Genomic DNA, 56,233 nt, shown 5'->3' on the forward strand with positions numbered 1-56,233 from the left:
ACAACCACCACAACTCGCTGTTGTGCTGCTGGAGCCGGTAGTTGAGCAGCATCAGCAGCGCCACGTAGATCATTTGCCAGCCGGACCTCAGTTTCACGTCGACCACCTCCAGCGTCCCCTCAGGGGGTGGGGGATTGGGAAGCGCGGAAACGAGGCATCATCGACTTGTGGCCACGCGGTCCCCCGGCAGTCAGTCAGCTTCAGTCAGATTTCATTGATGCTGGTGGATTTGACTGCTCTCATGAAGGGGATGCCCGCCGCATGCCTGCTTCTAACTCAACTATCATTCAACTCGTCTGACCTTCACTAAATCTGACTGGTAGTTGTAGGGTCGAAGCGCAGCCAGGGAGGCAGGCATGAACGGTTCCCCGAAGACCGCGGTCCAGCGCGTGGCCGACGCGGTGCGTTACTGGAGTGAGCGCCTGGGCGGAGGAGCACCCCTCCCGTCCCAGGAGGAACTCGCGGAACAGTTCAACGTCTCCCGCGACACCGTCCAGAAGGCCCTCAAACTCCTCTCGGAGGAGGGCCTCATCGACTCCATCCGCGGAAGCGGAACCTTTGTCGCCGGAGCGGTACCGGATGCAGATGTCGACGGGGACGAGCTGGAGCCGGCCATCCTGGCCCTGGGACCGCACTTGGACCGAGCCTTTCAAGCCCCTCACGTCACCATCGACTTCTTCGGCTTCACCGCCGAGACCCTCGCCAAGGAACTGACACCGCGACTGGTCCGGGTGTGGCTCACGGACTCGACTCCTCCCGAGAGCCTCCACATCAGGCTTCTGCTTCCCGACATGGAGAGGCTCGCAGTTCCACGTGCCGTCGATGCCGCTGACGACCCCCGTCCCCTGGAGCGGCTGCGCGGCGTCGCGTCGCGGTCAGTCGGTTCGTTGAGGGAGGCCGTGGAAGATCTTCGATCGCGGAACGCCGTTCTCGACTCCAGTCTCGAAGTGCGAACCGTGCCGATGACACCTCAGGTGAAGCTGTTCGTCATCAACAAGGATCTGGCCCTGCGTGGTTGGTACAAACTTGTCCGCCGCAAGGTCGAGTTGCCCGAGCGGAGCGGCTCGGGCATGGAGGACGTAGATATCTACGACTTCATGGGACTGGACGCCAACCTGCTCCTGCAGCGCCCGCATGCCGTGGCCGAGTCCCAGGAGTGGTTCGACTCCCTCTGGTCCATCATCGCGGTGGACTCCAAACTGAGCGAGTGACTCTCGAGCATCCACCCCCGCTCTCCGGCTCCGAAAGAGTCGCACGCTGCATCCTGTTCGACTTCGACGGGCCGCTCGTGAAGCTCTTCGCGGGCTACTCGGCGGCGCGCGTCGCCAAGGAGGTCCGTAGGGATCTGCGCCGCCGATGGGACATCAGATACCGGCCAGTGCGGGGACGGAGCAACTGCCACGGTGCCATCGCGGCATTCCCCGACCTGACCAGGAACCGGCAGGACAAGGATGCGATAGAGACATACCTGCTTGCGCTGGTTGCCACGGCCGAACGGCGCGCGGTTCGGGATGCCGCTCCCACGCTCGGGGCCGAGGAACTGGTCCTGCAGTTGCACGAGGACGGCTGGAAGATGGCAATCACCAGCAACAACGCTGACGAGGCCATTCACGACTACCTGGACCAGGACCGCTCGGCGCGCATCAGGCCGGTCTTCGACGGCATGGTGTTCGGGCGCGGGCGGATAGCCGCCATGAAACCGGAGCCCGACTGCGTCAACGAAGCTCTCAAGGCACTCGGCATTGATGCCAAAGAACACCGGGCGGTTCTCCTGGGGGACTCGGTCTCCGACTACCAGGCCGCCGTCGCTGCCGAGATCGACTTCGTCGGTTACTCCAGGCGCCGCCGCAAGCGCCGCCAGCTTCGCCGCGCCGGCGCGGACCAGGTGTTCGGGAGCCTGGCTGAGGTCCGAGCGGCACTTGATGCGTAACTGAGCTGACGCAGTGCCGTTGGACACCTCGATTGTCGCCGCGTTCCCCGCTACGCTCACGTTCAAACCCAGAAGGGTGCCCGCTGAGCCGCCGGGGCGATCAGACAGCTGTACAGGAGTCCCCATGGCAGGCGGTTCACGGTCCGCATCGGCATTGAAGGCCAGATCGCTGACCGAGTTGTCACTCGGTCAGTTCAGCTATGCCATGGAGCGCCTGTCTGCCAAGGGCCGTCCTGTCGGCAGTGGATACCACCATCTCAATCTCAGCCTGAGAGTTCCGCGTCGCGGCTATCGGATGCTTCGGTACGACACCGTGAAGGTTCGTCGTCGGGTTCCTGCGATCGACCTGGTCGAACGCGTCTGGGAGGACGAGGGGCAGCTGCTCCAGCTGTTGCGCTCCTGGCCCGGAGGACTCCCGGTGGGCGTGCCGCTGCTGCTCCACCACTCCCATGACGGTGTGTCAGTGCACAGCTATGTGCCCGGGACATCGCTGGCGGATCGCTATCCGGAGGGTTCACATCTTCCGGTCCGGGTGGTGGAGAGGATTCTGCGGCTCTTTGCCGAGCTCACCGAAACGGCGGCGAAGGAGTTGCCCGAGCCTTCCAGCGGCCGGCCGTTCGCTGTGAACTCGTCCGCCTTTCTACGTGAACGGGTGGAATTCGCCCAGCGGACGCTGGCCGACCGCAATGCGGGGCGATTCGGCGATCTGTTCACGTCGTTGGGCGTGGGTCCGTGGGCCATGGAGAAGTTCGGCGAGTGGCTCCCGGCGCTCACCGACCGCCCCTTCGCGCTGCTGCACACGGACCTGCACCGGGGCAACGTGATCGTCGACCGGAGGACCAGGGTCACGGTCCTGGACTGGGAGCATGCCAGCTACGGGGACCCGCTGTACGAGTTGGCCACGCACCTCTGCCGAACCCGCTACCCGCGCCAGCAGGAGGTGGAGGTGATCAGGCGCTGGGAGGAGGTCGTCGGTGACCGATCACCGGCCAGCGTCAAGGGGCTGGCCGAGGACCTCCGTCACTTCATCGACTACGAGCGGGCCCAGTCGTTCTATCCGAACACGATCAGGGCTGCGCTGGCCTACTCCGCGGATCCGACCCCGCGCACGCTTGCCGCCGGCGGGCGTTGGCTGCACCGGACGCTCAGGGAGGCGGCGGATCCGCTCCGCCTCAAGCGCGTGAGTTCCGAGGAGGAGTGCCGGGCCGAACTCCTGCGCTGGTACGAGGGTGACGGGCGGGCGGGTTAGTGCCGCTGGGGCGTTACGGGCTTGTGATTATGTAGCTCATATGTCTAGCCTTCCGGGAACGCCCGCATGCGTGGGCACTGCTCCTCGGGACGCCGAGTCCTGTCCAGCCGGGGGGTGGAATCCGAACTTCAGGATTGGGCAGGAGCGGGGGACCCAGGTAAGTCGCCGCAGTTCGCAAGGCTGCGGCTTGGGGTGAAGGCGCGTCAGCGCCCGGGCTACCTCACAGCCCGAACCCGACAGCTCACCTCGCAGGCGTCGGAGAGGGTACCTGCCATGCCTTTCACTACGCCCGGACGCCATCGCAAGCCGCGCACCAGCCAGACCAAGCGCCTGGTCGCGACCGCGAGCCTCGGCACCGCCGGCATCGCCCTGCCGCTGATCGGCGCGACCAGCGCCTCCGCCGCCTCGGTGTCCACCTGGGACAAGGTCGCCAGCTGCGAGAGCGGTGGTGACTGGTCGATCAACACCGGCAACGGGTACTACGGCGGGCTGCAGTTCTCCGCCTCCACCTGGAGCGCCTACGGCGGCGGCCAGTACGCCTCCACCGCGGACCACGCCACCAAGGGCCAGCAGATAGCGATAGCCGAGAAGGTCCTGGCCTCGCAGGGACCCGGCGCCTGGCCGGTCTGCGGGCCGAAGGCCGGGCTCACCCAGGGGGGCGCCGCCGCTTCGGTGAGCACCTCGGGTTCGTCCTCTTCCTCCAGCTCTTCGAGTTCGTCCTCTTCGTCGAGCTCCGACTCGACCAAGAGCAGCACCGAGCAGACCAGCACCAGCACCGGCAAGCACCGGTCGACCGCCGCCACGGACTCCGCCTCGAAGGTCACCAAGCCGGCAGCCAAGACGACGACCACGAGCACGGCCGCGCCCAAGGTCGGTCACGGCAACTACACCGTCAAGTCGGGCGACACCCTCTCCGGCATCGCCGCCGCCGCGCACCTCAGCGGCGGTTGGACCGAGCTGTACAAGGACAACAAGTCCACCGTCGGCGGGAACCCGGATCTGATCTTCCCCGGCCAGAAGCTCGTCGTGGTCTGACACGGCTGTCGACTGACCCCCGTTCGGCTCGCAGCCATCAGGGCGCGGAGCCCCTGCTCGCCAGGTGAACTACTGGTGAGTAGGGGCTCTGTCCGGTGAGACAGGCCGAAGGTCCGGGTGGCCACGCCCCCGGCTGCGGCTAGGCTCTTGTCGTAAGCACCCCTGTATTCCCCCCTAGGAGATGCCTGTGCCGTCCATCGACGTCGTCGTAGCCCGGGAGATCCTCGACTCACGAGGCAACCCCACGGTCGAGGTCGAGGTCGGCCTCGACGACGGCAGCACCGGTCGTGCCGCCGTTCCGTCCGGCGCCTCCACCGGCGCGTTCGAGGCCCTGGAGCTGCGTGACGGTGACCTGTCGCGCTACTTCGGCAAGGGCGTGGAGAAGGCCGTGCTCGCGGTCATCGAGCAGATCGGCCCGGAGCTGATCGGCTACGACGCCACCGAGCAGCGCCTGATCGACCAGGCCATGCTCGACCTGGACGCCACCCCGGACAAGTCCTCCCTCGGTGCCAACGCCATCCTGGGCGTCTCCCTCGCCGTGGCGCACGCCGCCTCCGAGGCCAGCGACCTGCCGCTGTTCCGCTACCTGGGCGGCCCCAACGCCCACGTGCTGCCGGTCCCGATGATGAACATCCTCAACGGCGGCTCGCACGCGGACTCCAATGTCGACATCCAGGAGTTCATGATCGCTCCGATCGGCGCGGAGTCCTTCTCCGAGGCCGTCCGCTGGGGCGTCGAGGTCTACCACACCCTCAAGAGCGTGCTGAAGAAGCGCGGCCTCTCCACCGGCCTGGGCGACGAGGGCGGCTTCGCCCCGAACCTGGACAGCAACCGCGAGGCGCTTGACCTCATCGTCGAGGCGATCCAGCTGGCCGGCTACACCCCCGGCAAGGACGTCGCGCTGGCCCTGGACTGCGCCGCGTCCGAGTTCTACAAGGACGGCAAGTACGAGTTCGAGGGCAAGTCCCGCTCGGCCGCCGAGATGACCGAGTACTACGAGGAGCTCGTCGCCGCGTACCCGCTGGTCTCGATCGAGGACCCGCTGTTCGAGGACGACTGGGCCGGCTGGACCGTGCTGACCGGCAAGATCGGCGACAAGGTGCAGATCGTCGGCGACGACCTGTTCGTCACCAACCCGACCCGGCTGGCCCGCGGCATCAAGGAGGGCGCGGCCAACTCCCTCCTGGTGAAGGTCAACCAGATCGGTTCGCTGACCGAGACCCTCGACGCCGTCGAGCTGGCCCAGCGCAACGGCTTCCGCTGCATGATGTCGCACCGCTCCGGCGAGACCGAGGACGTCACCATCGCCGACCTCGCCGTGGCCACCAACTGCGGCCAGATCAAGACCGGCGCCCCGGCCCGCTCCGAGCGCGTCGCCAAGTACAACCAGCTGCTGCGCATCGAGGAGATCCTCGACGACGCCGCCGAGTACGCCGGCCGCGGCGCGTTCCCGCGGTTCCAGCACAGCGAGGCCTGACCCGCAGGCGCAGCGCGCCTGACCGGTGCCCCGCCGCGTTCACCCTCTAGGGTGGGTGGCGGGGCACCGGCACATCACAGCCGGCACAGCGTCAGCCGGATCGGGCCAGGGAGGGCGAGTACGTGAGCGGCAGCACAGCCAGGGGCAGCGCCCCCCGCAGGCCGCGGCTGACCGGCCGGGCCGCCGTCCTGGCCCTGGTGCTGTGCTCGCTGGTCGCCGCGCTGGCCTATCCGACCCGGCAGTTCATCGCCCAACGCTCGCAGATCGCCCAGCAGCGCGCGGCGGCGGCCCAGGCCCAGGCCCAGGTGGACGAGCTGCGCCGGGAGAAGGCCCGCTGGCAGGACCCGGCGTACGTGGCGGCCCAGGCCAGGGAGCGGCTGCACTACGGCTATCCCGGCGAGACCCCGTTCGTCTCGGTCGCCCCCACCACCGGCGCGAGCGGTACCTCCGGGACGCCCGCCGCGGCCCAGGCGCAGCAGCCCTGGTACGACAGCCTGTTCCAGTCGCTGGAGACGTCCGACCGGACCGGCGCGGCGGGCGCGACCGCACCCCAGAACTAGAGCCATCCAAGAAAGCAAGGCAATGACGCAGACCCCTGACACCCCTGAGGGCGCCACCCGGGAAGGCGCGCCCCAGGACGCCGTGCCCGCCGTCGCCCCGGACGACGTGGCGGCGATCGCCGCCCAGCTCGGCCGGGTGCCGCGCGGGCTGCGCGCCGTCGCCCACCGCTGCGCCTGCGGCCTGCCGGACGTGGTGGAGACCGCACCGCGGCTGGAGGACGGCAGTCCCTTCCCCACGCTGTTCTACCTGACCTGCCCCAGGGCCGCGTCAGCGATCGGCACGCTGGAGGCCGACGGGGTGATGAAGGAGCAGACCGCCCGGCTGGCCGAGGACCCGGAGCTGGCCGCCGCCTACCAGCGGGCCCACGAGGACTACATCGCCCGGCGCGACGCCATCGAGGTGCTGGAGGGCTTCCCCAGCGCCGGCGGGATGCCGGACCGGGTGAAGTGCCTGCACGTCCTGGTCGGCCACAGCCTGGCGGCCGGACCGGGCGTCAACCCGCTCGGCGACGAGGCCCTGGCGATGCTGCCCGAGTGGTGGCGCAAGGGCCCCTGCGTCTGCGTGCCCACCGCCGACGGTGCCGAGGGGTGCGACAAGTGACGCTTCAGCGTGTGGCTGCGATCGACTGCGGGACCAACTCCATCCGCCTGCTGGTCGCCGACCTCGACCCGGACACCGGTGAGCTGCACGACCTGGACCGGCGGATGACCATCGTCCGGCTCGGGCAGGGCGTGGACCGCACCGGGCGGCTGGCCCCGGAGGCGCTGGAGCGCACCTTCGCCGCCTGCCGCGACTACGCGGCGGTCATCGCCGGGCACGGCGCCCAGCGGCTGCGCTTCGTGGCGACCAGCGCCTCGCGCGACGCCGAGAACCGCGACGAGTTCGTCAGCGGCGTCCGCGCGATCCTGGGCGTCGAGCCCGAGGTGATCAGCGGCGACGAGGAGGCCCAGCTCTCCTTCACCGGCGCGACCAGGGAGCTCAAGGGCGAGGACGGGCTGACGCCGCCCTACCTGGTGTTCGACCTCGGCGGCGGCTCCACCGAGTTCGTGCTGGGCTCCGACCGGGTCGAGGCGGCCCGCTCGGTCGACATCGGCTGCGTCCGGATGACGGAGCGTCATGGCGGCGACACCATCGCCATGCGGGCCGACATCAAGGCGGCGCTGGACCTGGCCGCCGCCACCGTCCCGCTGACCTCGGCGGCGACCCTGGTCGGCCTGGCCGGGACGGTCACCACGGTGGCCGGGATCGCGCTCGGCCTGCCTGCCTACGACTCCGCCGCGATCCACCACTCGCGCATCCCGCTGGCCAAGGTCCGCGAGGTCACCGCGATGCTGCTGGCGTCCACTCCGGAGGAGCGCGCGGCGATCCCGGTGATGCACCCCGGACGGGTGGACGTCATCGCCGCGGGGGCCCTCGTTCTGCTCGCCGTCATGGAGCGCAGCGGGGCTTCTGAGCTGGTCGTCAGCGAGCACGACATCCTCGACGGCATCGCCTGGAGCGCGGCCGGGGAGACGGCTCGCGAGGGCGCTCCAGAAACTTCGTGAATTTCTTCACATGGGGTTCCCGGCTTTGGGGTCACCCGAAGGGCCGGTTCGTCCGAATTGCGAGACCCAAGGCCCCTGGCGGGCGTCGGCCCGGGCATCCAAGGCCGGGGGCCTTTTTCGCACGCACAATCGCAATGAGTGCGACGAGCTGCGGCGATACCCGGCACCCCGGCAGCGGGCCGGTCGCAGGGCACCCAGTGGGAACCATGGGCCGCGTAGTGTAGCAGGTGGTGTCCAGAGGCATGTGAGGAGGGCCACAAGGGCTGCTCCGGACGGTGCTGGATACTTTCGGATATGAGCACCACGGAGCGTCCTCGCATTCTCATCGTCGGCGGTGGATACGTCGGCATGTATGCCGCGATGCGCATCCTCAAGAAGATGCGCTACGGAGAGGCGACCGTCACGGTCGTCGACCCGCGGTCCTACATGACGTACCTGCCCTTCCTTCCCGAGGCGGCGGCCGGCAATGTCGCGCCTCGCAACCTCGTCGCGCCGCTGCGCAGCACCCTCAAGGGTGCGGAGGTCCTCACCGGTCACGTGACCGCGGTGGACCAGGAGCGCAAGATCGCGACCATCTCCCCGGCCGCGGGCGACTCGTACGAGCTGCCGTTCGAGTACCTCGTCGTCGCGCTGGGCTCGGTCTCCCGCACCTTCCCGATCCCCGGCCTGGCCGAGAACGGCATCGGCATCAAGTCGGTCGAGGAGGCCATCAGCCTCCGCAACCACGTGATCGCCCAGCTGGACAAGGCCGAGTCCACCACGGACGAGGCGGTCCGCAAGCAGGCGCTGACCTTCGTGGTCATCGGCGGCGGCTTCGCGGGCATCGAGACCGTGGCCGAGCTGGAGGACATGGTCCGCGACGCGGCCAAGAACTACCGCAACGTGAAGCGTGAGGACATGCGCTTCATCGTGGTCGAGGCGGCCAACCGCATCCTCCCCGAGATGGGCCCGGACCTCGGTCTGTGGACCAAGGAGAAGCTCGAGGAGCGCGGGATCGAGATCTACATCGAGACCTCGATGGACTCCTGCGTCGACAAGCACGTGGTGCTGAAGAACGGCATCGAGGTCGACGCCTCCACCATCGTGTGGACGGCCGGCGTCAAGCCCAACCCGGCGCTCGCCAACTTCGGTCTTCCGCTGGGCCCGCGCGGCCACGTCGACACCGCCCCGACCCTCCAGGTCCAGGGCTTCGACAACGTCTGGGCCGCCGGCGACAACGCCCAGGTGCCGGACCTCGCCGTCGGCGAGGGCGCCTGGTGCCCGCCGAACGCGCAGCACGCGGTCCGTCAGGCCATCGTGCTCGGCGACAACGTGGTCTCCGGGATGCGGGGCTTCCCGCAGAAGGAGTACAAGCACAAGAACCTCGGCGCGGTTGCCGGCCTGGGCCTCCACAAGGGTGTGGCGATCCTCTTCGGCAAGTACAAGCTGAAGGGCCGTCCGGCCTGGTGGTTCCACCGCCTGTACCACGGCAGCCGGGTACCCACCATGAACCGCAAGGTCCGGGTGTTCGCCGACTGGACCCTGGCCATGTTCCTCAAGCGCGAGACCGTCTCCCTGGTGGAGATGGAGAAGCCGCGCGAGGTGTTCATCGAGGCGGCCTCGCCCGCCCCGAAGCCGAAGCCCGCGGTCGCGGCCGAGGCCGCGAAGACCGAGAAGGTCCCTGCCTGATCGTTCCACCGCACGCCCTCCTGCCCGGCAGCGTCGCCGGACCACACCCGTGGTGCTCATAACCGGCACCGCTGCCGTAAGTGCCCCGGCTCCTCCTCCACGGAGGGGCCGGGGCACTGGCGTTTCTCTGGAGCCTGCGGCCACCGTCGCGGCTTCTCGCCGGGGTACGGGGCGTCAGGGGCGGTTTCAGGAGGTCTTGATGGAGTCCAGGATGTCCAGGCGGGACGCCCTGCGGGCGGGCCACAGGGCGGCGCCCAGGCCCACCAGGGCGGCTGCCAGGACGTAGGCCGCCAGCTGTCCCGCAGGGAAGGCCGTAGTGAGGCCGGTCAGCGAGGACTTGAGCAGCTGTACCGCCGCCCAGGCCAGGAACTCGCCGATGGCCACCCCCAGCACCGCGCCGAAGAGCGCGATCGCCACCGACTCCAGCCGGACCATCCGCTTGATCCCGCGCCGGTCCAGGCCGATCGCCCGCAGCATCCCGATCTCGCGCTTGCGCTCGAAGACCGACATCGCCAGGGTGTTGACCACCCCCAGGACCGCGATCAGCACGGCCATCCCCAGCAGTCCGTACATCACGTTCAGCAGCAGGCTGATCTGCGAGCTGAACTCCTTCACCATCTGCTGCTGCGACTGCACCTGGACCAGCGGGTTGCGTCCGGTGGAGTCCTTCAGGGCCTGCTCCAGCGCCGGCGAGGCGCCCGCGGTGCCGGACACCAGCACCGCGCTGTAGTACGGCGCGGTGGTGTGCGGGGAGAGCACCGACTCGCTCATCATCACCGGCCCGAGCAGGCCGCTGTCCTGGTAGATGCCGCCGATCCGGACCGTGCCGGTGCTGCCGTTCGGGTAGGTGAACCGGGCGCTCCCGCCGACGCTCCAGTGGTGCGAGGCCGCGGTGGACTTGTCCACCAGCGCCGCGCCCTGGCCGATCGCGCCGGCCGATCCGTCCAGCATGGTCGGGGCGACCAGCCGGCTGAAGCTGTCGGCGTCGAAGCCGCTCACCGAGAGGTCCCGGCCGTCGGCCTTGACGTACTGGGAGTCGATGACGCTGGTGGCGCTGACGCCCGCGGTGGACTTGATGGCGGGCAGCGCGCTGGGCGAGACCGGCTCGCCGAGCATCACGCTGACCGCGTAGTCGGCCTTCATCCCCGAGGTGACCTGCTTGGTGACCGCGTCGGTGACCGAGGCGCCGATCACCGTCAGCGCGCTGATCAGGGTCAGCCCGATGGTGAGCGCGGACGCCGTGGCCGCGGTGCGGCGCGGGTTGCGCAGCGCGTTCTGCTTGGCCAGCTTGCCGGAGACCCCGTACAGCCGCGCGAACAGCGGCCCGACCAGGGCGATCAGCGGACGGGACAGCAGCGGGGTCAGCACGAACGCGCCGATCAGGATCAGCCCGGCGCCGGCGCCCACCGGCAGCCGACCGGAGCTGCCGCCCAGGTGCGCGCCGTAGAGCACGGCAGCCAGGCCGGTGCCGAAGAAGGCGGCGCCGATGGAGTTGCGGACCACCAGGGACTTCTGGGTGGCGGGCTGGTCGTTGCTGCTCATCGCGGCGACCGGGGGGACCCGGGAGGCGCGGATGCTGGGCAGCAGCGCGGCCACCACGGTGACCACGACCCCGGTGAGCAGCGTGGCCACCACCGTGGTGGGGGCGATCACCAGGCCGCCGGCGGGCAGGTTCCCGCCGGATCCGAGGAAGGCCTTGAGCCCGGCCCCGATCCCGATCCCGGCCAGCAGCCCGCCCAGTGAGGCGAAGACCCCCACGAACAGGGCCTCCAGCAGCACCGAGTTGGTGATCTGGCGGCGGCTGGCCCCGATGGCGCGCATCAGCGCGGTCTCCCGGGTGCGCTGGGCGATCAGCATGGTGAAGGTGTTGGAGATCAGGAAGATGCCGACGAACAGCGCGATCCCGGCGAAGGCCAGCAGCGCGGTGCGCATCCCCGAGGTGGCGGCCTGCACCGCGGCGGTCGAGTCGGCGCTGAGCTTCACCCCGGTCTTGGCGGTGATGTTCCCGCTGTGCGGGAGCACCGGCAGGACTTCGGAGAGCAGCTGCTGCTCGCTGGTGCCGGGCTTGGCGACGGCCTGGATGGTGGTGAACTGCCCGGCCTTGAGGTAGAGCTGCTGTGCGGTGGCGGTGTCGAAGAGCACCAGCGAGCCGCCGGCCTTCACCTGCGGGTCGACCGTGGTGAAGATGCCGGTGACGGTCATCTGCATGACCGGGCCGTTGACGGCGAGCCGGACCGTGTCGCCGACCTTGAAGCCGTTCTTCTCGGCGGTGCGCTGGTCCACCGCGATCTGACGGCTGTTCACCGGACCGGTGCCCTGGACCATCGGGTAGGTGCTGTCCCGGCCGTCGGCGCCGGGCACCCAGTTGGAGCCCTGGGTGTTGCCGCGCTCGCCGATCAGGTTGCCCTGCGGGTCGGAGAGCCCGGCGAAGCCGGTCACCGTGCCGCGGGCGGACTGCGCCCCCGGCAGTGCGGCGATCCTCTGGACGGTGGCGTCGGTGAGCGGCAGCGCCGAGCTGTTGTTGTCCGAGGCCTTGGCGTCGCTGCCGGCGGCGGAGTTGTGGACCTGGACCGAGATGTTGTCGAAGCTGGAGGACTGGCTGTCCTTGAAGGCCTGGCCGACCGAGTCGGAGAAGACCATGGTGCCGGCCACGAAGGCGGTGCCGAGCAGCACGGCCAGCATGGTCATCAGCAGCCGGCCCTTGCTGGCCAGCACATTGCGCAGTGCGGTGCGGTACATGACGGACCCCCTCTCAGCTGGTGCGGCCCTTGGCGTCGAAACGACGCATGCGGTCCAGGACGCTGTCGGCGGTGGGGCCGTACATCTCGTCGACGATCCTGCCGTCGGCGAGGAAGACCACCCGGTCCGCGTAGGAGGCGGCGACCGGGTCGTGGGTGACCATCACCACGGTCTGGCCGAGCTCGCGCACCGAGTTGCGGAGGAAGCCGAGGATCTCCGCGCCGGAGCGGGAGTCCAGGTTGCCGGTGGGCTCGTCGGCGAAGATGATCGCGGGCCGGGACGCCAGGGCGCGGGCGCAGGCCACCCGCTGCTGCTGGCCGCCGGACAGCTGGGAGGGGCGGTGCCCGAGCCGGTCGGCCAGGCCGACGGTGGCCACCACCTGGTCCAGCCAGGCATGGTCGGGCTTGCGGCCGGCTATGTCCATCGGCAGGGTGATGTTCTCCAGCGCGCTGAGCGTGGGCAGCAGGTTGAAGGACTGGAAGACGAAGCCGATCTGGTCCCGGCGGAGCTTGGTGAGCTGCTTGTCCTTCAGCCCGCCGAGCTCGGTGTCGCCGATGGTGGCGGAGCCGGCGGTGACCGAGTCCAGGCCGGCCATGCAGTGCATCAGCGTCGACTTGCCGGAACCCGAGGGGCCCATGATGGCGGTGAACTGACCCCGTACGAACTCGACGGAGACCTGGTCCAACGCGGTGACGCGGGTGTCTCCCTCGCCGTAGACCTTGCTGAGGCCGACGGCGCGAGCCGCGGCAGTGAGCAGGGTTGTCGTCACAGGACTACTCCAGTCAGAGAGGATGGGGTGTGGATCCATCCTCCCGGCCTGGTCACGCCGTGTAGTCGCCCGACCGGACGGTTGCGGGTACTGCCTGCCGTCGTAGGGGACGCAGCGCGCTCTCCTCCCCAGGTATGACAGCGCCCCTGAGGGGGTCGACTGCGGTCCCGGGACGGTCGCTCTGCACCGACGATGCGTCAAGTAACGGTGAAATAAGACAACTTCCCCACAGGTGTGGGCATCTGAGGGGTCAGCTGCGGCTAGGCTCAGAGTGCGGAAGGGCCCGGATGGTGGAACGCAGACACGGCGAGCTTAAACCTCGCTGGCCGCCAGGCCGTGCCGGTTCGAATCCGGCTCCGGGCACCCGTCCCCTCGCTACATTGACATGCGCGCGGCGGCGCGGCGCAGACCGTACTCGTGCACCAGGGCCTTGGCGTAGCCGTAGGAGATGCCGTACTCGCGGCGGAGCCAGGCGATCTTCTCCTCGCAGCGGAGCAGGCTCGGTCCCTCGTCGACCGCCTTGAGCCAGTCGCCGAGCGGGCGGCCGGTGACGGCGGGAATGCGGGACAGCAGGTTCTGGTGGGTTTCCGTGGAGTACATGAGGGACACTGGGCGCCTCCAGAGGTGGGCCGGTGCTGGGTCGGCCCGATGTGGGTGTGGCCGACTCTTTCGACTCTGCCCGAGGGCAGACCCCTTGGCAACAGTCGCCGGAGGATACGCTGACGGCATGTCCGATCCGACCCCTCTCCTTTTCGCGGCTGACCGGCTGGCGGACCGTTTCCGCTCGATGCCGCAGCGCAGGCTCACCCAACTGGCTCCGGAGGGCCTGAGGTTGGCCCGGCGGCTGGCCCGGCAGGAGGAGGCGGTGGCCGGCGGTCCGGCCCGCTCCGAGCTCCCGGACGCGGGCATCTTCGCGGTCGGCGACCAGATCGCGCTGGCCGCGCACGACCTGGCCGAGGCGCTGCGCGAGGCCGACCGCGAGGAGGCGGAGGCGGTGCTGGCGGAGGCGCTGGCCGCGGTGGAGGACGGCTACAGGCTGGCGACGACCCGGTCGGCGAGGATGTAGACGGTCTCGTCGGCGCTCTCGGCGGCGTGCTCGCCGTCGTCCGTGGTTCCTGTGCTGTCGGTGCTCAGCGCGAAGGTCAGCGCGTGGCCGCCGGGGAGGCGGGAGTTGCCGAGCAGCCGGACCTGGGCGCCGGCGTCGACGGCGGCACGGAGCTTGGCGCCGGCCACCGGGTCGCCGGGGGCGATGCACAGCGTGGTCTCGTCCTCGAAGATGTAGACGTCCAGCGTGCCCATCGGGCCGGGGCGGACGTCGCGCAGCGTGATGCCGACCGCGACCAGCTCGTCCAGCCGCAGGTCGGTCCACTCGGGGGTGGGCGTGGGCCGCGGCACGAAGCCCGGCACGGAGGGGTGCGCGGGGCGGTCCGAGGGCAGCGGGCGCTCGGGGAGCTCGGCCCGGTCCGGACGGTCCCCGGCCGGTGCCACCGGGTGGCCCGCGGAGCCGCTGCTGGTCTCGGAGATCATCTCCTCCAGGGCGGAGCGCAGCGCGTCGGCGAACTCCGGGTCCATCTCGCCCTGCTCGTCCACATAGCCGCGCGGTGCGGGGAGCATGACCACGCTCTCGCTGTCGAACAGCGGGCCGCCGCCGAGGTCGTCCTCGGCCATCCGGGCCTCCTGTTCGGCCCAGAACGAGCGTGCCTCCGCCATCTCCCGCTCCCGGTCGTCTGCGAGCGCGACGGCGACGGATTCGCGTACGGCCGAGTCGAAGCGCCGGTTGAGCGCGCGCAGCGCGAACAGACAGGCGGTCGCGGTGGCTGCGGTGAAGACCAGCAGGGCGGTGAGGACGAAGACGAGGATGTTCACGGAAGCACCCCTAGTGAAGGGTTGAACTGGCGGTCAACCCCACAGTGCCCCACGGCGGCGGATTGCGGCAGTGCGTAATGTCCTTTTCATTTGTGACGTCCGACATCAACCGAATTGATTCGGCTGGAAAATTGCACGCAGAGCAATCGGACGAATACGTTGCGTCGACAATCCGTCGGTTTTTCGCAAAGAAAGCGGTCCAGGCCGCGCCGTAGCGTGACCTGGACCTTACCCATCTGATGTGGGGCCAAACGGGTCATTCTGAGAAATCTATGAGAGCCGCTCGATCACCATGGCCATGCCCTGTCCGCCGCCCACGCACATCGTTTCCAGACCGAACTGCCTGTCGTGCCACTGGAGCGAATTGATCAGCGTGCCGGTGATACGCGCGCCGGTCATGCCGAAGGGGTGGCCGACGGCGATGGCGCCGCCGTTGACGTTCAGCCGGTCCAGGTCGACGCCCAGGTCCTGGTACGAGGGGATGACCTGGGCGGCGAAGGCCTCGTTGATCTCGACCAGGTCGATGTCGCCGATGGCCATCCCGGCCCGCTTCAGCGCCTGCTTGGACGCCTCGACCGGGCCGTAGCCCATGATCTCGGGGGAGAGGCCGGAGACGCCGGTGGAGACGATCCGGGCCAGCGGGGTCAGCCCGAGCTCGCGGGCCTTGGTGTCGGACATGATCACCAGCGCGGCGGCGCCGTCGTTCAGCGGGCAGCAGTTGCCCGCGTTGACCGTGCCGTCCGGGCGGAACACCGGCTTCAGGCCGGAGACCGCCTCCAGGGTGACCCCGGCCCGCGGGCCGTCGTCCTTGGCGACCACGGTGCCGTCCGGGGTGGTCACCGGGGTGATCTCACGCTCCCAGAAGCCGTCCGCGATGGCCTTCTCGGCGAGGTTCTGCGAGCGGACGCCGAACTCGTCCTGCTCGCGGCGGCTGATCCCCTTGAGGCCGGCCAGGTTCTCCGCGGTCTGGCCCATGGCGATGTAGACGTCGGGCACCAGCCCGCTCTGCCGGGGGTCCTCCCAGACTGGGGCGCCGGTGGTGGAGGCGGTGGCCACGGTGCGTGCCTCGGCGTCGGCGAACAGCGGGTTCTTGGTGTCCGGCAGGCCGTCCGAGGAGCCCTTGATGCTGCGGGAGACCATCTCCACGCCGGCCGAGATGAAGACGTCGCCCTCGCCGGCCTTGATCGCGTGCAGCGCCATCCGGCTGGTCTGCAGCGAGGAGGAGCAGTAGCGGGTGATGGTGCAGCCGGGCAGGTGGTCCATGCCCATCTGCACGGCGACCACCCGGCCCAGGTTGTAGCCCTGCTCGCCGCCGGGCAGGCCGCAGCCCAGCATCAGGTCGTCGATGTCGCGCGGGTCCAGCTCGGGGACCTTGGCCAGCGCGGCCTGGATGATCGTCGCGGTCAGGTCGTCCGGGCGGACGTCCTTCAGTGAGCCCTTGAACGCCCGGCCGATCGGCGAGCGGGCGGTGCTGACGATGACGGCTTCGGGCATGGGGACTCCAAGGGTGGGGAGGGCGCTCGGGGGACAAGTTACCCTCAGGTAGAACCCGCGTCAGCGCCGACGGCGTGTGAATTACCTGACCTTGCGTCATCGGCCGGAGCCGTTGCGGGCTCCGCCGATTCGGCCGGGTTCCCCTCCGGCAGGTGTCGCCTGCGGCGGTGCTTGAGCAGCGCCCAGCGGCCGCGCGGCCCGGACTCCGAGCCCAGCACGGCGGCGCCGGCCACCTCGGTGCCGCCGCGTCCGGCCGCCTCGGCGGCGGCCTGGGCCACCGGCAGCACGCCCTCGCCGCGGAAGGCGTCGGGGCGCTCCTCGGCGCCGCCGTCCGGCCACAGGTCCAGTGCGGCGCAGAGGGAGGGGAGCATGGCCATCGCCGCGGTGGCGTAGCCCTGGGCCGAGGGGTGGTAGCGGTCCGAGGCGAACATCTCCGGACGGCCGCTGAACTCGGGGCCGAGCAGGTCGCCGAGCGACACGCTGCGGGCGCCGGCCTCGACCACCGCGATGGTCTGGGCGGCGGCGAGCTGGCGGCTGGCGCGCCGGGCCAGCCAGCGCAGCGGCGGCCGCACCGGCTCGATGGTGCCGAGGTCGGGGCAGGTGCCGACGACCACCTGGGCACCGGCCGAGCGCAGCCGGCGGATGGCGGCGCCGAGCATCCGCACCGAGGCGGTCAGCCTGACCCGCTGGGTGACGTCATTGGCGCCGATCATGATCAGCGCGATGTCCGGTTCGGCCCGCAGCGCCAGGTCGACCTGGCGCTCCAGGTCCTCCGAGGTGGCGCCGTTGGCCGCGGCGACGGACAGCCGTACCGGCCGCTCGGCGATGGAGGCGATGCCGCCGGCGAGCAGCGCGCCCGGGGTGTCCCGGCCGCGGGTCACCCCGAAGCCGGCCGCGGTGGAGTCGCCGAGCACCGCGAAGAGCAGCGGTTCGGCGTCGGCGTCGGCGGCGAAGGCGCGCCCGTAGACGCCGTCGGCCGGCGGCGGCTCTCCCTGCAGGGTGTTCAGCGTGTGCTCGGCGAGCTTGGCCTCGGTCAGCAGGACGCCGGCGAAGCCGACCCCGACCAGTCCGATCCCGCCGCCTCCGTAGGCCGCAGCGGCGGCGATCCGCCGTGCCACCCTCGCTCTCGACATGAGCGACCCCCAAGCTGTCTCTGCCTGTCCTTACCTTGGCAGTCTGCCCCACTAGTCTGATCCCAACAGGGCGACAAACCGTGCGTCCCTAACAAAAAACCGCGGAGGAGAACCCGTGCGGTACCACGAGTCGATCATCGATCTGGTCGGCAACACCCCCCTGGTCCGGCTGAACAAGGTCGCCGAGGGCATCAGCGCGACCGTGCTCGCCAAGGTCGAGTACTTCAACCCGGGCGGGTCGGTCAAGGACCGGATCGCGATGCGGATGATCGAGGCGGCGGAGAAGTCGGGCGCGCTCAAGCCCGGCGGCACCATCGTCGAGCCGACCTCGGGGAACACCGGGGTCGGGCTGGCCATCGTGGCGCAGCAGAAGGGCTACCGCTGCATCTTCGTCTGCCCGGACAAGGTCTCCACCGACAAGATCAACGTGCTCCGCGCGTACGGCGCCGACGTGGTGGTCTGCCCGACCGCGGTCGCGCCGGAGCACCCGGACTCCTACTACAACGTCAGCGACCGCCTGGTACGGGAGACCCCCGGCGCCTGGAAGCCGGACCAGTACTCCAACCCGGAGAACCCGGCCAGCCACTACCACTCCACCGGCCCGGAGCTGTGGGAGCAGACCGGCGGCCGGATCACCCACTTCGTGGCGGGCGTGGGCACCGGCGGGACCATCTCCGGCACCGGCCGCTACCTCAAGGACGTCTCCGACGGCGCGGTCCAGGTGATCGGCGCGGACCCGGAGGGCTCGGTCTACTCCGGCGGCACCGGCCGCCCCTACCTGGTGGAGGGCGTGGGCGAGGACTTCTGGCCGACCGCCTACGACCGCTCGGTGGCCGACGAGATCGTCCCGGTCTCCGACAAGGACTCCTTCCAGATGACCCGCCGGCTGGCCAAGGAGGAGGGCCTGCTGGTCGGCGGCTCCTGCGGGATGGCGGTCGTGGCGGCGCTGCGGGTGGCCGAGCGGCTGGGCCCGGAGGACGTGGTGGTGGTGCTGCTGCCGGACTCCGGCCGCGGCTACCTCTCCAAGATCTTCAACGACGACTGGATGCAGGACTACGGCTTCCTGGACGAGGGCGGTCCGGAGGCGGTGGCCGGCGACGTCCTCGCCAGGAAGGACGGCCTGGAGCACGACGGGATTCCGCAGTTCGTGCACATTCACCCGAACGAGTCGGTGGGTGAGGCCGTGCACATTCTGCGTGAGTACGGCGTGTCGCAGATGCCGGTGGTCTCCCCGGGGGCCGGGCACCCGGATGTGATGGCCGGTGAGGTGATCGGCTCGGTGGTGGAGCGGGACCTCCTCGACGGTCTGTTTGCGAAGCGGTTCGAGCTGGGCGACCTGATCGGCCCTCATATGTCGCCCCCGCTCCCGGTGGTGGGCTCCGGTGAGTCGGTGACCCGGCTGATGGGAGTGCTGGAGAAGGCCGACGCCGCGGTCGTCCTGGTGGACGGGAAGCCCCAGGGCATCGTCACCCGGCAGGACCTGCTGGCGTTCCTGAGCGCCCACGGGGGTGCGCTCGGTGGGGCGCACGGGACCGGTGTCGGCGTTCACTGAATCGCCTTCAACTGGTACACCTACGACACGTACCGGCAGCACGCGCTTAACAACACCCGGGCAATGTTGTCACCACGGCAAGAAGCCGAGCGTGGTGGCAGCGAAAGTCCGGAGCGGCTCCCGGACCCGCAGTCACCTCAGGACGCGTCGGACGGCCCTGACCCGGCCGGCCGCGTCCCCGCCCGCGGGGAACGCCGTCGTCCCGCCCCTGTCGGTCCCGACCGATCAACAGGGTGCGGCGATCCCCGCGGCACCAGGCTCCGCGTTCCCGGGTGGGGGAACTCAGCGGAGACAGTAGGGCCGGTCCTTCGAGGACCGGCCCTACTGGTGTGTCATGACGGATGTGCCCCGGGCCCGGGCGCCGGGTCGGCGCCGCGGGCAGGGCCGTGCGGGCTCAGCCCGCGAAGCGGCGGCTCACGAAGATCATGCCGACCCCGGCGACCAGGAAGCCCGCCCCGCCCAGTGCGTACGGCGTGGTGTCGACCCCGGTGTCGGCCAGCTGCTCGGTGCTGCCCCCGGTGCTGCTCTGCGCGGCGGCCTTCTGCACGTCGCGCTGGCTCGCCTGGGAGGTGGCAGCCGAGGCCATCGGGCCCAGTGCCAGCGCGGCGGCGGTGCCGAGGCCGGCGGCGACGGCCGTGATCGTGAGCGGGCGGCGGGTGGTCAATGTCGCTCCCAGCGGAGTGTCGTGGTCCGCACGATGCTAATGAGTCAGGGCGGCGTTGGATAGCCTCGGACCCATGACTAGTGACACCAGTGGGCTTGAGAACACCGATCGGCGCTACGTCCGGCTGCAGATCGAACTGATCGTTGAGATCGCGGACGAGAAGGCGCTCCAGGTGGCGGCGCTGGAGCAGGTACGGGCCGACGAGTTCCTGGAGGACGAGGAACGCGCCGAGGCGGTCGCCGCCATCGAGATCGACCCGGCCGGGGCGATCGCACACTTCGTCGACCCGGTGGCGATGCTGGAGGGCGTACCCGGGGTGGAGCTGGCCGAGGCCACCTGGGAGTCCCAGCCGGTCGACTACGACCCGGAGAACGAGGACTGGGACCTCTACGACGCGGAGTAACGACCCAGCGGGTCGATGTGCGGGGCAGGTGCAGTGCAGGCGGGCGGTTCCGGAGTCCCGGGGCCGCCCTTCGTCGTACCGTCCTCCCTCATGCTGTTGCCATGTCAGCATCTGTCGGCTTTGCTCCTGATTGGGATGTAACTGTTGTTTCGGTCTATGTTCATGTGACTATCAGATAACTTGGGTGAACTCTCCTGGGACCTGGGACCACGCCGACCGGTGCACCGCCGACACGAAGGAGCAGCAGTGGACGACACGACGACGTCAGGCAAGGGCAAGGGCGGCCCCTGGGCCAGGCGGACGATCGTGGCGGGACTGATAGCGACGCCGGTGGCGCTGGTCGCCGGATGCAGTTCCTCCGGCTCCTCGGGCTCCTCGGACAAGAGCGGCAGCGGCGGCAGCAGCGCCGCGCCGGTGTCCAAGGCCGCCATCACCACCACTCCGGCCAACGGCGCCAAGTCCGCGGTGTTCACCCAGCCGGTGAAGGTCGCCGTCAGCAACGGCACGCTCAGCTCGGTCACCCTCACCGGATCGGACGGCAAGCAGGTGGCCGGCGAGCTGGCCGCCGACAAGCTGAGCTGGACCAGCACCGGCAGGCTCAGCTCGGGCACCGGCTACACCCTCGCGGCCGTCGGCACCGACTCCGACCAGGTGCAGGCCACCAAGAGCGTCTCGTTCCGCACCGGCGCCCCGGAGAAGACCTTCATCGGCTACTTCACCCCCGACAACGGCACCACCGTGGGCGTGGGCATGCCGGTCTCGATCAACTTCAACAAGGCCGTCACCGACAAGGCCGCCGTGCAGAAGGCGATCACCGTCACCGCCTCGCCCGCGGTGGAGATCGTCGGCCACTGGTTCAGCAGCACCAGGCTGGACTTCCGGCCCGAGACCTACTGGGCCGCCGGCACCAAGGTCACCCTCACCCTCGCGCTCAAGGATGTCGAAGGCTCCAGCGGCGTCTACGGCACCCAGGCCAAGTCCATAAGCTTCACCGTCGGCCGCAGCCAGACCAGCGTCGCCGACCTCAGCGCGAAGACGCTCACGGTCACCAGGGACGGCAAGGTCACCCAGACGTACCCGATCACCGGCGGCAGTCCGGAGCACACCACCTGGGCCGGGAAGATGGTCATCTCGGAGAAGTTCCTGCAGACCCGGATGGACTCGACCACGGTCGGCCTCGGCGGCGAGTACGACATCAAGGACGTGCCGCACGCCCAGCGGCTGACCACCTCGGGCACCTTCATCCACGGCAACTACTGGGCCAGTACCTCGGTCTTCGGCAGCGAGAACACCAGCCACGGCTGCGTCGCCATGCACGACACCAAGGGAGCCGGCGACTCCAGCACCCCGGCGGCGAAGTTCTACAACAGCTCCATCACCGGCGACGTGGTCGAGGTGGTGAACTCCGGGGACAAGACCGTGGACCCGGCCAACGGGCTGAACGGCTGGAACCTGGACTGGGCCAGCTGGAAGGCCGGCAGCGCGGTCTGACTCCCCGTCCGGCCCGCCACGAACCGGTATGGACGGAGCCCGGGGCCAGGCCGGACAATCACCATCATGACGACCCCGGAGTCCCTGACCCAGGTGGCTCGGATCTCGGACGCCGAACGCGACCGGGCGATCCGGCTGCTCCGCGAGCACTCGGTGCAGGGGCGGTTGTCGCCCGACACCTTCATCCGCAGGATCGAGCTGGCGCTCACCGCCCAGCGCCGCGCCGACCTGGACGAACTCACCGCGGACCTGCCCGACCAGGGCCGGCTCACCCGGCTGGCGCTGCGCGCCGTCGCGTCGGTCTCCCGCTTCGGCGTACGGCTGCGCGGCGCCTGGCAGACGCCCAGACTGCAGCCCCTGGTGCTGCCGGGCCCGGAGACCCCGGTGCTGCGATCGGCCGGCTGCCCGGGTCGGAACTCAGGCTCACCCACGAGTCGGTCTCCCGCACCCACGCCGAGCTGCGCCGGATCGGCGACGAGTGGATGCTCCGCGACCTCGCCTCCACCAACGGCACCCTGGTGAACGGCTGCCGCATCATCGGCCAGGTCGCGGTCCGCCCCGGCGACCGGGTCGCCTTCGGCCACACGGTCTTCCGCATCGAGAGCCGGAGAAAGCTCTCCTGACGCTGTCGGTGCCGCTCACCGGCGGACCAGGGAGCGGCAGGGGCCGGTGTCCGGCGGGGTGGCGACGAGGGCGTCCAGAGCGGCGTCGACCGCGGGTCCGGTGCCGACGGGGTCGGCGAATTCGAGGTGCAGCACCTGGTCCCAGGACTGGGCGAAGCGGGCGTGGCCGGAGTCGACCAGGGCCAGCAGCAGGTGCGGGCGGAAGGCCTGGTGGGCGGCGGTGCGGGGGGCGGCGTCGGTCTGCGGGAGCCGGGCGGCGATGGCGTCCAGCCAGCCCGCGTCGATCGCGCCGAGCAGGTCGTCCAGGCCGGTGAGCGGGCGGCCCAGGGCGGCCTGGGCGGCGTCGGCGGCGACGGCGCAGTCGTTGACCAGGGCGGTGCGGCCGGCGCCGCGGGCCAGTTCGTCCCAGGGCACCGGACGCTTGTCGGCCGCCTCGGGGGAGAGCGCGGCCGCGGCCACCGCGGAGAGCAGCAGCTCGTGCTCGCGCAGCAGCGCCAGGGCGGGCCGCTCGGCCCCGGTGACGGTGCGTCCGTCCGGCGGCAGCGCCTCCAGCGCGGCGACCCTTTCGCTGATCGGCGGGTGCGAGTCGTAGGGGGTGGTCTCCTGGGCCGGCGGCTCCCGGCGTAGCTTCTCCAGCTCCTCCTGACGACCCTCGGCGGCCAGCAGCGAGCGGAAGCCGCCGTAGAACTCCTCGGGCAGCGGCAGCAGCCCCGCCTCCCAGCCCACCGAGGCGTAGCGGTCCAGGTAGAAGTCGTAGGCCGCGTCCAGCATCGGGAGCCGGCGCAGCGCGTCGGCGGCGTGGTCGCGGCCGGCGATCCGGGCGGCGGCCAGGTCCGCGCTGAGCTCCTGGCGGCGGCCGACCGACTCGGAGACCCGGATGTAGAGCTTGGCGTAGCCGGCGAAGAGGTTCGCGGTGATCGCGCGCCCGCTCGACCTGGCGTGCTGGACCACGGTGATCAGGCTCTGCCGTCCGCGCACGGTGATCCCGGCGAGCCGGGTGTCCTTGTTGCTGTAGTGGCCCAGCTCGTGCGCCAGCACCGCGTCCAGCTGGGGTTCGGTCAGGCCGATCAGCAGCGGGACGCCAATCAGCATCCGGCGGTGCCCCGGGACCAGCCCGAGGAACCTGGGGTTCTCGCTGACGGCGGCGTTGACCGCCGGTATCAGCCGGATCTCGTCCGGGGCCCTGGTCCCGACCTGCCCGGCCAGGCCGCGCACCCGGGCCCACAGCTCGGGCTGCCGCTCCGCGGCGACGGTGACGCCGGGCGGTGCCTCGTCCCTGGGACGGCGCACCAGGAACACCCCGCGCACCAGCGGGATCGCCACCACCACGCTGAGCAGCACCAGCTTGAGCGCCCCGGCGCTCGCGCCGGAGTCCAGATGGGTGAGGATCTCGACGTCCATCAGCACCAGCGCGGCGAGGAAGCCCAGCGCGATCACGTAGAAGCCGGCCAGCAGGGTGAGCGCCTGGACGGCGCGCACGGACGTACGCATGGAAGAACGGCCCCTCTCAGGAGATGCACATCTGTGCGACATCTCGAACAGCGAGGACCGGATCGTAGCGGGTGCCGTGACCGTGCGTCTCCGGCCGGGTGGGGCCGCTCAGCCGAGGGTCGGCTGCGGCCGGTGCTCGGCCAGCCAGACTGCGGCGTAGGCGACGGCGTCGGCCAGCGGGAACAGCCGGACCTGGGCCGCCCCCACCGTGGCCCGCAGCACCGGGCGGTCCCGTTCGAAGGCCGCGCCCAGCTCGTCGAAGCGGTCCTCGTCGATCGAAGTGTCGCGCACGGTCTCCCAGCGGCGGCCCTGCGGGGTCGTCAGCGCGAAGGAGACATCGACCAGCGGGGCCGGGATCCGGTACTCGGCCAGGTGGAACGCGGTGCAGGAGCCGAAGCCGGCGCCCAGCAGCAGGATCCGCGCCCCGACCTGCTCCAGCCTGGCCAGCGGGCTGCGCTCGCCGAGCCGGCAGTCCAGGGCATGGTCGTCCAGGATCTCCGCGGCGCGCGGACCGACGGCGGCGAAGGAGGTCTGCGGATGGGCGCTGCGGACCGCGCCGGGCCAGGTTCGGACGGTCTCCGGCACCACGCCGATGCCGTCGGTCGGTGTGGTCCGCGGGTCGTAGGCCGGCATCGAGGCACGGATGCCCGGCCACCAGTCCTCCGGCACCGGCGGATTGACCCAGATGGCCGGATCGGAGTTGTCGCCGGAATGGGCCGGCACCACCAGGGTCCCGTTGTCGCCGAGGACGTCGAGCAGCGCCTGGACGACGGCGACCGGGCCGCCGCAGACCCAGCCCAGCGAGCTGAGCGAGGAGTGCACCAGCAGGGTCTCGCCGGAACGCACCCCGGCCGCCCGCAGTTCGGAGGCGATCGAGTCGCGCGTGCACATCGGACCGGCCGGCGGCTGGGGCATCGTCATGGCACGTGAGTGTGCCCATCCGCAGCCCGGTGCACCACTGAATTCCGCGGGCCGGCCGGGCCACCGGGGGCAGCGCTGCTTGAACGGCGCGGTTTCGGACTACGCTCGGATCCCATGAGCACCTCGCACCCTCACGAGCACAACCACGCCTTCGAGACCCTGGCCATCCATGCCGGGCAGGAGGCCGATCCGCAGACCGGGGCCGTGGTCACCCCCATCTACCAGGTCTCCACCTACAAGCAGGACGGCGTCGGCGGGCTGCGCGGCGGCTACGAGTACAGCCGCTCCGCCAACCCGACCCGTACCGCCCTCGAAACCAACCTCGCCGCGCTGGACGGCGGCCGCCGCGGGCTCGCTTTCGCGTCGGGGCTGGCCGCCGAGGACTGCCTGCTGCGGACGGTCACCAAGCCCGGTGACCACATCGTCATCCCCAACGACGCCTACGGCGGCACCTTCCGGCTGTTCGCCAAGGTGCTGTCGCGCTGGGGCGTGGAGTGGTCGGTGGCGGACACCCACCACCCCGAGGCGGTACGGGCGGCGGTGCGGCCCAACACCAAGGTGATCTGGGTGGAGACACCGAGCAACCCGCTGCTGGGCATCACCGACGTGGCCGCGCTCGCGCACATCGCCCACGACGCCGGCGCCACCCTGGTGGTCGACAACACCTTCGCCAGCCCCTACCTCCAGCAGCCGCTGGCGCTGGGCGCGGACGTGGTCGTCTACTCCACCACCAAGTACATGGGCGGCCACTCGGACGTGGTCGGCGGCGCGCTGGTCACCGACGACGTCGCGCTGGGCGAGGAACTGGCGTACCACCAGAACGCCATGGGCGCGGTGGCCGGACCCTTCGACGCCTGGCTGGTCATGCGCGGCATCAAGACCCTGGGCATCCGGATGGACCGGCACAGCGAGAACGCCGCCCGGGTCGCCGACTTCCTGACCGGGCACCCCAAGGTGTCCCAGGTGCTCTACCCGGGGCTGCCCTCGCACCCGGGCCACGACGTCGCGGTCAAGCAGATGAAGGCCTTCGGCGGCATGGTGTCGTTCCGTCACAAGGACGGCGAGGAGGCCGCGGTCGAGGTCTGCAACCGGGCCCGGCTGTTCACCCTGGGGGAGTCGCTCGGGGGCGTGGAGTCCCTGATCGAGCACCCCGGACGGATGACGCACGCCTCGGCGGCCGGCTCCGCGCTGGAGGTGCCGGCCGACCTGGTCCGCCTCTCGGTGGGCATCGAGTCGGTGAACGACCTGCTGGCGGACCTGGGCGAGGCGCTGAAGTAGGTGCGTGGCGCCGAAGCGGTCACGGCCGGAAGACCTGCATCGACGCATTGAAGCGCGTGAGCAGCTCGCAGAACTGCTCACGCTCCTCCCCGGACCAGCCGTCCAGGAGCTGATGCATCATCAACTGTCGTGACTCGCGCACCTCCTGGAGCCGCTCCCGGCCGAGCGGGGACAGCTCCAGGAGGACCGCGCGCCCGTCGTCCGGATTGGGCACCCGCTCCACCAGGCCGCAGTCCACCAGCGGGGCGACCTGCCGGGTCACCGTGGACGAGTCGATCCCCATCGCCTGGGCCAGGGCCTTCACACCGACGGCCCCGGTCCAGTCCAGCCGGTTGAGCAGCAGGAACGCCGCCCGGTCCATGGAGTTGCGCTGATCGCCCACCCCGCCCATGCGCACCTGCTCCACCCGGCGCGCGAAGATCGCGACCTGGTACTGGAGCCGGTCGTAGAGCACGTCCTCGGCCGCCGCCGCCGAGGCGTCCGGGTGGCTCACGCCCGCCGGCTGCGGTTCCGCGGGGGTGCGGGGGGTCGCTCCCCCATTGCTTGGAGTCATCGTCGTCACGATCTGTCGTTCCGCTGAGCTGCTCAGAGAGCCCTCCAGAGCGTAACGGTGCAACGCCCTACGCTGAAGCCTATGAACTCCTGGCCCATCACGATCGACGACATCCGCGGCGCCCACAAGATGTTGTCGGGGGTGGCCAGGGTCACCCCGATGGAGGGCAGCCGGCACCTCTCCCGGCTGTTCGGCGCCCCCGTGTTCCTGAAGTGCGAGAACCTGCAGCGCACCGGCTCGTTCAAGCTGCGCGGCGCCTACGTCAGGATCGCCGGGCTGAGCCCGGTCGAGCGCGCCGCCGGCGTGGTGGCCGCCAGCGCCGGGAACCACGCCCAGGGTGTGGCGCTGGCCGCGACCACCCTGGGAGTCCACTCGACCGTGTTCATGCCGGTCGCCGCCCCGCTGCCCAAGGTCGCCGCCACCCGCGAGTACGGGGCCGAAGTGCGGCTGGCCGGCGAGAACTTCGACGAGACGCTGGCCGCCGCGCTGGAGTACGCCGAGAGCACCGGCGCCGTGGTGATCCACCCCTTCGACCACCAGGACGTGGTCGCCGGGCAGGGCACCGTCGGCCTGGAGATCCTGGAGCAGCGCCCCGAGGTCCGCACCATCCTGGTCGGCGTGGGCGGCGGCGGGCTGCTGGCCGGGATCGCCACCGCGGTCAAGCAACTGCGGCCGGACGTCCAGGTGGTCGGCGTGCAGGCGGCCGGCGCGGCCGCCTACCCGCCCTCGCTGGCGGCCGGCCACCCGGTCAGCCTGGACGGCTTCTCCACCATGGCCGACGGCATCCAGGTGGGCCGTCCGGGTGACATCCCGTTCGAGATCGTGCAACGGCTGGCGGACGGGGTGCTGACGGTCACCGAGGACGCGCTCGCCCGGGCCCAGCTGATCTGCCTGGAGCGCTGCAAGCTGGTGGTCGAACCGGCCGGCGCCAGCACCGTCGCCGCCCTGCTGGAGCACAGCGGCGAACTGGAGGGCCCGGTGGTGGCGGTGCTCTCCGGCGGCAACGTCGACCCGCTGCTGCTGCAGCGGGTGCTGCGGCACGGCATGGTGGCCGCGGGCCGCTACCTCTCGCTGCGGCTGCGGATCACCGACCGCCCCGGCGCGCTGGCCGCCCTGCTGGTAGCGCTGACCCGGGTGGACGCCAATGTCGTGGACATCGCCCATGTGCGCACCGACCCCAAGCTGGACCTGGGCGAGGCCGAAGTCGACCTTCATCTGGAAACCAAGGGCCCCGAGCACTGCGAGACCGTAGTGTCGGAGCTGCGGCGGTCGGGCTACCCGATCCTGCGGCAGAGCTGACGCCGGGTCGCGCACCGTCCGGATCCCGGCGAGGCTGTTCATCAGGCACGACACGGGACGACGACACGGCACGACACGGGGAGTGAGCGATGGCGGCGGCCATTGAGGCAGAGGACCTGGTGAAGACCTTCGGGGACGTGCACGCCCTGGACGGGGTCAGTCTGGAGGTCCCGGAGGGCACCGTGCTCGGGCTGCTCGGCCCCAACGGGGCGGGCAAGACCACCATGGTCCGGGTGCTCACCACCCTGCTCAGGCCGGACTCCGGACGCGCCGTGGTGGCCGGGGTGGACGTGCTCAAGCACCCCAACCAGGTGCGCGGACTGATCGGCCTGTCCGGCCAGTACGCCGCCGTGGACGAGTACCTGACCGGGCGTGAGAACCTGCAGATGGTCGGCGAGCTCTACCAGATGAGCCCGCGCGACTCCCGGGCCCGGGCGGTGGAGCTGCTGGAGTGGTTCAACCTCTCCGACGCCGCCAACCGCACCGCCAAGACCTACTCCGGCGGTATGCGCCGCCGGCTCGACCTGGCCGCGGCCCTGGTGGTCCGCCCCCCGGTGATGTTCCTGGACGAGCCCACCACCGGCCTGGACCCGCGCAACCGGATGGCGCTGTGGGAGGTCATCGAGACCCTGGTGGGGGAGGGCACCACGCTGCTGCTCACCACCCAGTACCTGGAGGAGGCGGACCGCCTGGCGCACGACATCGCCGTGGTCGACCACGGCAAGGTCATCGCCAGGGGCAGCGCCGACGAACTGAAGGCGGAGATCGGCGGCGAGCGCGTGGAGATCGTGGTCGAGGACCCGGCCCACCTCGCCCAGGCCGTGGAGGCGCTGGCCCCGTACGCCAAGGGCGAGCCCGCGGTGGAGCGGCACACCCGCGGGATCACCGTCCCGGTCAGCGGCGGCGCCAGCGTCCTCGCCGACGTCATCAGGGAGCTGGACGCCCGGACCATCGTGATCCAGGACATCGGCCTGCGCCGCCCCACCCTGGACGACGTCTTCCTCTCGCTCACCGGGCACGCGACCTTCGGCGACGAGAGCGAGGGCGAGGGCGACAGCGACGAGGTGGGCGAGGCCGGGGACGCCGCGGCGACCGTGGGCGCTGCCGTTGAAGGGAAGGACTCCTGATGTCAGCCACCACCACGACCACCGGCGCGATCGGCCGCGCCACGCCCGTCCAGCGCGGCGGCGCGGTGCAGGCCCTGCGCGACTCCTGGGTCGTCGCCAAGCGCAATCTGCGCCGGATGACCCGGATCCCCGAGATCGTGGTCTTCGGGATGCTGCAGCCGGTGATGTTCGTGCTGCTCTTCACCTATGTGATGGGCGGCGCGATCACCATCCCGGGCGCGCCCAGCAACGCCGACACCTACAAGCAGTACCTGATGGCCGGCATCTTCGCGCAGACGGTGACCTTCGCGGTGGCCGGCGCGTCGGCCGGCATCGCCGAGGACATGAACAAGGGACTGGTCGACCGGTTCCGCTCGCTGCCGATGGCCCGCTCCGCGGTGCTGGTCGGGCGGACCATCGCCGACCTGGTGCAGAGCGCGCTGACGCTGGTGGTGCTGGGAGTGGTCGCCTTCATCATCGGCTGGCGGATCCACGACGGGGTGCTGAAGGCGCTGGGCGGCTTCGGACTGCTGCTCCTGCTCGGCTACGCCTTCTCCTGGATCGGCGCGCTGATCGGCCTCTCGGTCCGCAGCCCCGAGGCGGCCACCTCGGCCGGGCTGGTCTGGCTGTTCCCGCTGACCTTCGTCTCCAACGCGTTCGTGCCGGTCAGCAGCATGCCCGGCTGGCTGCAGCCGGTGGCCTACTGGAACCCCTTCAGCGCCTCGGTCCAGGCGGCCCGCCAGCTCTTCGGCAATCTGCTGCCGCCGCCCGCACCGCAGGCCACGGTGTGGCCGATGGTGCACGCGGTCTGGGTGTCGATCGGCTGGTCGCTGCTGATCATGGCCCTGTTCTCGTGGCTCTCGGTACGCAAGTACCGCTCGGCCGTCGGCTGAGCCTGCGCAGTCCCCCGCGCCCCTTCAGGGGCGCGGGGAACCAGCTACGGTCCGCAGCCGGAAAGTACGTCAGCCCTGGTACGGCTTGGCGGACAGGATCTTCACGCTGGTCTTGCGCCCGTTGGGCAGCTCGTAGGTCGCGGTCTCGCCCACCTTGCGTCCGTCGATCGCGCGCCCCAGCGGGGACTGCGGCGAGTAGGTCTCCAGGTCGTCGGAGGACGCCTCCCGGGAGCCCAGCAGGAAGGTGGTGGTGTCGTCCTCGTCGCCGTCCCAGGCGATGACGACGACCATGCCGGGGCCGACCACGCCGTTGTCGGCCGGGGCCTCGCCGACCTGGGCGCGCTCCAGGAGCTGGTTGAGCTGGCGGATCCGCAGCTCCATCTTGCCCTGCTCCTCGCGGGCCGCGTGGTAGCCGGCGTTCTCCTTGAGATCGCCCTCCTCGCGGGCCGCCTCGATCTTCTGGGTGATCTCGGCGCGTGCAGGACCCGACAGGTGCTCCAGCTCGGCGCGCAGCTGGTCGTACGCATCCTGGGTGAGCCAGGTCACGTTCTCGCTGGTCTGGGTCACGGGTGCTCCTCGTAGGTACATGTGTGGTCCGGCTTGGATAACAGACAACGCCCACTTCCGGGTGGTGTGAGCACATCTACCCCGGAAGGGGCGAAACCAGAAGCCTAACAATTTCCGAAGCGGACCGGGAGGACTCCAACCCAACATGCCGCGGTCAATACGGTCCGGACCGGTTCAGGAGCAGCTGACCAGCTCGCCGGTGGTGCCCCGGCCCGAGGTCCGCAGGGTGACCACGGTGTCGTAGGTGCTGGTGCCGGAGGGGACGGACACGGTCACCCGGCCGACCTCGTTGCCGTTGACGTCGCGCGACCGCACCGTGCAGCTGCCGGACGAGCCGCTCGGCTTGGACACCTCCAGGTGGATCTGCACCTGGGAGGCGGAGTCCACCTGGAAGGACACCACCTGGCCGCTGAACGAGTCCTTGCCCAGGTAGCTGTAGCCGACCAGCGCCACCACGGCGATCGCCAGCGCGACGCAGGCGTAGTAGACCCGCCGCATCCGCCGCTCGCGCTGCTCGGGATCGACGCCGTAGCGCCCGGCCGGAAGCGGGGTCCCGGCTACGACCTTGGTCGGAGTCTCCATCGGACTTTTGCCTCCATAGCGTGGCCCGGCCCGGAAACGCGGAATGTCCGCGGGTCCTGTTCCGTCACTATAGAAGGAGGCAATACCGACGAAGGGCTTTGGGGCGTTGACTGAGCAGCTGCGACTGATGGCGGTACACGCGCACCCGGACGACGAGTCCAGCAAGGGTGCGGCCACCATGGCCTCGTACGTGGCGCGGGGCGTCGACGTACTGGTGGCGACCTGTACCGGGGGTGAGCGCGGGTCGATCCTCAACCCCAAGCTCCAGGGCGACCCCTGGATCGAGGAGAACATCCACGAGGTGCGGGCCAAGGAGATGGACGCGGCCCGCGAGATCCTCGGGGTCAAGCAGGCCTGGCTGGGCTTCGTCGACTCGGGGCTGCCTGAGGGCGACCCGCTGCCGCCGCTGCCCGAGGGCTGCTTCGCGCTGCAGCCGCTGGAGGTGGCGACCGAGCCGCTGGTGCGGCTGATCCGCTCGTTCCGGCCGCACGTGGTGACCACGTACGACGAGAACGGCGGCTACCCGCACCCGGACCACATCATGACCCACAGGATCTCCATGGCGGCCTTCGAGGCGGCCGGCGACCCGGACGCCTTCCCCGACGCCGGGGAGCCGTGGCAGCCGCTGAAGCTCTACTACAACCAGGGCATCTCGCTGAACCGGATCAAGGCACTGGACGCGGCGATGAAGGAGCGCGGTCTGGAGTCGCCCTACGCGGAGTGGATCGCGCGCTGGGACGAGAGCGACCGCAAGCCCCGGGAGATCACCACCAGGGTGCCCTGCGGCGAGTACTTCGAGGTGCGGGACCGGGCGCTGCTGGCGCACGCGACCCAGATCGACCCGGACGGGCCGTGGTTCCGGATCCCGCTGGAGATCCAGCGGGAGGTCTGGCCGACCGAGGACTACGAGCTGGCGCGCTCGCTGGTGGACACCTCGCTGCCGGAGGACGACCTGTTCGCCGGGATCACCGCCGACGTGGTCCAGGTCTGACGACCCGCACGACCCGACCCCGGTCCCCCCGCGCGAACGCCGTGGGGGGACCATAGGGGCATGAGTTCCCTCGCAGCGGCGCACGGCGCCGCCACCACCCTGCTCGCCCTGGACGACAACAAGGTCACCCCGGGCATCCTGGGCTTCGTCGTGTTCGCCGTGCTGGGCATCGGCACCTGGTGGATCCTCAAGGCGATGAACCGCTCCCTCGGGCGGGTCGACTTCGTCGAGGAGCCGGAGCCGCAGCCCAAGGCGGCCCCCAAGCCCACCGTCGAGCCGTAGTCGCAGCTCTCTCGCTATTGCACATTAGTTGCAACTACACATCCACAGCCCCTAACGTGGTCGAGTCGTCACCGACCAGGAGGGGTGTGCCGTGGCTGGTACAGATGTGCGCGCTGGAACGCTGGCGCGGATCCGCGGATCGCTGACCCCGCGGGAGTGGGCCCGGATGGGCGGGATGGCCGCCTTCGTCGTCGGCCTGCACGTCATCGGCTGGTTCACGCTGCTGGCGGTCGTGGCGCCGGCCCACTACACCGTCGGCACCCAGCTCTTCGGCGCCGGGATGGGCGTCACCGCCTACACCCTGGGCATGCGGCACGCCTTCGACGCGGACCACATCGCCGCGATCGACAACACCACCCGCAAGCTGATGGCCGACGGGCAGCGGCCGCTCTCGGTCGGGTTCTGGTTCTCGCTGGGCCACTCGTCGGTGGTCTTCGGACTGTGCGCGCTGCTGTCGCTGGGGGTCAGGGCGCTGGCCGGCCAGGTGGAGAACAGCTCCAGCGGGCTGCAGCACTGGACCAGCCTGATCGGGACCACCGTCTCCGGCACCTTCCTGATGATCATCGCGGTGCTGAACGCGGTGGTGCTGTGGGGGATCGTCAAGGTCTTCCGGCAGATGCGCACCGGCGCCTACAGCGAGGTCGAGCTGGAGGAGCACCTGGCCAAGCGCGGCCTGATGAACCGCATCCTGGCCCCGATCATGCGGACCGTCACCAAGCCCTGGCAGATGTACCTGGTCGGGCTGCTGTTCGGGCTCGGCTTCGACACCGCGACCGAGGTCTCACTGCTGGTGCTGGCCGGCGGCGCGTCGGCGTTCGCACTGCCCTGGTACGCGATCCTGGTGCTGCCGGTCCTCTTCGCCGCAGGGATGTCGCTGCTGGACACCATCGACGGCTCGTTCATGAACTTCGCCTACGACTGGGCCTTCTCCAAGCCGGTCCGCAAGGTCTACTACAACATCACCATCACCGGCCTGAGCGTGGTGGTGGCCGTGATCATCGGCGGTATCGAGATCACCTCGCTGGTCGCCGAGGAACTGGATGTCAGCGGGGGGCCGATCGGGTGGGTGGCCGGGTTGGACCTGAACAACGTGGGGTTCGTCATCGTGGGTCTGTTCGTGGCCACGTGGGTCGCTGCGCTGTTGATCTGGCGGTACGGGCGGGTCGAGGAGAAGTGGTCCGAAGGGTTGCGCGACGCGGCGTAGTGGTTTCTGGCGGGACTTCGGGTGCGGGTTGTAGTGGGCTGGTCGCGCAGTTCCCCGCGCCCCTGGGGGTCTGCAACTGGCTCAGTTGCAACCAGCTAGGGGCGCGGGGAACTGCGCGACCAGCCATCTACGGTCCGCACCAAAGCACGACGGCGGGACCCGGAAGACCGGGCCCCGCCGTCGTGTGCGCCTAGGGCGTCAGCCCAGGCCCGCGGTGAGGAAGCCCGCGCCGTTGTAGCTGCCCCAGCCGGTCACCTTGTCGTAGCCGGTGCCGGCGCTGTACGCGCCGTTGCTGCCGGTCTTGGCGTCGTGGAAGGCGGTGCTGTAGCTGGACGAGGCCAGCGCGTAGATCGAGGAGTTGGCGTAGCCCAGCGCCGACTTGGACTTGGCCGCCGCCTCGCTGTCGTAGATCGCGGTGAACGCGGCCCAGTTGGGCGCGGCCGCGCTGGTGCCGCCGAACTCGTACCAGGCGCCCTCGGTGTAGATCGCCCAGCCGCTGCTCGGGTTGGCATCGGCCGCCACGTCCGGGACGTCACGGTAGGTGCCGGTGTTGACCGAGCTCTGGAAGGACGGCGTCTTGAAGTACGAGGAGATGCCGCCGCCGCTGCCGGACCAGGCGGTCTCCTTGCTCCAGGCCCCGGCCGAGGTGAGCGTCAGGGTGGTGCCGCCGGTGCCGGTGACGTAGGTGTCGGAGGCCGGGAAGTCGACGGAGGTGCCGCCGTTGCCGGCGTCGTCGGAGCCGCTGTCGCCGGAGGCGGAGTAGACCGACTGCCCCTGGGCGGCGGCCTCCTGGAAGTCGGTGTCCAGCGCGACCCGGTTGCTGGCGGTCTCGTCGGCCTCGTCGATGCCCCAGCTGATGGAGACCACCGGGACGTCGTCGCTGACCAGGGCCGCGTACACGGCGACCTCGCCGGCGTCGCTGTTGGGCGCCTCGTAGACCTTGATCGCGGCCTTCGGGGCCAGCGCCTGGACCACCTCGATGTCCAGCTCGACCTCGTCCTCACCGGACAGGTCGGTGGTGCCGCCGCCCGCGCTGCGGACCACCGGGGTGGACGGGCTCAGCGAGAAGTAGCTGTCGTAGGTGGTGATGTTGGACTGCTTGAAGCCGGAGAACTCCAGCAGGCCCACGGTCACCCCGGAGCCGGTGTAGCCGGCGCTGATGGCCGAGGCGACGTTGTAGCCCGAACGGGCCTTGGTCGGGGTGAGCCCGGTGACCGCCTTGGCGGTGGCCTGCGGGACCACCTTCTTGGTGCTGTAGTGCGAGTACTGCGCGTAGGTGTTGAGGCCCGACACGTCGGTGACGGCCGAGGCGATCGCGGCCGGCAGCACCGGGGCCGCGGTGTTCGCGTAGAAGTCCCGCTTGGTGCTGGCGTCGTGGTACGTCGCCAGGGTGGTGCCGAAGGCCTTCTGGACCTGGGCGGCGGTACCGCTGGCCTGCAGGGTCAGGTGGTTGCCGGTGACCGCGCCGACGGTCAGGCCCTGGGAGCGCAGGTAGTCGGTGACCTGGCTGACGGTGGCGCTGGAGGCGCCGAAGCGGTCCGCGAACTGCTTGGCCGTCAGGTAGTGCTTGTACTGGCTCGACGCGGGGTCGGTGACCTGCTTCAGGAACGTCTGCAGTCCGGCCGGGTCGCGCTGGGCGAGGCTGACCGTGACGGATATCGCCTTGTTCGCCGCGACCTGGCCGGTGCGGGTGGAGTGGGCGATCGCGGGCAGGACGTCGCTGCTCAGCGCGGTCTTCTGGGTGTTCGGCTGAACGGCGGCGTGGGCGGCCGGGGCGACGGCCAGCGCGATGATGGGCAGGGGGGCGGCCAGCAGTCCGATGGCGGCGCGGAGGGGCAACTTCACGGGTGTCCTCCTGGGACGGATGAGCGCGCAGCGTCCTTGTCCCGGTGGGGACTTGTGCGCTGAGGCGCCGGAAGCGGTCGGGTCTCACGCTAGGAGCGCGCTGTCCCCCGCATAAGCGGGATAACCCTTGCCCCCCGCGTGAACGCCGCGTGTCCTCCGGTGTCCGTGTTGTGCAGGGTGCGCACGGTGCCGAAGGTGACCGTGTGGCGGCCGCGGGGCAGAACGGCCCGGTCCGGCCCTGGTCGTCCGGCGGCCGGACCCGGATAGTGGAAGCAGGCTGTGGACGTGGTGGCCGCACCGCAGACGAAGGAGTCCGATCCGGAGATGAGTGCCAACCAGGGCCGTTTCGCGCCCGATCGGGGACTGACCGCCCGCATGCTGCTCACGCTGTTCCTGCTGGGACTGCTCTACGTGGGCTTCATGGCGGCGCTGGTGGTCCTGCTCAGGTCCTGGATCGCGGTGGTGCTGATCGCCGCCGGGCTGCTGGCGGCCCAGTACTGGTTCTCGGACCGGATCGCACTGTTCGCCCTGCACGCCCACGAGGTGAGCGCCGAGGAACAGCCGCAGCTGCACGGTCTGGTGGACCGGCTGTGCACCATGGCGGACCTGCCCAAACCACGGATCGCCGTCGCCGAGACGGATCTGCCCAATGCGTTCGCCACCGGCCGCAGCGCCGACCACGCCGTGCTCTGCGTCACCACCGGGCTGCTGCGCCGGCTGGAGGCCGACGAGTTGGAGGGCGTGGTCGCCCACGAGCTGTCGCATCTGGCCCACCGCGACGTGGCGGTCATCACCGTGGCCTCCTTCCTCGGCGTGCTGGCCGGGCTGCTGGTCCGGTTCGCGTTCTACTCCCAACTGCTGCGCGGACGGCGCGACCCGACCTCGGCCGCGCTGATCGGGGCGGTGGTGGGGGTCTCCGCCGGCGTCTATGTGATCAGCTTCCTGCTCATCAGGAGCCTGTCCCGCTACCGCGAACTGGCCGCGGACCGCTCCGCCGCCCAGCTGACCGGCCGCCCCTCGGCGCTGGCCTCGGCACTGACCAAGGTCAGCGGCGAGATCGCCCGCATCCCCGACAAGGACCTGCGCACCACGCAGCCCTTCAACGCCTTCCTGTTCACCCCCGCCGACGGCAAGGGCGGGCCCGGCGTGATGCGGCTGTTCTCCACCCACCCCAGCCTGGAGCGCCGGCTGGAGGAACTCGCCAAGATCTCCAGTAACTTGAACCAGCCGGTCGCTTGAACCAGCCGATGTGACCCGGGCGGTCCGACGGACCGTCAGTGCGGGGTGGTGAGCACGGCCCGGCCGGGGGCGGCGACGGCGCGGGTGAGGGCGGTGCGGGAGCGGACGCCGAGCTTGCGGTAGACCCGGGACAGGGTGCCCTCGACGGTCTTGATGCTGACGAAGAGCGCCGCGGCGACCTCGCGGTTGGTGGCGCCGCCGGCGACGAGTTCGGCGACGCGGTGCTCACTGGCCGTCAGGTCGTCCGCCGCGCCGGCCCGGTCTCCCGGCTCCAGGCGTTCGCGTTCCTGCTCGATCCGCAGCAGCAGCGGTTCGGCGCGCAGCGTCCGGCAGACCGTCTCGGCCTCGGCCAGCACGGCGCGGGCCGCCGCGCGGTGCCGGGCCCGGCGTTCGACGGCTCCCCAGGCGATCAGGGTGCGGGCCAGCTCCAGCGGGAGCGGCAGGTCTTGCAGCCGTGAGGCGGAGACGCGCAGCGCCGCGATGGCCTCCTCGGTCTGTCCCAGGGCCGCCAGGACCAGGCCTTCGGCGCGGTCCAGCGCCGCCACCGCGCCGGCGCCCCAGGAGCCGGGCCAGCCGCCGGTGAGCCTGCGCGACTCCGCGAGCACGGTGCTCGCCTCCGCGGTCTCGCCGGACTGCAGCAGCGCCTCCACCAGGTCGGCGAGACGCCGGACCGTGTCGGGGTCTGCCAGTTCCATGGCCTCGCTCAGCTCGCGGGCCCGCTGCAGCGCCTCACCGGCCCGGGCGGCGCCCTCGGCCCGGCCGGTCAGCAGCAGCGCCTGGCCCAGTACCCCCAGCGCACGGACCTGGAACAGCCGGTCGCTGGCGGCCGCGCAGCCGTCGACGGCATGCTGGGCCAGCTCGGCCGCTCGGGCGGTGCTGCCGCCGGCCGCCTCGGCCAGCGCGGCGGCGTAGGCGGCCAGCGGGGAGGGCTGGCCGGCGTCGGCGACCAGCGCGGTGCAGCGTTCGGCGGTGGCCAGGGCCTGGCGGCACTCCCCGGCCCTGGTCTGGATCCGGACCAGCGCGACCAGGGTGGCCAGGGTGTCCTCCACCCCCTCGGCCCCGGCGCCGGGGTCCAGCAGCGCGGTGACCCGGCGTCGGGCCTGCGGCACCTGGTCGGCGTCGAGCTGGGCCAGGGCCAGTCGGCGCAGCAGGCTGGCGCTCTGCTCGGCCGCGGCCAGGTGCAGTGCCAGTTCCAGCGCGGCGTCGGCGGCCATCGGGTTGCCGCGTAGCCCCTGCACGGTGGCGACCAGGCCCAGCGCCTCCACCCGGGTGGCCCGGTCCTCGGCGGCGAAGGCGAGGGTCGCCGCCCGCTGCGCCTCGGCGGCGGCAGTGCCGGTCCGTCCGCCCAGCAACTCCCGTACGGCGGACCAGAAGTAGAGCGGCGCCAGCAGCGCCGGGTCGTCCCCGGCGTCGGTGAGCCCGCCCTGGATCAGGCCCCCCGCCTCGTCCAGTGCCTGTCCCACCGTCTCCAGCAGGATCATCCGGGCCCGGACCCGCTGGGCCGGGTCGGCGGAGTCGGTGAGCACCCCGGCGGCGCAGCGGCGGGCGTCCTCGTGCAGGCCCGCGTCGGCGGCGTGGGCCGCGGCGGCGAGCAGGTGCGCGGTGCGTTGCCGGGGGTCGGCGGCGGGGGTGTGCTCGGCGGCGAGGGCGGTGAGTTCGTAGGCGGTGTCGGCTTCGCCGCGGTGCCGGGCTACGTCGGCGGCGGCGGCGAGGGCGGCGGCCACCTCGGCGTCCTCCCTGGGGCGGGCCAGGGCCAGGTGCCGGGCTCTGGCGATGGGTTCCACGGTGGCCGCGGCGAGGGCCGTGTGGACCGCGATCCGCTCCCGGAGCAGCGCCTCGGCCTGCAGCGCCGCGCCCAGCAGCGGGTGCCGCAGCCGTACCCGGCCGTGGGCCGCGACCGAGACCAGGCCCAGGCGTTCGGCCTCGGCGAGGGCGGCCACCGGATCGGCGACGCCGGCGGCGTGCAGCAGGCCGAGCGTGGGCTGCGGCGAGCAGGCGGCCAGCAGCAGTGCGGAACGGGACTGCGGGGGCAGCGCCCGGGTCGGGGCCAGCAGCAGGTTGCGCAGCCGGCGCGGTACCGGCGTCTCCTCCTCGGCCCAACGGCCGCCGGGCTGCGGACGGTTGTGCACGGCCAGGGCCAACTCCCTCGCGTAGAAGGGGTTTCCGGCGGAGAGCTGCTGGATCCGGCGCAGCTCCCGGATCGGCGTCGCGGCTCCCTGGCGGAGGATCAGCTCCTCGACGGCGTCCTCGGAGAGCGGGGGGACGGCCAGCTCCAGTGCGGTCGGCGGGCAGAGCCGGTTGCGCAGCGCGGATTCGCCGGAGCCGGTGCGTTCGGCGGCGGCCACGGTGACCGCCAGTGAGGCCGCCCGGCGGGTCAGGAAGGAGAGCACGGCGGCGCTGGGCGGGTCGAGGTCCTGGAGTCCGTCCAGGACCAGCAGCACGGGGAAGTCCTGGACCAGCGTCCGCAGTAGCCGGACCGCGGCCGTGTGCAGGGCCAGCCGGTCCTGGGCGGTGCCGGGCGCGGTGCGCAGCAGCAGCGGCGGGTGCTGGGCGAGGAGGTCGGGGGGCGCGCAGGACAGCAGGTCGCCGAGGGCGGCGTAGGGGAGTACGGACTCCTCCGGGACGGGTGCGCTGCGCAGTACCAGGACGCCGGCGGCGGCGGCCTCCGCGGCGAGGGCGTCCAGCACCGCGCTCTTGCCGATCCCGGCCGGACCGGTGAGCAGCAGCCCCCGGTCGGGGCGGAGGGCGTCGCGGGCCGCGGCGAGGAGCAGGTCGCGGCCGATCGGAGGGGTGCTGCCGCTCGGTACTGGTTGCATGGAACCGTCCGTCCTCCTGAGTACCCCCGCCGCGCCTGCTACGCCATGGACCTGACACCCCGACATGGAGTGTCAGCAATCCCAGCGTGCCGCGGGCGCGGCGTCAAGAAGGCGTACCTGTGAGTCAGGAGTTCTGCGGCACATTCGTCTAGGGTGCCCAGGCGACGGCGACGGCCCAGACCACACCCGACGGTGCGGTTACGGAGTAGACGTCGGTCGCCGCGGAGAACAACCCGGTGGCGTCCTCGTTGGTCTCCCCGGAGGGCGACTTGGTGCAGGCGAAGGTGAACGAGGTAGCGCCCATCGTGACCGTCAGCTTCCCCACGCCCTGGCATTCGATCGCGGTGTCGACCGTCCCGCCGTCCCGGTGCGCCGCCAGGGTGCCCTGGTAGCCGTTGAGGGTCTGCTTCCCGCTCCGGGCGATCAGCTTGAAGCCGTCCTCCGCCAGCAGGTTCTGGGCCGGGTCCACCCACGGTGCGCTGCTCGGTTGCGTCGCCGGAACTGCTGCGTCGGCGGAGGCGGTTGCGGCGGGGCGGTGCGGCGAGGCCGCCGAACACCCCGCCGCCAGCAGCGCGACCGCGACTGCCGAGCCCGCCCGACCTGCTGTTCCATGCCTGCTGAAGACCATCGGTACTACCCCCCGTTCGTGGACCTCACTGGTCCGGAGGGCAAGAGTACGCGGTGGTCAGACCCGGTCGGCGGCGATCAGCAGGTACTGGAAGCTGCCGTCCTTGTAGGCGCTGAGGAAGGCGTCCTCGATCCCGGTGGTGAGGGACGACTGCGCGCGCAGTTCCCAGTAGGGGATGGTGGCCGCGGTGAGGTCGACCACGGTGACCGGCACCAGCCGGTTCGCGGCCATCTCCCTGAAGTAGGTGCTGCGCGAGTGGATGTCGCAGATGTAGTGGGCGTTGATCTGGCTGACGGCCCTGGACGGCAGGCCGTAGGTGTCGTTGTAGCAGCCGGTGATGGTGACGTAGCGGCCGCCGCGGGCCAGCAGCCGCGAGTACTCGGCGAACAGCAGGGACAGGTCCACGTACATGGTGCTCTCGTTATTCCAGATGCCGCGGAAGGAACCCGTCCCGAAGCCGGTGTCCAGCATGTTCTTGAGGTGGAACCGGACCTTGCCGTCCACCCCCGCCTTCCGCGCCTGCTCGTTGGCGAAGGCCACCTGGGTCTCCGAGATGGACACCCCGTCCACCCGGCAGCCGAACCGCCGGTTGGCCACGAAGCTGCCGCCACCGCGGCCCGAGCCGGAGTCCATCAGCCGGTCCTCGGGGGTGATGTCGCCGAGGTGGTCGGCCAGGAGGTCGGCCTGGGCGCACTCCAGGCGGTGCAGCTCCCTGATGGTCCGCTCCTCGCGGGTCTCCTCCGGTCCCTCCAGGACGGACCAGTCCGCTTCGCCGATGCCGTAGTGGTGGTGGTAGGTGCCGTCCACCTCGCCGAGGCGGAGGTTGACCGGGTTCTTCTCGGCGTTCCAGTACGAGGCGACGGAGTGCTGGTAGGGGCTGGCGAGGGGGGAGTCCTGAGTGGCGGTCAAGTCGCGTCCTTCTCTTCGGGGGAGGGGGAGTCGTTGTACCGGGCGCTGGTGGCGTGCCATTCCTTGCTGCCGCCCATCCAGGCCCACAGCCCGGCCAGGAACCGCCGGAGCTGGGGCGAGCCGGCCGCGCTCAGCAGCGCGGCCTCCGCCTCGATGGTGTACATCAGCTCGTCGTGGATCTGCGCCGCGCGGTCCACCGCCTCCTGGAGCGAGCAGTGCTCCTCCGCGGCGATGAGGTTGGGCAGATTGGTGTCGGTGGGGTCCTCCTTGCTCATCGAGTAGAGGTCGTTGAGCAGCACGTTGGCGGTGGCCGCGTAGAGGTAGGTGCGGCGGACCCGGGCGTCGGCGAACTCGTGGGCGGGCAGCTCGTAGCCGCCGATCGGGTCGATCAGGACCATGCAGGGGAAGAAGGCGTTCTCGTAGCGGTGCAGCAGGTACTCCCAGACCGCCGGGGTGCGGCCGGAGGAGCGCCAGTGCGCCTCCTGGGAGTAGCCCACGAACATCACGGCCAGTTCGTGCCGGAGCCGGGCCACCTGGGTCGGGCTGGCGATCCCGGCCAGGTGGTCGAGGCAGGAGCGGAAGGCGCGCAGCACCGGCTCCTGCTGCACCACCTGCTCGAACTGCGCCAGGTAGCGGGCCGGGAGGCGGACCGGGTCGACCACCGCATGGGTCAGCGCCAGCCGGTGGCCGAGCAGTTCGGGGGTGGTGTCCTCGCCCTCGTCCACCCAGTGGTCGTCGACGGCCCATTCGGCCAGGCCGCACCTGGCCGCGACCAGCAGGCGGTCGGGGTCGTCGCAGTCGGGGTGGGCCAGCATGAACAGCCGTCCGAACTGGTGCGAACGCAGCCGCTCCAGCCGTCCCTGGAAGAGCCCCATCTCCTCGGCCCAGTCCACCAGCCGGTTGTTGACCTCCTCCCCGAGCGCCGGATCGTCCCGCACCGCGTCGGGGCAGTGCAGCGGCGGCACCCGGACCGAGCCGCGGGCGGCGCCGGGGGAGGACCCGTCCGACTCCTCCGGCCCGTCCTCCGGCGGACGGCGGGCGCGGGGGACCCGGGCCGCGGAGGTGCCCAGCCCGGTGGGTCCGGAAAGGGCGTGTTCGATTCTTCGCCATTCCGGGCCGGGTTGGGAAATGCGGTCGAAAAGCGACACACCTTCTCCTTCGCTCAGGCGTTCCCGTGGAATTCAACTCCCCCTGGAAGAAGGATTTCCGGGGATGCGAAGTCCGAATCGGGCGTCGGCGAACCAGTGCGCGCAGAAGTCGGCGCAATAGGAGTGCGGGAGGGCGCGCCGCGCGGTGTTCACTCCGATTCGGCGGCCAGGGTCGCCAGGCGGTGCAGCGAGGCGCTGATCGTCGCGGTCTGTGCGGCGAGGCGGTGGGCCTCGGCCGGAGGGATCACCACGTGCGCGCTGATCTCGGTGCCCCCGGCGACGGGACGGAGCCGCCACTCGAAGCGGAGGTCGGAGACCAGGCAGGAGATGGTCACCGTGCGCCCCGCCGGGTCGGAACTGACCAGTTGGGGCATCGGGAAGTCCGGGTAGCCCTCCGGGTACAGGGTGAACCCGGCGTCCGTGCGGCTGTCCACGGAGCCGACGCCGGCCCACCACTGCGGGAAGCGGGACGGGTCGTAGAGCAGCTTCCAGACCTCCTCCGGCGCCGCCGCCGCGATCACGCTGTCGTCGAACTCCGGCATGGTGACGCCTCCTCAGCTGGTCGAGTGGAGTGCCGCCGCGAGCGCGGCGAGGTCGGTCCGTACGGCGGCCAGTTCCAGGGCGGGTTCGACCAGCGAGCCGATCGGCGGCCGCCCCAGGTCGATCAGCGCCCCGAGGACGGCCTCGCCGTCGACGCCGGTGCCCCGGCGCTCCCACGCCGCCGCGGACTCCGCGAGCCGGCGCAGCGCCAGCGCTCCGTCCCCCCGGGCGACCGCGATCAGGCCCTGGACGTGGCACATCCGGGCGACCAGGGTGTCGGGGAAGTCGCTCGCGGCGACCGGCTCCAGCGCCGCCGCCCTGAGCTGCACCTCCGCCTCGGCCGGCCGGCCGGAGCGGGCCAGCGCCTCGGCCAGCAGCAGCCGGGTCCGCGGTCTGCTGACCGGCGCCTCGGGAGCCAGCGCCAGTTCCAGCTCGTCGGCGGCCGCCTCCGGGCAGCCGGTGGCCAGCGCGAGCAGGCCGAGGTCGTGGTGGACCAGTGCCTGCAGCTCCGCCAGCCCGGTGAGCTCCGCGATCGCCCTGGCCTGTTCGCAGGCGGTCCGGGCCTCGGCGGTGCGGCCCAGCCTGCGCAGCGCCGAGGCCCGCGCGCAGTGCGTGCCCACGGTGTTGCGGAGCAGCCCGTTGGGGACGACCAGGGCCAGGCAGCGGTCGGCGAAGTCCAGGGCCCGGTCCCACTCGCCGGCCGCGGCGGCTGCGCTCGCCGCGTTCATCATGCAGCCGTACGCCAGGTCCGGGCGCCCGGCCCGCCCCGCCGAGGCCGCCGCGGCCACCAGCGGCCCGTAGCTCTGCACCAGCCGTCCGGTGCGGATCAGGGCATGGCCGCGGGCCGAGCCGATGTCGTGGGCCAGCAGGTCGCCCGGGGCGCGGTGGCCGGTCACCTCGGCGACCTGCCGCAGGATCCGCTCGACCTGGTCCGGGTCGCCCGCGACGGCCTGGGCCCAGGCCAGCCCGGCCAGGGCCTCCGCCCTGGCCTCCGGGTCGTCCTGCGGAGCCCGGTCGAGCAGGTCCAGCGCGCTGAGGTAGGAGCGCCGCGACTCGCGCGGGTGGCAGACACCGCCGCGGAGCCAGTGCCCGCGCCGCAGCCAGGCCCGGGTCAGCGCCGGGCCGTCGGAGGGGGCGAGCTGCTCCACGGCCCGCTCGAAGGCCTCGTCGGAGCTGGGCAGCCGCCCGCGCCAGGCCTCCACCTCGGCGAGGTCCAGCAGGATCTCGACCGAGTCCGGGGCGAGCTCGCGCGCCTCGCGGAGGAAGGCGGCCGCCTCCGGCAGCGCGCAGACGGCGCGGGCCGCCGCGGCCGCCTCGGCGAAGCGGGCGCCGGCCGGACCGTCCTGCCCGGACAGCCGCAGGTGCCGGCCCAGCTCGGCGGCGGAGCGGGCGCGGCTGGCGTTCCGTGCGGTACCGGTGCCGGTGGCCGCCGACCGGGCCGCTCCGGCGGCCAGTACCTCGGCGAGATCCGCGTGCAGCGTGCTGCGCTCCGGCGCCGGCAGGTCCGCGTAGCAGGCCTCGCGCAGCAGTGCGTGCCGGAAGCCGACCCCGGCCGATGCCTCGGAGTAGGCCAGCAGCCCGGAGCCGAGGGCCTCCCCGGCTGCGCGCCGCACGTCGGCCAACGGCAGCGCGGCCAGCTCCGACGGTCTGAGCTCGCGTCCGGCGGCGGCCAGGTAGTCGGTCAGCCGGCGCGCCCCGGGGCCGAGCCGCTCGCAGGCGGCGCGGACGGCGCCGCGCAGTCCGGCGGGCAGATCCGCGCCGCGCAGGGCGACCCCCTTGGCGGTCTCGACCGCGAGCAGCGGGTTGCCGTCGGCGACACGGGCGATCCCGGCGGCCTGATCCTCCGTCAAGTTGCCCTGGCAGAGCGCGATGCGACGGATCGTCGGCAGCGGCAGCGGGCCGAGTTCGATCTCCCGGCCGAGGCTGCCCGAGGCGCGCAGCGCCGCCACCGCGGCGTCCAGTTCGGGGCGTCTGGGCATCCGCCGGCAGGTCGCCACCAGCAGCGCGGGCAGGTGCCCGGCGATCCGCCGTCCGACGTAGGCGAGCAGTTCCAGGCTGGACGGGTCGGCCCGGTGCACGTCCTCCAGGACCAGCAGCAGCGGCTCCGCGCGGACGGCCCGCAGCAGCGCCTGGGTGGCCCGCTCCAGCTGCCGGATCCGCTCCGCCCTGGGGTCGATCAGCGGGTCGGCCCTGGTCGGATCGTCGACCAGCAGGCCCAGCGGGTCCACCCACAGCGCGAACGGGGCGCCTCCGCCGGGGCCGCCGGCATAGCCGGTCAGGGTGCGGGCGCCCTCGTCGGCGGCCAGTTGTCCCAGCTCCTGGACCAACCGGGTCTTGCCCATCCCGCCGTCACCGCTGAGCAGCAGCACCGAGCCCCGCCCTGCGGCGGCCTCGCGCCAGGCACTGGTCAGCGTCGCGGTCTCCTCGGCCCTGCCGATCAGGCGGGACCGCCCGCTGCCCGGTCCGGTCGGCCCCCGGGCGGCGGCCCGCAGCCGCCGGGCCAGGGCGGCCGTCTCCGGTCCGACGCCGGTGTCCAACTCCTCGGCCAGCTGCCTCCGCAGCCGTGCGTAGGCCTCCAGGGCCGCAGGGGTGTCGCCCGACTCCGCCAGCAGCGCCATCAGCGTCCGTGCGGCGGCCTCGTCGAAGGGGAGCAGCGCGACCTGCCGGCGGACGGCCGCGATCGCGGCCGGGAGGTCCTCCTCCTGCCGGTAGCGCTCGGCCAGGGCCGAGAGCGCGGCGGACAGCCGGACGGCGTGCTGTTCACGGGCCTCCACCGCCCAGTCCTGCCCGAAGGACGGCAGCAGCTCGCCCCGGCAGAGGCCGACGGCGTCCGCCGGCCGTCCCAGGTCGACCAGGCGCCGGAACTCGTCCAGGTCCACGGTCAGCCCGTCCCGGCACAGGCCGACGCTGCCGCGGTCCGCGGTCAGCTGCCGGGCTCCGGCCGGGCCGAAGGCCGTGCGCAGGGCCCAGACGGCGCTGCGCAGGCTGGCCCTGGCGGCGCTGTCCGGGGCGTCGGGCCAGAACCGGGCGGCCAGGCGCGGCCGGGGCTGCGGCCCCGGGTGCAGCGCCAGCCAGGCCAGCAGCTCGCAGGCTCGTCCGGCCGGTAGTCCGATCCGCTGCCCGTCGAGCTCCGCTTCGAGCTCGCCGAACAGCCGGATGCTGAGCGCCACCGTTTCAGCGTACCCGCGTACCCGCCGGTCACCTGGGGCTTGACGGTGGATTGACGGTGCCGGCGCAGGGTGGGGGCCGGAGGAAGGGAGAGGGCGATGAACACCTTGCAGACGGCTTCCGGTTTCGACACCGAGGCGCTGCGGCGCGGGGTCGAGGAGCGGGACGCGGCGGCCCTGATCGGCCTGTACGCCGATGACGCGGAGTTGTTCCTGGTCGACCGGCAGTCACAGCCGAGCAGCCCGCGGTCGCTGAAGGGCCGCGAACAGATCGCGGACCACTTGGAGGAGATCAGCGGCAGGGACATGACGCACACCCTGGAGCGGGTCCTGGTCGACGGCGGCCACGCCGCCTTCCTGGAGTCCTGCCGCTACCCGGACGGCGTGCGGGTGCTCTGCTCGGCCGTGCTGGACCTCGGCGACGACGGACGGATCGTCCGGCAGACCTGCGTGCAGGCCTGGGACGAGTGACGAACGACGAGTGACGAACGACGAGTGGCGAGAAGGAAGAGAAGGGACGCGATCATGAAGCAGACCGAGCACCGCGACTTCGCCGCAGCCGACGAGGTCCGCCGGTTCGACCACGGACGTGCGGAGATCCTCACCGTCGAGGGCGCCGCCATCGGCCGCCTGGTGCTGCAGCCCGGCTGGCGCTGGTCCACGGACGTCAAGCCGATCGCCGGCACCGAGTGGTGCGAGGCGCCGCACTTCCAGTACCACGTCTCCGGCACCCTGCGGATCAGGATGGCCGACGGCACCGAGTTCGACGCCACGCCCGGTCAGGTCACCGCGCTGCCCTCGGGACACGACGCCTGGGTCGTCGGGGACCAGGAGGTCGTGGTGGTGGACTGGATGGGCGCGCTCGACTACGCCCACGGGGCCTAGCGGCACTTGGCGGCACCGCGGGGCACCGGTCTCAGGCCCGGTGCCCCCAGCGGTGCTCCACCTTGGCCAGCCGCCAGTAGGCCAGCGCGCAGGCCCAGACGGCCACGAACAGCCCGACGATGACGAAGCCGACGTTGTTGAGGTTGACCGCGGAGATCCAGTTGCTGACCGGATCGTCCAGCCCGAGCTGGTCGTGCAGCACGCCGACCAGCTCGATCGTGCCGATCAGGAACGCGACGGCAATGGAGAGGCCGGTGATGGTGAGGTTGTAGTAGACCTTGCGCACCGGGTTGGAGAAGGCCCAGTGGTAGGCGAAGTTCATGAAGGTGCCGTCGAGGGTGTCGAAGAGGCTCATCCCGGCGGCGAACAGCAGCGGCAGGCACAGGATGGCGTACCAGGGCAGGCCAGCCGCCGCGCCGGAGCCGGCCATGACCATCAGGGTGACCTCGGTCGCGGTGTCGAAGCCGATGCCGAACAGCAGGCCGACCGGGTACATCTGGCCGGGGCGGGTGATCGACTTGGTGAGCCGCCCCAGGATGCGGTTCATGAAGCCGCGGCTGTCCAGGTGCTTCTCCAACTCGTGCTCGTCGAACTGCCCCTGGCGCATCGCCCGGAACACCCGGTGGATGCCGAACAGGGAGACCAGGTTGAGCGCGGCGATCAGGTAGAGGAAGCCGCCGGAGACGCTGGTGCTGACCACGCCCAGGGCCTGGTGGGTGCTGGAGGAGTCGTTGGTCAGGGTGCCGGCGAAGCGCGCCCCGGCGGCGATGCCGGCCGCCAGCACCACCACGATGGTGGAGTGGCCCAGCGCGAACCAGAAGCCGACCGAGATCGGCCGCTTGCCGTCGGCCATCAGCTTGCGGGTGGTGTTGTCGATGGCGGCGATGTGGTCCGCGTCGAAGGCGTGCCGCATGCCCAGGGTGTAGGCGGTGACGCCGAGACCGAGGCCGAAGACCTGCTTGCCCACGGTGTAGTGGTGCGGGGCGACCATGACGGCCAGGATCCCGAAGGCGACGACATGGAGCGCGGCGATCACCGCCATCAGCCCGCCGGTGCGGATCCAGTCCCGGCGCTCCCAACGGAGCACGGGTGTGGCCGGTATCGCGGTTCCCGGTGCGGTCGCGTCGGTCGGCGGGGCGGGGATTCCGGGCATGGACATATGGGGGCAGCCTCTCCAGCACCTCGTGGACAGTGAGTCGTGCGGTGCCGTGGCCGGTCTCCTGGCTGACGGGTGTAACACCTCCTCACCCGGCCTTCCCAGGCGCGCGGGCGCGCCCAGTGGCCGCCTGCTCCCCGGTCGAGGAGCAGGTGCGGTGCGGAGATTTCCCGATCACAGTGGCGAGGGCCGCTCCGGTCTGGGACCCCTTGAGGGCCCGTCACCGGTCTTCCCGAACACCACGGCTGAACCACCGTAGGCGGGCGAGGGCCAGATCAACAAGCCTGCACAGCTGTGCAGGTGTTGCATCTCACTCGGGTTGTGGAGTGGAGTGGGGCGCATGCATCTGGTTCCGGAGGAGCGCGCGCACCGGCGCACCATCGACGAGCACACCGTCTGCGAGGCCATCGAGGGCATCGGCGACACCGCCCGGATCGCCGAGTGGTCCTCGCGGTTCGCGCTGCTGGGGGAGCCGGGGCGGCTCGCCCTGCTGCTGGCGGTGCACCACGGCGGCCCGATCGCCGTCACCGACCTGGCCATCGCCACCGGGATCTCCGACACCGCGGTGTCCCAGATGCTGCGGCTGCTGCGGGCCTCGGGCACGGTCACCCCGCACAAGGACGGGCGCATCGTCCGCTACCGGCTCAGCGACGCCCGCACGGCCGCACTGCTGGACTCGCTCGGGGCCGCCGCCCAGGGGTGACCTGAGGGGCCGGCCCGCAGGGCTGACCCGCGCCGCAGTTGTCCCCGGATCGTGGACAACTGCGGCGGGTCGGGCGGTCTCAGCCCTCCTGCTCCTCCTCGACACTGCGGTTCCACTCCCGCTTGGAGGACTGCCAGCCGTCCTCGTCGTGGCCGGTCCGCCAGTAGCCGGAGATGGACAGCCGGTCCAGCGGGATGCTCCGCTCGACCCGCAGCAGCCGGCGCAACTCCTTCACGAAGCCGGCCTCGCCGTGCACGAACGCCTCGGGGAGGCCGGCCGGGAAGTCCAGCGCGGAGACGGCCCGCACCAGGGGCTCGCCGATCCGCTCGGCGCCGCGGTGCAGCCAGGTGATCTCGGCCTCGCCCGGGGTGGACAGCTTCTGCTCCTCCTCGGGGCCGGCCACCTCGACGAAGACATGGGCGGTGGCACCCTCGGGCAGCTGCTCCAGGGCGGCGGCGATGGCCGGCAGCGCGCTCTCGTCGCCGGCCAGCAGGTACCAGTCGGCGTCGGGGGACGGGGCGTAGCCCCCGCCGGGGCCGCCGAAGTGGATCTCGTCGCCGGGTCGGGCCTGCGCGGCCCAGGGCCCGGCCACGCCCTCGTCGCCGTGGTGGACGAAGTCCACGGTCAGCTCGCCCGCCTCCGGGTCCCAGCGCCGCACGGTGTAGGTGCGGGTCACCGGCCAGTCCTCGCGCGGGAGTTCGGCACGGATCACGGCCAGGTCGAAGGGGTCCGGATAGACCACGCCGGGGCGCGGGAACTGGATCTTGATGTAGTGGTCGGTGAGTCCGCGGGTGGCGAAGGCCGCCAGGCCCTCGCCGCCGAGGACCACCCGGATCATGTGCGGGGTGAGCCGCTCGACGCGCTCCACCCGGCCGCGGTGGGTCTGCTGCGGACGGCGCTCCGGTCGGCCTGCCATAAACACTCCCTGGGGATCTCGAACCTGTGACCCCCATAGTGCAGGGGAGGACCCGGCGATCCCGGAAACCTTACCTTTCCAAGCCTTTGCGAGCTGCCCCGTTATGCTGCGACGGCATGATCACGGTCCCCTGAAGGAGGCTCCTCCGTGGACCAGCTCGCGGCCCTCGGGCCGTTCTTCGCACTCGACACCCACCACCGGGACGAACCCGCCCGTCCGCCGTGGCAGGAGCTGCGCACCCTGGTCGAGGATCCGGCCGTGCTGCGGGAGCGGGTGGACGGCGTCCGCGGCCACCTCGCCGCCGCGGGCGGGCAGGACGTCGCGGACGTGGAGCTGCGGGTGGCCGCCTCGGTGGCCCAACTGGGCCTGACCGCCAGGCTGGTCTCGCCGACCCTGGGCGTCGCCGTGCTGTCCGGCCGTTGGCCGCGCCCGGCTCTGGACCTGGCCCGCTGGCAGCCGGTCCCCGGCGGGGCGTTCCCGCTCTCCTTCGCCGCCGCCGCCTTCGAGCCCGGGACGCCGGACGACCTCCTTGCAGGCCCGGTCCGGGAGCTGGTCCTGGCCACGGCCGGACTGTCCGTCAGCCCGAAGGTGCTGTGGGGCAATGTCGCCTCCGCGGTCAACGGCGCCGCGACGGTGCTGGCCGGGGCGCGTCCGGAACTGGCCGCCGAGGCCCGGGCCGCGGCCGCGCTGCTGCTGGCGCATCCGCTGCTGCGGGGCACCGTTGCGACGGTGCCCCCGGGCACGGGCCGATTCCGCCGCCGCAGCTGCTGCCTGATCTACCGTGCCGCCCCCGGCGGGGCCGGCGCGCTGTGCGGGGACTGCGTGCTGTCCCGCTGAACGGGACGGCTGAACGCGACGGCTGAACGGGAAGGCGCCGCCCCCCGCCCCGGAAGGGGACGGGAGACGGCGCCGTGTCGGCCGCGAGCGGTTCTAGCAGGTGAGGTTGGAGCCCGGGGAGACGCCGAGGATCGCGGCGTAGGACTCGTACTTGTTGACCCGGTCCTGCATTTCGGCGGTGTTGCCGCCGTTGCACTCCACGCTGCCGTTGATGGCCCAGATGGTCTGGCCGAAGCCGGCGCCGTTGACCATGGCGTTGTGCCCGGTCATGGTGCCGGGGCCGGTGTCGGTCATCCAGTACCACAGCGCGGTCTCCCAGGAGACGGCCGCGTCGGTCGCGACCAGGCCGGGGTTGTCGAGCAGGTCGACGCCCAGCGCGTTGCCGGCCGCCTCGTAGTTGAAGTTCCAGCTGATCTGCATCGGACCGCGGCCGTAGTAGGCGTAGGTGCCGGCCGGGCAGCCGTAGGACTCCGCCGCGCAGTAGTTGCCGGACTGGTCGACCTCGTTGATGTAGACCAGACCACCGGTCTCATGGCTGACGTTGGCCAGGAACGCGGCGGCCTCCTGCTTCTGCACCGTGCTGCTGCCGGTGGTGGCGAAGCCGGGGTACTTGCTGAGCGCCGTGACCAGGCCGCTGTAGGTGTAGAAGGAGTTCCGGCTCGGGAACATCTGGTCGAACTGGGCCTCGCTGACCGGGAATCCGGTGCTGGGCGCGGTCGTGGTGCCGCCACCGGTGCCGGTGCCGGTGCAGGTGTAGGGGGACCAGTACCAGGTGCTGATGGTCGGGTCGTAGCCCGGGTTGTCGTGGGTCGCCTGGTAGTAGAGCCCGTTGCTGTACTGGACGATGGTCCCGGCCGTGTACGAGGTGCCGGCCACCCAGGCGGGGTAGGAGCAGCCGCCACTGGCGGGCGGCGTGGTCGTGCCGCCGCCGGCGCCGTCTCCGCAGGCTCCCTGGTCGGCCCAGACGCCCACCGAACCACCGGGGGTGTCGTTCTGGGTCCACCACTGGGCCTTCCAGTTGTGGCTGTTGTACGAGGCGATGTTCCCGTTGGTGTAGACGGTCGTCGAGCTCCAGCTTGCCGCGCAGCTCACCGTGGCGGCATTGGCGGTGGGAAGGACCGCGGCGATACCGAAGGCGAGGGCGAGGGCGGCGAGCAGCGCGAATATCCGGCGCTGTTGGCGCATGGGTCACTCCTTCGTGCGGGTGGGGCCGCACGTCGTGGGGGACGGATTCGTCCCCCTTGGAAGCGCTCTCAACGAGGGACGTGATGAAGACTCAACTCCATTGGTCTATACCTGTCAATACCGGACGGGCCCGACTTTCCGATTTCTCGCCGACCGGACGACCGGTTCAGCCGCTGACGCTGGCCGCTCCGGTCTCGATGTGGCCGGTCACCCTGCGGGACCAGCTGGCGTCGCTGCTGACGGTGACCGTGAAGTCGTACCAACCGTTCTGGTACGCAACGGCGTTGAAGTAGTCGGACACGGTCGCTCCGGCGGCGGCCTGGTAGGTCCAGGGGCCGTCGGTGCGGTAGTTGTTCGAGGTGACGGTGAAGGTGACGCTGCTGGTGCCGGTGTTGGTCAGATGGACGAAGAGCGCCTCCTCGCCGGTGTCCGGGGCGGCGGCGTAGCTGGTGGTGGCCTCACAGGTCTTCCCGGCCGCGGTGGTGTCGCCGGTGAAGCGGCGCAGGAACCGGTTGGGCCCGACACAGGTCAGGTCGTACTTGCCGCTGCCGTATCCGGTGCCGACGTTGAAGTAGTCGCTGGTGGTGCCGTCGGTGCCGGTCGACGCGGTGTAGGGGGCGACGGTGTACTGCCACGGACCGCCGGTGCGGTAGGCGTTGGCGTAGATCGAGTAGTGCGCGTAACTGGTGGCCTGCGCACCCTGGTTGGCCATCCGGATCCAGACCAGGGTCTTGCCGCCGGAGTCGAACTCCAGGTGGTCGACCCAGGCGTTGGGCTGGTAGGGCAGCGCGCGGGCCGGCCTGGTGCCGGACTCCTGCGCGGGCAGCGCGTTGGTGGTGGGGCCGGGGTTGGGCAGCGGGTCGCAGTTGGCCTGGCCGAAGACGGTGCTGGTGGCCGGGAGCGACGGCGCGCCGTAGACCGGGTTGGCGAAGTCGAAGGCGCCGGTGAGGTCGCCGCAGACCTGACGGCGCCAGGCGGAGATGTTGCCGCAGACGGCGGGGGTGCCCAGGGCGGCGGTCCAGGTCTCCAGGAAGCGGATCACCGAGGTGTGGTCGTAGACCCGGGAGTCGACGTGGCCGCCGCGGGTCCACGGCGAGGCGATGATCATCGGAACCCGGAAGCCCAGGCCGATGTTGGTGCCGGAGTAGAACTCCGCGGAGGTCCCGGACGGTGCGGCCGGCGGCGGGACGTGGTCGAAGAAGCCGTCGTTCTCGTCGTAGTTCAGGAACAGCACGGTCGAGTTGAAGGTGGTGGTGTCGGCCGCGATGGCCTGCAGTACCAGGTTGACGAAGTGCGCGCCGTCGTTCGGCGGGCCGTCGGGGTGCTCGGAGAAGGCCTGGTTGGCGACCACCCAGGAGACCTGCGGCAGCGTGCCGGCCAGCGCGTCGGCCTTGATCGCGGCGGCGATGTCGTCCGGCGTCGAGCCGGTGCTGGGCACCGAGCCCATACCGCGCTTGTAGAGGTCGCTGCTGGTGGCGGCGGAGCTGAACTGCTTGAAGTAGGCGAGGCCGTTGTCGCCGTAGTTGTCACTGGCGTTCTGGTAGACCTTCCAGCTCACCCCGGCGTTCTCCAGCGCCTCGGCGTAGGTCTGCCAGGACAGGCCCGACTCGTCGCCGCCGTCGTAGGCCGGGCCGCCCGCGCTGCCGGACGGGTCGATCATGCCGGACCACAGGTAGGTGCGGTTGGGGCCGGTGGCCGAGAGGATCGAGCAGTGGTAGGCGTCGCAGATGGTGTAGGCGTCGGCCAGCGCGTAGTGGAACGGTATGTCGCTGCGGGACAGGAAGCCCATGGTCCGGTTGGTGCCCTTGGCGGAGATCCAGGAGTCCATCTTCCCGCTGTTCCAGGCCTTGTGCTGGGTCGACCAGGAGTGGTCCAGCGAGCCGTCGCACTGGGCGATGGTCTCCGCGGTCTGGCCGGAGGCGGGCGCGGTGGTGCTCATCTGCCAGGGGTACTGGCGGCTGCTGCCGTTGGGCTGGTTGAAGACGCTGTAGCCGCCCGAGAGCTGGACGGTGGCGCGGTCGCCGAAGCCCCGCACGCCCTTGAGGGTGCCGAAGTAGTGGTCGAAGCTGCGGTTCTCCTGCATGAGCACGACGACGTGCTTGACGTCGGCGATCGTTCCCGTGGTCGCGGCCTCCGCGCTGGGCGCGGTGCCGGGCAGTGCGTCCAGGCCGAGCACCGCGCCGAGCGCGGCGGCGGAACCGAGGAAGGTACGGCGGGTTACGGGAGCCACGTGAGTCCTCCGGAGCGAGAGAGTTCGACGTGGGGACTATGGAGCGCCCTGATGGCCTGGGTGTGACGGGGACATGAAGCCGGGTCGACCACCTGGCCTAGACTTGTTACCTTTGCGTTATCTGTGGCCGGCGGCGTACCGCGCCCCCGCGCCGCCGCCGGATCGCGCGTGCCGCGAACAGGGCGAGGACGTAGCCGCCGAGGATCGCCGTCAGCAGCGGGTAGTAGGCGAGGGGGAGCGCCCCCATGCCGAGCGAGCGTCCGGGCGGCGTCAGCGGCAGGAGCAGGCCGACGGCGACCAGGGCGCCGTTCCCGGCGCGGACCGGCCAGGGGGCGGGCAGGCGCGGTCGGCCGCCGGGGGACCGCAGGATGTGGATGGTGACGGCCTGGGTGATCAGGTTCTCGGTGAACCAGCCGGTGTGGAAGAGGACTTGGGTCCGCGGCGCGGAGAGCCCGTGGGCCAGGTGTCCCAGGACGGCGAAGGTCGCCAGGTCCGCCGCGGCGTTGACCAGGCCGAAGCACAGCGCGTAGCGGGCCAGGCCGCGGGCGTCGAGCGGGCCGGGGCGGTGCGCCCCGGTGGTGAGCGGCCGGTCGAAGGCCAGCGAGAGCTGGGCGGCGTCGAAGCACAGGTTCTGGACCAGCACCTGCGCGGGGAGCATCGGCAGGAACGGCAGGAAGGCTCCGGCGGCGAGCATGGTGATCACGTTGCCGACGTTGGCGGACAGGGTGGTCCGCAGGTAGTTGCCGATGCCGGCGAGCGAGCGGCGGGCGGTGGGCAGGCTGCGGCTGACGGCGGCCAGGTCGGAGCCGGTCAGCAGGATGTCGGCGTGCTCGCGGGCGGCGTCGACCGCGGTGTGGGGGCAGATGCCGAGGTCGGCCGCGCGCAGGGCGGCGATGTCGTTGGCGCCGTCGCCGAGGAAGCCGACGGTGCGGCCGGTCGACCGCAGGGCGCGGACGATGCGGGCCTTGTGGGCGGGGGTGGCCCGGGCGAAGAGGGTGGTCGTGGCGGCGAGCCGGGCCAGTGCCGCGTCGTCGAGGCGGTCCAGGTCGGGGGCCAGGACCGGGCGTCCGGGGCGGATGCCGACATCGGTGCAGGCCCGGACCGCGGTCTCGGGGTGGTCGCCGGTGATGACCTTCACGGTCACGCCGTTCGCCCGGAGGGCGGCGACGGCGTCACCGGCGCTGGGTTCCGGCTCGTCGCGGAACCCGACCAGCCCGACCAGGGTGAGGTCGTGCTCGTCCCTCTCGGTGTAGCGGAGGCCGCGGGCCGGACCGTGCGCGACCGCGACGGCGAGCAGGCGCTGACCGTCGGCGGCCTGCCGCCTGACGAGGCGGTGGATCCGAGTGCGCTGGTCGGCGTCGAGGGGCAGGGTGTCGTTGCTGTCCCCGTTGCCGCCGTCGCTGACGGTCAGTCGGGTGCAGCGGTCCAGCACGTCCTCGACGCCGCCCTTGACGACGAGCGTGTGCCCGCCCGGGCGACCCGATCCGCGCACCACGGCGGTGGCCAGGCGGCGCACCGGATCGAAGGGGATCACCTGGAGGCCGGCCGTCGCCGTGGCAGGGAACGGCTCCAATTGGTCCGCGGCTTCCAGCAGCGCCTGGTCCAGGCTGTCCAGCACCGGCGGGTCGCCGAGCTGCAGGCAGACGAGGCTGTTGGTGGCGGCCCACCGCAGCACCCGGGGGTCGCTGCGGCCCTGCGGGTCCAGGGTGCTGTGCACGGTGAGCCGGTCCCCGGTCAGGGTGCCGGTCTTGTCGACGCACAGGACGTCCATCGCGCCCAGGTCGTACAGCGAGCGCTGCCGCTTGACCACGACCCGTCGGCGGCGCAGTTCCGCCACACCCCGGGCCAGGACGGTGGTCACCACCACCGGCAGCATCTCCGGGGTCAGGCCCACCGCGACGGCGATCGCGAACGGCACCAGCTCCCAACCCCGTCCGCCCAGCAGCGTTCCCGCCGCCAGCACCAGGGTGAGGGAGGCGAGCATGAACCGGATCAGCAGCCGCGCGACCGAGCGCGTGGTGCGGTCGAACGCGGTGGCCCGCCGGCCGCGCTCCAGATGCCGGTGGGCGGTGGCGAGGTGGGTGCCCCGGCCGGTGGCCACCACCACCGCGGTAGCGGTTCCGGCGGCCACCCGGCTGCCGAGGAAGCACAGCTGCGGCTGGTCCAGAAGCGCCGGGCGGCGGTCGCCCCGGGACTGCGGATCGGATCCGGCTTGCTTGGGCACCGGCGCCGACTCGCCGGTCAACGGGGCCTGGTCGACGGTGAGTCCGACGCTCCTGAGCAGGCGCAGGTCGGCGGGGACCAGGTCGCCCGCGGTGAGCCGAACCAGGTCGCCGGGGACGAGCTCGCCCAGCGGTACCTCGCGGGCCGTGGGTGCCGATCCGTCAACGGTGCGGCGCACCACGGTCGCGGTGCCGCAGGCGATGTCGCGAAGCGCGGCGGCGTCCTGGTCCGCGCGGCTCTCCCCGGCCATCCGCAACGCGCAACTGACCGCCACCAGCACGGCGATGACGGCCGTGCCCTGACGCGCCCCGTTGGCCGCGGAGATGACTGCCAGGAAGCAGAGGACCAGGGTGAACGGGTCGCGCAGCGCGCGGCCGAGCCGCCGCGACCAGGACGGCGGCTCCACCGTCGCCAGGACGTTCTCGCCGCAGGCCATGAGCC

General features: G+C 71.5%; 50 protein-coding genes, 1 tRNA gene, 1 pseudogene and 2 riboswitches (2 of these 54 only partly in view). Of the genes and pseudogenes, 27 read left to right on the forward strand and 25 right to left on the reverse strand.

From position 1 onward, the window contains the following. A protein-coding gene (locus IF29_RS0104660) for a hypothetical protein (RefSeq protein ID WP_157623599.1) crosses the window boundary here: on the reverse strand, positions 1 to 97 show its beginning. Its footprint begins 122 nt before the window's first position; 97 of the gene's 219 nt are visible here — the first part of the coding sequence; the start codon lies at positions 95 to 97; its stop codon lies beyond the left edge, outside the window. A 259-nt stretch (positions 98 to 356) separates the two neighbouring features. On the opposite strand from IF29_RS0104660, the gene IF29_RS0104665 reads away from it, so the two are divergent. From IF29_RS0104665 to IF29_RS0104705, 9 genes are all read left to right on the forward strand, one after another. Next, positions 357 to 1,211: a winged helix-turn-helix domain-containing protein gene (locus tag IF29_RS0104665; protein WP_051724883.1), complete on the forward strand. Its 855-nt coding sequence runs from the start codon at positions 357 to 359 to the stop codon at positions 1,209 to 1,211. Then, on the forward strand, positions 1,208 to 1,930 hold the full coding sequence (locus IF29_RS0104670; RefSeq protein ID WP_030249924.1) for an HAD family hydrolase: 723 nt from the start codon (positions 1,208 to 1,210) through the stop codon (positions 1,928 to 1,930). Before IF29_RS0104665 ends, IF29_RS0104670 begins: the two co-directional genes overlap by 4 nt. A 124-nt stretch (positions 1,931 to 2,054) precedes the next feature. After that, a complete protein-coding gene (locus IF29_RS0104675) occupies positions 2,055 to 3,179 on the forward strand; it encodes a phosphotransferase family protein (RefSeq protein ID WP_084713523.1) in 1,125 nt (374 codons plus the stop codon). A 109-nt stretch (positions 3,180 to 3,288) separates the two neighbouring features. After that, positions 3,289 to 3,449: riboswitch (cyclic di-AMP (ydaO/yuaA leader) on the forward strand. Positions 3,450 to 3,452: 3 nt separating this feature from the next. After that, positions 3,453 to 4,214: a LysM peptidoglycan-binding domain-containing protein gene (locus IF29_RS0104680; protein ID WP_030249934.1), complete on the forward strand. Its 762-nt coding sequence runs from the start codon at positions 3,453 to 3,455 to the stop codon at positions 4,212 to 4,214. Between the two features lie 181 nt (positions 4,215 to 4,395). Next, complete coding sequence (eno, locus tag IF29_RS0104685; protein ID WP_198037282.1) at positions 4,396 to 5,691, forward strand: phosphopyruvate hydratase; 1,296 nt, start codon at positions 4,396 to 4,398, stop codon at positions 5,689 to 5,691. 122 nt (positions 5,692 to 5,813) lie between these two features. Next, a complete protein-coding gene (locus tag IF29_RS48430) occupies positions 5,814 to 6,251 on the forward strand; it encodes an FtsB family cell division protein (RefSeq protein WP_051724885.1) in 438 nt (145 codons plus the stop codon). 22 nt (positions 6,252 to 6,273) lie between these two features. Further along, positions 6,274 to 6,852, forward strand: a complete 579-nt coding sequence (locus tag IF29_RS0104695; RefSeq protein WP_084713525.1) for a DUF501 domain-containing protein — start codon at positions 6,274 to 6,276, stop codon at positions 6,850 to 6,852. Beyond that, positions 6,849 to 7,796, forward strand: coding sequence for a Ppx/GppA phosphatase family protein (locus IF29_RS0104700; RefSeq protein WP_030249944.1), 948 nt, complete (start codon positions 6,849 to 6,851; stop codon positions 7,794 to 7,796). The genes IF29_RS0104695 and IF29_RS0104700 overlap by 4 nt, the downstream gene beginning before the upstream one ends. Before the next feature lie 294 nt (positions 7,797 to 8,090). Further along, entirely contained in the window at positions 8,091 to 9,464 is a 1,374-nt protein-coding gene (locus IF29_RS0104705; RefSeq protein WP_030249946.1) for an NAD(P)/FAD-dependent oxidoreductase, read from the forward strand. 186 nt (positions 9,465 to 9,650) lie between these two features. Here IF29_RS0104705 and IF29_RS0104710 read toward each other — a convergent pair whose 3' ends face one another. Both IF29_RS0104710 and IF29_RS0104715 read right to left on the reverse strand, forming a co-directional pair. Next, positions 9,651 to 12,203 (reverse strand): ABC transporter permease, encoded by a 2,553-nt coding sequence (locus IF29_RS0104710; RefSeq protein WP_030249948.1) that lies wholly within the window; start codon positions 12,201 to 12,203, stop codon positions 9,651 to 9,653. 13 nt (positions 12,204 to 12,216) lie between these two features. After that, the gene (locus tag IF29_RS0104715; RefSeq protein WP_084713529.1) at positions 12,217 to 13,011 is read right to left on the reverse strand and encodes an ABC transporter ATP-binding protein; all 795 of its coding nucleotides are present in this window, start codon (positions 13,009 to 13,011) and stop codon (positions 12,217 to 12,219) included. A gap of 242 nt (positions 13,012 to 13,253) precedes the next feature. On the opposite strand from IF29_RS0104715, the gene IF29_RS0104720 reads away from it, so the two are divergent. Beyond that, positions 13,254 to 13,335: transfer RNA gene (locus IF29_RS0104720), tRNA-Leu, on the forward strand. A gap of 12 nt (positions 13,336 to 13,347) precedes the next feature. Here the strand turns inward: IF29_RS0104720 and IF29_RS0104725 are convergent. Then, a complete protein-coding gene (locus IF29_RS0104725; protein WP_370134298.1) occupies positions 13,348 to 13,572 on the reverse strand; it encodes a DUF4287 domain-containing protein in 225 nt (74 codons plus the stop codon). Positions 13,573 to 13,699: 127 nt separating this feature from the next. Between IF29_RS0104725 and IF29_RS0104730 the strand changes: the two genes are divergently transcribed. Beyond that, positions 13,700 to 14,038 carry a hypothetical protein gene (locus IF29_RS0104730; RefSeq protein WP_037594318.1) on the forward strand — a complete coding sequence of 113 codons (339 nt, stop codon included), beginning with the start codon at positions 13,700 to 13,702 and terminating at the stop codon, positions 14,036 to 14,038. Here the strand turns inward: IF29_RS0104730 and IF29_RS0104735 are convergent. From IF29_RS0104735 to IF29_RS0104745, 3 genes are all read right to left on the reverse strand, one after another. After that, entirely contained in the window at positions 14,002 to 14,838 is an 837-nt protein-coding gene (locus tag IF29_RS0104735; protein ID WP_051724886.1) for a hypothetical protein, read from the reverse strand. The two genes, IF29_RS0104730 and IF29_RS0104735, sit on opposite strands and share 37 nt — an antisense overlap. 270 nt (positions 14,839 to 15,108) lie before the next feature. Next, positions 15,109 to 16,332 carry an acetyl-CoA C-acetyltransferase gene (locus tag IF29_RS0104740; RefSeq protein ID WP_030249962.1) on the reverse strand — a complete coding sequence of 408 codons (1,224 nt, stop codon included), beginning with the start codon at positions 16,330 to 16,332 and terminating at the stop codon, positions 15,109 to 15,111. A gap of 44 nt (positions 16,333 to 16,376) precedes the next feature. Beyond that, positions 16,377 to 17,465, reverse strand: coding sequence for an SGNH/GDSL hydrolase family protein (locus IF29_RS0104745; protein WP_084713531.1), 1,089 nt, complete (start codon positions 17,463 to 17,465; stop codon positions 16,377 to 16,379). A 115-nt stretch (positions 17,466 to 17,580) separates the two neighbouring features. Between IF29_RS0104745 and IF29_RS0104750 the strand changes: the two genes are divergently transcribed. Next, entirely contained in the window at positions 17,581 to 19,017 is a 1,437-nt protein-coding gene (locus tag IF29_RS0104750; RefSeq protein ID WP_030249969.1) for a cystathionine beta-synthase, read from the forward strand. Between the two features lie 394 nt (positions 19,018 to 19,411). Here the strand turns inward: IF29_RS0104750 and IF29_RS0104755 are convergent, their stop codons facing one another. Further along, entirely contained in the window at positions 19,412 to 19,681 is a 270-nt protein-coding gene (locus IF29_RS0104755; RefSeq protein WP_030249971.1) for an LPXTG cell wall anchor domain-containing protein, read from the reverse strand. Positions 19,682 to 19,754: 73 nt separating this feature from the next. Here IF29_RS0104755 and IF29_RS0104760 point away from each other — a divergent pair, with 73 nt between their 5' ends. From IF29_RS0104760 to IF29_RS41580, 3 genes and pseudogenes are all read left to right on the forward strand, one after another. Beyond that, a complete protein-coding gene (locus tag IF29_RS0104760; RefSeq protein WP_030249974.1) occupies positions 19,755 to 20,084 on the forward strand; it encodes a hypothetical protein in 330 nt (109 codons plus the stop codon). 246 nt (positions 20,085 to 20,330) lie between these two features. After that, positions 20,331 to 21,575, forward strand: a complete 1,245-nt coding sequence (locus IF29_RS0104765; protein WP_030249976.1) for a L,D-transpeptidase — start codon at positions 20,331 to 20,333, stop codon at positions 21,573 to 21,575. A 66-nt stretch (positions 21,576 to 21,641) separates the two neighbouring features. Beyond that, positions 21,642 to 22,198: pseudogene (locus IF29_RS41580) on the forward strand (FHA domain-containing protein). A 15-nt stretch (positions 22,199 to 22,213) separates the two neighbouring features. Here the strand turns inward: IF29_RS41580 and IF29_RS0104775 are convergent. Further along, positions 22,214 to 23,689, reverse strand: a complete 1,476-nt coding sequence (locus IF29_RS0104775) for a M48 family metallopeptidase (protein ID WP_030249978.1) — start codon at positions 23,687 to 23,689, stop codon at positions 22,214 to 22,216. A 108-nt stretch (positions 23,690 to 23,797) separates the two neighbouring features. After that, positions 23,798 to 24,610, reverse strand: a complete 813-nt coding sequence (locus IF29_RS0104780) for an AAC(3) family N-acetyltransferase (RefSeq protein WP_030249981.1) — start codon at positions 24,608 to 24,610, stop codon at positions 23,798 to 23,800. A gap of 114 nt (positions 24,611 to 24,724) precedes the next feature. On the opposite strand from IF29_RS0104780, the gene IF29_RS0104785 reads away from it, so the two are divergent. After that, on the forward strand, positions 24,725 to 25,888 hold the full coding sequence (locus IF29_RS0104785; protein WP_030249984.1) for a cystathionine gamma-synthase: 1,164 nt from the start codon (positions 24,725 to 24,727) through the stop codon (positions 25,886 to 25,888). Positions 25,889 to 25,907: 19 nt separating this feature from the next. Here IF29_RS0104785 and IF29_RS0104790 read toward each other — a convergent pair whose 3' ends face one another. Then, positions 25,908 to 26,441 carry a MarR family winged helix-turn-helix transcriptional regulator gene (locus tag IF29_RS0104790; protein ID WP_084713533.1) on the reverse strand — a complete coding sequence of 178 codons (534 nt, stop codon included), beginning with the start codon at positions 26,439 to 26,441 and terminating at the stop codon, positions 25,908 to 25,910. Positions 26,442 to 26,522: 81 nt separating this feature from the next. Between IF29_RS0104790 and ilvA the strand changes: the two genes are divergently transcribed. The 3 genes from ilvA to IF29_RS0104805 all read left to right on the forward strand — a co-directional run bounded on the left by ilvA (position 26,523) and on the right by IF29_RS0104805 (position 29,739). Then, a complete protein-coding gene (ilvA, locus tag IF29_RS0104795) occupies positions 26,523 to 27,740 on the forward strand; it encodes a threonine ammonia-lyase (RefSeq protein WP_030249988.1) in 1,218 nt (405 codons plus the stop codon). A gap of 89 nt (positions 27,741 to 27,829) precedes the next feature. Beyond that, positions 27,830 to 28,867, forward strand: a complete 1,038-nt coding sequence (locus IF29_RS0104800) for a daunorubicin resistance protein DrrA family ABC transporter ATP-binding protein (protein WP_030249991.1) — start codon at positions 27,830 to 27,832, stop codon at positions 28,865 to 28,867. Beyond that, positions 28,867 to 29,739: an ABC transporter permease gene (locus IF29_RS0104805; protein WP_030249994.1), complete on the forward strand. Its 873-nt coding sequence runs from the start codon at positions 28,867 to 28,869 to the stop codon at positions 29,737 to 29,739. Before IF29_RS0104800 ends, IF29_RS0104805 begins: the two co-directional genes overlap by 1 nt. A gap of 69 nt (positions 29,740 to 29,808) precedes the next feature. Here IF29_RS0104805 and greA read toward each other — a convergent pair whose 3' ends face one another. Continuing rightward, positions 29,809 to 30,306 carry a transcription elongation factor GreA gene (gene greA / locus IF29_RS0104810; RefSeq protein ID WP_030249995.1) on the reverse strand — a complete coding sequence of 166 codons (498 nt, stop codon included), beginning with the start codon at positions 30,304 to 30,306 and terminating at the stop codon, positions 29,809 to 29,811. A 174-nt stretch (positions 30,307 to 30,480) separates the two neighbouring features. Next, positions 30,481 to 30,888, reverse strand: coding sequence for a DUF4307 domain-containing protein (locus IF29_RS0104815; RefSeq protein WP_030249998.1), 408 nt, complete (start codon positions 30,886 to 30,888; stop codon positions 30,481 to 30,483). Between the two features lie 106 nt (positions 30,889 to 30,994). Between IF29_RS0104815 and mca the strand changes: the two genes are divergently transcribed. The 3 genes from mca to nicT (IF29_RS0104830) all read left to right on the forward strand — a co-directional run bounded on the left by mca (position 30,995) and on the right by nicT (IF29_RS0104830) (position 33,365). Further along, positions 30,995 to 31,879 (forward strand): mycothiol conjugate amidase Mca, encoded by an 885-nt coding sequence (mca, locus tag IF29_RS0104820; RefSeq protein ID WP_030250000.1) that lies wholly within the window; start codon positions 30,995 to 30,997, stop codon positions 31,877 to 31,879. A 60-nt stretch (positions 31,880 to 31,939) separates the two neighbouring features. Then, positions 31,940 to 32,161, forward strand: coding sequence for a hypothetical protein (locus IF29_RS0104825; RefSeq protein WP_037594321.1), 222 nt, complete (start codon positions 31,940 to 31,942; stop codon positions 32,159 to 32,161). A 91-nt stretch (positions 32,162 to 32,252) separates the two neighbouring features. Continuing rightward, positions 32,253 to 33,365: a Nickel transporter NicT gene (nicT, locus tag IF29_RS0104830; RefSeq protein ID WP_063757427.1), complete on the forward strand. Its 1,113-nt coding sequence runs from the start codon at positions 32,253 to 32,255 to the stop codon at positions 33,363 to 33,365. A gap of 198 nt (positions 33,366 to 33,563) precedes the next feature. Here nicT (IF29_RS0104830) and IF29_RS0104835 read toward each other — a convergent pair whose 3' ends face one another. Next, positions 33,564 to 35,210, reverse strand: coding sequence for a S53 family peptidase (locus tag IF29_RS0104835; protein ID WP_051724887.1), 1,647 nt, complete (start codon positions 35,208 to 35,210; stop codon positions 33,564 to 33,566). 324 nt (positions 35,211 to 35,534) lie between these two features. On the opposite strand from IF29_RS0104835, the gene htpX reads away from it, so the two are divergent. After that, positions 35,535 to 36,449: a zinc metalloprotease HtpX gene (gene htpX / locus IF29_RS0104840; protein ID WP_030250008.1), complete on the forward strand. Its 915-nt coding sequence runs from the start codon at positions 35,535 to 35,537 to the stop codon at positions 36,447 to 36,449. Between the two features lie 35 nt (positions 36,450 to 36,484). Here the strand turns inward: htpX and IF29_RS48435 are convergent, their stop codons facing one another. The 6 genes from IF29_RS48435 to IF29_RS0104870 form a co-directional block, all read right to left on the reverse strand. Continuing rightward, complete coding sequence (locus IF29_RS48435; RefSeq protein WP_037594322.1) at positions 36,485 to 39,265, reverse strand: helix-turn-helix transcriptional regulator; 2,781 nt, start codon at positions 39,263 to 39,265, stop codon at positions 36,485 to 36,487. A gap of 148 nt (positions 39,266 to 39,413) precedes the next feature. After that, the gene (locus tag IF29_RS0104850; protein WP_157623600.1) at positions 39,414 to 39,893 is read right to left on the reverse strand and encodes a hypothetical protein; all 480 of its coding nucleotides are present in this window, start codon (positions 39,891 to 39,893) and stop codon (positions 39,414 to 39,416) included. Positions 39,894 to 39,950: 57 nt separating this feature from the next. Then, a complete protein-coding gene (locus IF29_RS0104855; protein ID WP_030250017.1) occupies positions 39,951 to 40,802 on the reverse strand; it encodes a geranyl diphosphate 2-C-methyltransferase in 852 nt (283 codons plus the stop codon). Further along, positions 40,799 to 41,950 carry a family 2 encapsulin nanocompartment cargo protein terpene cyclase gene (locus IF29_RS47385; protein WP_232242020.1) on the reverse strand — a complete coding sequence of 384 codons (1,152 nt, stop codon included), beginning with the start codon at positions 41,948 to 41,950 and terminating at the stop codon, positions 40,799 to 40,801. Before IF29_RS47385 ends, IF29_RS0104855 begins: the two co-directional genes overlap by 4 nt. A gap of 149 nt (positions 41,951 to 42,099) precedes the next feature. Next, positions 42,100 to 42,492, reverse strand: coding sequence for an SRPBCC family protein (locus IF29_RS0104865; RefSeq protein WP_030250023.1), 393 nt, complete (start codon positions 42,490 to 42,492; stop codon positions 42,100 to 42,102). 12 nt (positions 42,493 to 42,504) lie between these two features. Then, positions 42,505 to 45,660: an ATP-binding protein gene (locus IF29_RS0104870; protein ID WP_030250026.1), complete on the reverse strand. Its 3,156-nt coding sequence runs from the start codon at positions 45,658 to 45,660 to the stop codon at positions 42,505 to 42,507. Positions 45,661 to 45,756: 96 nt separating this feature from the next. Here IF29_RS0104870 and IF29_RS0104875 point away from each other — a divergent pair, with 96 nt between their 5' ends. Beyond that, entirely contained in the window at positions 45,757 to 46,128 is a 372-nt protein-coding gene (locus IF29_RS0104875; protein ID WP_030250028.1) for a nuclear transport factor 2 family protein, read from the forward strand. 54 nt (positions 46,129 to 46,182) lie between these two features. Then, the gene (locus IF29_RS0104880; protein ID WP_030250030.1) at positions 46,183 to 46,542 is read left to right on the forward strand and encodes a cupin domain-containing protein; all 360 of its coding nucleotides are present in this window, start codon (positions 46,183 to 46,185) and stop codon (positions 46,540 to 46,542) included. Between the two features lie 31 nt (positions 46,543 to 46,573). Here IF29_RS0104880 and nicT (IF29_RS0104885) read toward each other — a convergent pair whose 3' ends face one another. Then, a complete protein-coding gene (gene nicT, locus IF29_RS0104885) occupies positions 46,574 to 47,701 on the reverse strand; it encodes a Nickel transporter NicT (RefSeq protein ID WP_030250032.1) in 1,128 nt (375 codons plus the stop codon). Between the two features lie 34 nt (positions 47,702 to 47,735). Beyond that, positions 47,736 to 47,957: riboswitch (cobalamin riboswitch) on the reverse strand. 81 nt (positions 47,958 to 48,038) lie between these two features. On the opposite strand from nicT (IF29_RS0104885), the gene IF29_RS0104890 reads away from it, so the two are divergent. Next, the gene (locus IF29_RS0104890; RefSeq protein WP_030250035.1) at positions 48,039 to 48,401 is read left to right on the forward strand and encodes an ArsR/SmtB family transcription factor; all 363 of its coding nucleotides are present in this window, start codon (positions 48,039 to 48,041) and stop codon (positions 48,399 to 48,401) included. Positions 48,402 to 48,480: 79 nt separating this feature from the next. Here the strand turns inward: IF29_RS0104890 and IF29_RS0104895 are convergent, their stop codons facing one another. Continuing rightward, positions 48,481 to 49,317 (reverse strand): siderophore-interacting protein, encoded by an 837-nt coding sequence (locus tag IF29_RS0104895; protein ID WP_030250037.1) that lies wholly within the window; start codon positions 49,315 to 49,317, stop codon positions 48,481 to 48,483. A 147-nt stretch (positions 49,318 to 49,464) separates the two neighbouring features. Between IF29_RS0104895 and IF29_RS0104900 the strand changes: the two genes are divergently transcribed. Beyond that, the gene (locus IF29_RS0104900; protein ID WP_030250039.1) at positions 49,465 to 50,154 is read left to right on the forward strand and encodes a (2Fe-2S)-binding protein; all 690 of its coding nucleotides are present in this window, start codon (positions 49,465 to 49,467) and stop codon (positions 50,152 to 50,154) included. Positions 50,155 to 50,247: 93 nt separating this feature from the next. Here IF29_RS0104900 and IF29_RS0104905 read toward each other — a convergent pair whose 3' ends face one another. The 3 genes from IF29_RS0104905 to mgtA form a co-directional block, all read right to left on the reverse strand. Then, positions 50,248 to 51,339, reverse strand: coding sequence for a glycoside hydrolase family 19 protein (locus tag IF29_RS0104905; protein ID WP_030250042.1), 1,092 nt, complete (start codon positions 51,337 to 51,339; stop codon positions 50,248 to 50,250). Positions 51,340 to 51,505: 166 nt separating this feature from the next. Continuing rightward, positions 51,506 to 53,569, reverse strand: coding sequence for a phosphocholine-specific phospholipase C (locus IF29_RS0104910; protein WP_030250045.1), 2,064 nt, complete (start codon positions 53,567 to 53,569; stop codon positions 51,506 to 51,508). A gap of 106 nt (positions 53,570 to 53,675) precedes the next feature. Beyond that, positions 53,676 to 56,233 carry the 3' portion of a magnesium-translocating P-type ATPase gene (gene mgtA, locus IF29_RS0104915; RefSeq protein ID WP_084713537.1) on the reverse strand. The gene runs 193 nt beyond the window's last position, so 2,558 of the gene's 2,751 nt are visible here — the last part of the coding sequence; the start codon falls outside the window, past its right edge; it ends in the stop codon at positions 53,676 to 53,678.

It is taken from the genome of Streptacidiphilus jeojiense (genome assembly GCF_000719095.1).
Taxonomy (GTDB): Bacteria; Actinomycetota; Actinomycetes; order Streptomycetales; family Streptomycetaceae; genus Streptacidiphilus; species Streptacidiphilus jeojiensis.

Coding starts and splice junctions, on each gene's coding strand:
- IF29_RS0104905 (WP_030250042.1), bottom strand. CDS start 51,339: ATGCGCCAACAGCGCCGGATATTCGCGCTGCTCGCCGCCCTCGCCCTC.
- eno (WP_198037282.1), top strand. CDS start 4,396: ATGCCTGTGCCGTCCATCGACGTCGTCGTAGCCCGGGAGATCCTCGAC.
- IF29_RS0104665 (WP_051724883.1), top strand. CDS start 357: ATGAACGGTTCCCCGAAGACCGCGGTCCAGCGCGTGGCCGACGCGGTG.
- IF29_RS0104785 (WP_030249984.1), top strand. CDS start 24,725: ATGAGCACCTCGCACCCTCACGAGCACAACCACGCCTTCGAGACCCTG.
- htpX (WP_030250008.1), top strand. CDS start 35,535: ATGAGTGCCAACCAGGGCCGTTTCGCGCCCGATCGGGGACTGACCGCC.
- IF29_RS0104760 (WP_030249974.1), top strand. CDS start 19,755: ATGACTAGTGACACCAGTGGGCTTGAGAACACCGATCGGCGCTACGTC.
- nicT (WP_030250032.1), bottom strand. CDS start 47,701: ATGTCCATGCCCGGAATCCCCGCCCCGCCGACCGACGCGACCGCACCG.
- IF29_RS0104775 (WP_030249978.1), bottom strand. CDS start 23,689: ATGCGTACGTCCGTGCGCGCCGTCCAGGCGCTCACCCTGCTGGCCGGC.
- IF29_RS0104780 (WP_030249981.1), bottom strand. CDS start 24,610: ATGACGATGCCCCAGCCGCCGGCCGGTCCGATGTGCACGCGCGACTCG.
- IF29_RS0104745 (WP_084713531.1), bottom strand. CDS start 17,465: ATGTCGAGAGCGAGGGTGGCACGGCGGATCGCCGCCGCTGCGGCCTAC.
- IF29_RS0104805 (WP_030249994.1), top strand. CDS start 28,867: ATGTCAGCCACCACCACGACCACCGGCGCGATCGGCCGCGCCACGCCC.
- IF29_RS0104730 (WP_037594318.1), top strand. CDS start 13,700: ATGTCCGATCCGACCCCTCTCCTTTTCGCGGCTGACCGGCTGGCGGAC.
- IF29_RS0104800 (WP_030249991.1), top strand. CDS start 27,830: ATGGCGGCGGCCATTGAGGCAGAGGACCTGGTGAAGACCTTCGGGGAC.
- IF29_RS0104875 (WP_030250028.1), top strand. CDS start 45,757: ATGAACACCTTGCAGACGGCTTCCGGTTTCGACACCGAGGCGCTGCGG.
- IF29_RS0104710 (WP_030249948.1), bottom strand. CDS start 12,203: ATGTACCGCACCGCACTGCGCAATGTGCTGGCCAGCAAGGGCCGGCTG.
- IF29_RS0104695 (WP_084713525.1), top strand. CDS start 6,274: ATGACGCAGACCCCTGACACCCCTGAGGGCGCCACCCGGGAAGGCGCG.
- IF29_RS0104865 (WP_030250023.1), bottom strand. CDS start 42,492: ATGCCGGAGTTCGACGACAGCGTGATCGCGGCGGCGGCGCCGGAGGAG.
- IF29_RS0104890 (WP_030250035.1), top strand. CDS start 48,039: ATGCATCTGGTTCCGGAGGAGCGCGCGCACCGGCGCACCATCGACGAG.
- IF29_RS0104705 (WP_030249946.1), top strand. CDS start 8,091: ATGAGCACCACGGAGCGTCCTCGCATTCTCATCGTCGGCGGTGGATAC.
- IF29_RS0104895 (WP_030250037.1), bottom strand. CDS start 49,317: ATGGCAGGCCGACCGGAGCGCCGTCCGCAGCAGACCCACCGCGGCCGG.
- IF29_RS0104880 (WP_030250030.1), top strand. CDS start 46,183: ATGAAGCAGACCGAGCACCGCGACTTCGCCGCAGCCGACGAGGTCCGC.
- IF29_RS0104715 (WP_084713529.1), bottom strand. CDS start 13,011: ATGGATCCACACCCCATCCTCTCTGACTGGAGTAGTCCTGTGACGACA.
- IF29_RS0104740 (WP_030249962.1), bottom strand. CDS start 16,332: ATGCCCGAAGCCGTCATCGTCAGCACCGCCCGCTCGCCGATCGGCCGG.
- ilvA (WP_030249988.1), top strand. CDS start 26,523: ATGAACTCCTGGCCCATCACGATCGACGACATCCGCGGCGCCCACAAG.
- IF29_RS0104725 (WP_370134298.1), bottom strand. CDS start 13,572: ATGTACTCCACGGAAACCCACCAGAACCTGCTGTCCCGCATTCCCGCC.
- IF29_RS0104850 (WP_157623600.1), bottom strand. CDS start 39,893: ATGGTCTTCAGCAGGCATGGAACAGCAGGTCGGGCGGGCTCGGCAGTC.
- IF29_RS0104825 (WP_037594321.1), top strand. CDS start 31,940: ATGAGTTCCCTCGCAGCGGCGCACGGCGCCGCCACCACCCTGCTCGCC.
- IF29_RS0104680 (WP_030249934.1), top strand. CDS start 3,453: ATGCCTTTCACTACGCCCGGACGCCATCGCAAGCCGCGCACCAGCCAG.
- IF29_RS0104790 (WP_084713533.1), bottom strand. CDS start 26,441: ATGACTCCAAGCAATGGGGGAGCGACCCCCCGCACCCCCGCGGAACCG.
- IF29_RS48435 (WP_037594322.1), bottom strand. CDS start 39,265: ATGCAACCAGTACCGAGCGGCAGCACCCCTCCGATCGGCCGCGACCTG.
- IF29_RS0104675 (WP_084713523.1), top strand. CDS start 2,055: ATGGCAGGCGGTTCACGGTCCGCATCGGCATTGAAGGCCAGATCGCTG.
- IF29_RS0104815 (WP_030249998.1), bottom strand. CDS start 30,888: ATGGAGACTCCGACCAAGGTCGTAGCCGGGACCCCGCTTCCGGCCGGG.